31 protein-coding genes and 1 pseudogene (2 of these 32 running past the window's edge) are annotated in these 57,671 nt (G+C 47.6%); 8 read left to right on the top strand and 24 right to left on the bottom strand.

Annotation, left to right across the window (positions count from 1 at the left end):
- The 7 genes from GC097_RS27650 to GC097_RS27680 form a co-directional block, all read right to left on the bottom strand.
- Positions 1-874, bottom strand: partial view of a glycosyl hydrolase family 95 catalytic domain-containing protein gene (locus GC097_RS27650; protein ID WP_171686516.1) — the start only. The gene continues 1,355 nt to the left of window position 1, outside the view; the window shows 874 of its 2,229 coding nt (coding positions 1-874); the start codon lies at positions 872-874; its stop codon lies off the left edge, out of view.
- Between the two features lie 12 nt (positions 875-886).
- Positions 887-1,765, bottom strand: a complete 879-nt coding sequence (locus GC097_RS27655) for a carbohydrate ABC transporter permease (protein WP_171686517.1) — start codon at positions 1,763-1,765, stop codon at positions 887-889.
- Between the two features lie 16 nt (positions 1,766-1,781).
- Positions 1,782-2,735 (bottom strand): ABC transporter permease, encoded by a 954-nt coding sequence (locus GC097_RS27660; RefSeq protein ID WP_216625925.1) that lies wholly within the window; start codon positions 2,733-2,735, stop codon positions 1,782-1,784.
- A gap of 109 nt (positions 2,736-2,844) precedes the next feature.
- Complete coding sequence (locus GC097_RS27665) at positions 2,845-4,485, bottom strand: type 2 periplasmic-binding domain-containing protein (protein WP_171686519.1); 1,641 nt, start codon at positions 4,483-4,485, stop codon at positions 2,845-2,847.
- Positions 4,486-4,697: 212 nt separating this feature from the next.
- Positions 4,698-7,013, bottom strand: a complete 2,316-nt coding sequence (locus GC097_RS27670; protein ID WP_171686520.1) for a helix-turn-helix domain-containing protein — start codon at positions 7,011-7,013, stop codon at positions 4,698-4,700.
- An 86-nt stretch (positions 7,014-7,099) separates the two neighbouring features.
- Positions 7,100-8,227, bottom strand: coding sequence for an alginate lyase family protein (locus tag GC097_RS27675; protein WP_246294483.1), 1,128 nt, complete (start codon positions 8,225-8,227; stop codon positions 7,100-7,102).
- Positions 8,228-8,358: 131 nt separating this feature from the next.
- Complete coding sequence (locus GC097_RS27680) at positions 8,359-9,735, bottom strand: aminotransferase-like domain-containing protein (RefSeq protein WP_171686521.1); 1,377 nt, start codon at positions 9,733-9,735, stop codon at positions 8,359-8,361.
- Between the two features lie 133 nt (positions 9,736-9,868).
- On the opposite strand from GC097_RS27680, the gene GC097_RS27685 reads away from it, so the two are divergent.
- Together GC097_RS27685 and GC097_RS27690 are read left to right on the top strand one after the other, a co-directional pair.
- A complete protein-coding gene (locus GC097_RS27685) occupies positions 9,869-10,729 on the top strand; it encodes a DMT family transporter (protein ID WP_171686522.1) in 861 nt (286 codons plus the stop codon).
- 127 nt (positions 10,730-10,856) lie between these two features.
- Complete coding sequence (locus GC097_RS27690; protein WP_171686523.1) at positions 10,857-11,834, top strand: phosphate/phosphite/phosphonate ABC transporter substrate-binding protein; 978 nt, start codon at positions 10,857-10,859, stop codon at positions 11,832-11,834.
- A 621-nt stretch (positions 11,835-12,455) separates the two neighbouring features.
- Here the strand turns inward: GC097_RS27690 and GC097_RS27695 are convergent.
- The 3 genes and pseudogenes from GC097_RS27695 to GC097_RS27705 form a co-directional block, all read right to left on the bottom strand.
- A pseudogene (locus GC097_RS27695) lies at positions 12,456-13,661 on the bottom strand (DNA-binding protein); the annotation flags it as partial.
- Positions 13,662-13,695: 34 nt separating this feature from the next.
- Positions 13,696-18,996 (bottom strand): immunoglobulin-like domain-containing protein, encoded by a 5,301-nt coding sequence (locus GC097_RS27700; protein ID WP_171686525.1) that lies wholly within the window; start codon positions 18,994-18,996, stop codon positions 13,696-13,698.
- 325 nt (positions 18,997-19,321) lie between these two features.
- Positions 19,322-20,344, bottom strand: a complete 1,023-nt coding sequence (locus tag GC097_RS27705) for a quinone oxidoreductase family protein (protein ID WP_216625915.1) — start codon at positions 20,342-20,344, stop codon at positions 19,322-19,324.
- A gap of 118 nt (positions 20,345-20,462) precedes the next feature.
- On the opposite strand from GC097_RS27705, the gene GC097_RS27710 reads away from it, so the two are divergent.
- Complete coding sequence (locus tag GC097_RS27710) at positions 20,463-20,903, top strand: MarR family winged helix-turn-helix transcriptional regulator (protein WP_246294484.1); 441 nt, start codon at positions 20,463-20,465, stop codon at positions 20,901-20,903.
- A 324-nt stretch (positions 20,904-21,227) separates the two neighbouring features.
- Here GC097_RS27710 and GC097_RS27715 read toward each other — a convergent pair whose 3' ends face one another.
- The 11 genes from GC097_RS27715 to GC097_RS27765 all read right to left on the bottom strand — a co-directional run bounded on the left by GC097_RS27715 (position 21,228) and on the right by GC097_RS27765 (position 47,471).
- On the bottom strand, positions 21,228-23,969 hold the full coding sequence (locus GC097_RS27715; protein WP_171686526.1) for a cohesin domain-containing protein: 2,742 nt from the start codon (positions 23,967-23,969) through the stop codon (positions 21,228-21,230).
- Positions 23,970-24,010: 41 nt separating this feature from the next.
- Positions 24,011-28,108: a beta-N-acetylglucosaminidase domain-containing protein gene (locus GC097_RS27720; RefSeq protein ID WP_171686527.1), complete on the bottom strand. Its 4,098-nt coding sequence runs from the start codon at positions 28,106-28,108 to the stop codon at positions 24,011-24,013.
- 89 nt (positions 28,109-28,197) lie between these two features.
- Positions 28,198-32,295 (bottom strand): beta-N-acetylglucosaminidase domain-containing protein, encoded by a 4,098-nt coding sequence (locus GC097_RS27725; RefSeq protein ID WP_171686528.1) that lies wholly within the window; start codon positions 32,293-32,295, stop codon positions 28,198-28,200.
- 16 nt (positions 32,296-32,311) lie between these two features.
- On the bottom strand, positions 32,312-37,870 hold the full coding sequence (locus GC097_RS27730; protein WP_171686529.1) for an Ig-like domain-containing protein: 5,559 nt from the start codon (positions 37,868-37,870) through the stop codon (positions 32,312-32,314).
- Between the two features lie 172 nt (positions 37,871-38,042).
- The gene (locus tag GC097_RS27735; RefSeq protein ID WP_246294501.1) at positions 38,043-39,707 is read right to left on the bottom strand and encodes a response regulator transcription factor; all 1,665 of its coding nucleotides are present in this window, start codon (positions 39,705-39,707) and stop codon (positions 38,043-38,045) included.
- A 233-nt stretch (positions 39,708-39,940) separates the two neighbouring features.
- On the bottom strand, positions 39,941-41,338 hold the full coding sequence (locus tag GC097_RS27740) for a sulfatase family protein (RefSeq protein WP_171686531.1): 1,398 nt from the start codon (positions 41,336-41,338) through the stop codon (positions 39,941-39,943).
- A 52-nt stretch (positions 41,339-41,390) separates the two neighbouring features.
- Positions 41,391-42,215 carry a carbohydrate ABC transporter permease gene (locus GC097_RS27745; RefSeq protein WP_171686532.1) on the bottom strand — a complete coding sequence of 275 codons (825 nt, stop codon included), beginning with the start codon at positions 42,213-42,215 and terminating at the stop codon, positions 41,391-41,393.
- Positions 42,212-43,114, bottom strand: a complete 903-nt coding sequence (locus tag GC097_RS27750; protein ID WP_216625916.1) for a carbohydrate ABC transporter permease — start codon at positions 43,112-43,114, stop codon at positions 42,212-42,214. Before GC097_RS27750 ends, GC097_RS27745 begins: the two co-directional genes overlap by 4 nt.
- A gap of 17 nt (positions 43,115-43,131) precedes the next feature.
- Positions 43,132-44,646, bottom strand: coding sequence for an ABC transporter substrate-binding protein (locus GC097_RS27755; protein ID WP_171686534.1), 1,515 nt, complete (start codon positions 44,644-44,646; stop codon positions 43,132-43,134).
- A gap of 123 nt (positions 44,647-44,769) precedes the next feature.
- Positions 44,770-45,621, bottom strand: coding sequence for an AraC family transcriptional regulator (locus GC097_RS27760; RefSeq protein ID WP_171686535.1), 852 nt, complete (start codon positions 45,619-45,621; stop codon positions 44,770-44,772).
- 113 nt (positions 45,622-45,734) lie between these two features.
- A complete protein-coding gene (locus tag GC097_RS27765; protein WP_246294485.1) occupies positions 45,735-47,471 on the bottom strand; it encodes an ABC transporter ATP-binding protein in 1,737 nt (578 codons plus the stop codon).
- A 154-nt stretch (positions 47,472-47,625) separates the two neighbouring features.
- Between GC097_RS27765 and GC097_RS27770 the strand changes: the two genes are divergently transcribed.
- The 4 genes from GC097_RS27770 to GC097_RS27785 all read left to right on the top strand — a co-directional run bounded on the left by GC097_RS27770 (position 47,626) and on the right by GC097_RS27785 (position 53,114).
- Entirely contained in the window at positions 47,626-49,068 is a 1,443-nt protein-coding gene (locus tag GC097_RS27770; RefSeq protein ID WP_376768430.1) for an ABC transporter permease, read from the top strand.
- 12 nt (positions 49,069-49,080) lie between these two features.
- Complete coding sequence (locus tag GC097_RS27775; RefSeq protein ID WP_171686537.1) at positions 49,081-50,592, top strand: ABC transporter permease; 1,512 nt, start codon at positions 49,081-49,083, stop codon at positions 50,590-50,592.
- Between the two features lie 120 nt (positions 50,593-50,712).
- Positions 50,713-52,551 carry an ABC transporter substrate-binding protein gene (locus GC097_RS27780; protein ID WP_171686538.1) on the top strand — a complete coding sequence of 613 codons (1,839 nt, stop codon included), beginning with the start codon at positions 50,713-50,715 and terminating at the stop codon, positions 52,549-52,551.
- Between the two features lie 89 nt (positions 52,552-52,640).
- Positions 52,641-53,114, top strand: coding sequence for a hypothetical protein (locus tag GC097_RS27785; protein WP_216625917.1), 474 nt, complete (start codon positions 52,641-52,643; stop codon positions 53,112-53,114).
- Positions 53,115-53,312: 198 nt separating this feature from the next.
- Here the strand turns inward: GC097_RS27785 and GC097_RS27790 are convergent, their stop codons facing one another.
- Complete coding sequence (locus tag GC097_RS27790) at positions 53,313-53,486, bottom strand: hypothetical protein (RefSeq protein ID WP_171686539.1); 174 nt, start codon at positions 53,484-53,486, stop codon at positions 53,313-53,315.
- A gap of 424 nt (positions 53,487-53,910) precedes the next feature.
- On the opposite strand from GC097_RS27790, the gene GC097_RS27795 reads away from it, so the two are divergent.
- Positions 53,911-55,599 (top strand): methyl-accepting chemotaxis protein, encoded by a 1,689-nt coding sequence (locus tag GC097_RS27795; RefSeq protein WP_171686540.1) that lies wholly within the window; start codon positions 53,911-53,913, stop codon positions 55,597-55,599.
- Between the two features lie 92 nt (positions 55,600-55,691).
- Here GC097_RS27795 and GC097_RS27800 read toward each other — a convergent pair whose 3' ends face one another.
- Positions 55,692-56,669, bottom strand: a complete 978-nt coding sequence (locus GC097_RS27800) for an aldo/keto reductase (protein WP_171686541.1) — start codon at positions 56,667-56,669, stop codon at positions 55,692-55,694.
- A 29-nt stretch (positions 56,670-56,698) separates the two neighbouring features.
- On the bottom strand, positions 56,699-57,671 hold the 3' portion of the coding sequence (locus GC097_RS27805; protein WP_171686542.1) for an LLM class flavin-dependent oxidoreductase. It continues 401 nt past the right edge of the window; 973 of the gene's 1,374 nt are visible here — the last part of the coding sequence; the start codon falls outside the window, past its right edge; it ends in the stop codon at positions 56,699-56,701.

Consider the following 57,671-nt stretch of genomic DNA (forward strand, 5'->3'; position numbering starts at 1 on the left):
GACTGTCCGCTCTCGCAGCCGATGCCAATTTATACATCTGAATCCAGTAAAAGCTTTCCAAACGGCCATCCGGCAGCGAAACGAAACTTTGCCGGTAATAACGGTGCCACCATGCCCGGTGAGCTTGCACCCACTCATCGAAGTTCGCAACTGATGCTTGCGCCACCGCGTTCACGGCTTCGGCCTTTGCCGATTCGCCATGCCCCCGGGTAACGGACAGCCAGCAGATCCGGCGATTCGGCGACACTTGCACTTCCTTCCAAGCGGTTGTGCAGCCGTCTTCGCCCGAATACCGCTGCGTACAAACGCGGATGCCGTCCGCTTCTTCCGTATGTTCCACTTCTGTGACCGGAACATATTGATTCAAATTCACCCCGTCCGCATTTTTCAGCACCGGGTCGACATCCGGATAGGCGTACCACGCACATCCGGCGCCGCTTTCGCCCGCTGTTGTCTCAATCTCTACGGCTATCACCGGATAGAGACTGTGTACCAACGAGCGAAGCTTGACTTCCCCGCTCGTCGTCGTCAGCGTGGCCTGCAGTTCAGCGTTCCACAGGCTGATCCGCATATGCGTCGGATGATAGATTTTCCCTTCCAATTCCAAATCCAGCTCGCCGAGCGGAACCCGGGGCGGGAATCCGGGTTTGTCCTTCCGGGTTGCCGTCACATCGGTGCGCCCGGTAACCATGCGAAGCACATGCCGCTTACTGGCATGTTCCTCCCCGTACACCATCGTGCCAAGCAAGCCGTTGCCGAGGAAAGCCCCTTCCTCCCAGCTAACGGGCTTCACGACCCACTCCATATCGTTTGCTGCCATGTAACGTTCCCAATCAACATCGAGATGAACTGCGGAACTGCCGCTTTCATTCACGCATGTTTCCTCCTATCCTTTGATAGCTCCGATCAGAGCGCCTTTGACGAAGTATTTTTGCAAAAATGGATACACGAATAAAATCGGAACCGTAGCGACGATAATCGTCGCATACTTCAACGTGGCGGCAAGCATGGCCGCATCGCCGTCGGAAACGCCCGCATTGGCATTGGCTTCCCCTTGCAGCAATATTTCCCGCAGCACCAACTGCAGCGGATAGAGCGAACGTTCCTGCAGGAAAATCATCGCCTGGAACCAGGAATTCCAATGGCTCACGCCATAATACAGCAGCATTACGGCGATTACGGGCATGGAGAGCGGCAGCACAATCCGGAACAGGATAACGAAATCGTTGGCCCCGTCCATTTTAGCAGACTCTTCCAGCGCATCGGGAATGGCTTCGAACGCCGTCTTCATCAGAATCAGGTTAAACGTATTGATAGCCTGCGGAATAATAAGCGCCCAAAGGGAGTTAACCATTCCCACTCCTTTGACCGTCAAGTAGAGCGGAATCAGTCCTCCGCTAAAGAACATCGTAAAGATGATGAACAGCATAAGCGGCTTGCGGTACTGTAAGCTTTTCCTTGAGAGTGCGTAAGCTCCGAAGGAGGTCAGCGTAATATTCAGCGCCAAGCCGGCCAATACGACAAACAGCGTGTTCCCATAGCCTTTTAAAATCATCGGATTGCGGAATACATTCGTATAAGCATCAAGCGAGAACCCGATGGGACGCCATAAGATGCCTTTGTGCCCCATCAAGCTTCCTGCATCGCTGACTGAAGCAAACAGCACATAAATAAGCGGGTATACGGTAAGGACCATTAGCAGGACCATCAGCACCGTATTGATATAATCGAAGCATCTCTCTGAAAAACTCGCCTTGTTCAGCATGATCGCTCTCTCCCTTCTACCACAAGCTTGTATCGTTAAATTTGCGGCTCAGCCAGTTCGAAGAAATGAGCAGGACAAAATTGATGACCGAGTTGAACAAGCCCACCGCTGAACTAAAACTGTAATTGAAATCCTGCAAACCGACACGATACACATAGGAGGAAATGACGTCAGCCGTTTCATAAGTGCCCGGATTGTACAACAAAATGATTTTCTCGAACCCGACATTCATCATCCGCCCGATATCGAGGATAAGCAGAATCACGATGGTTGGCATAAGCCCCGGCAGCGTGACGTGCGTCATTTGCTTCCAGCGGCCTGCGCCGTCGATTTTGGCTGCTTCATACTGCTCTTGATCGATCCCCGTTAAGGCCGCCAGGAAAATGATCGTTCCCCAACCGATATTTTGCCAGATGCCGGAAGAAACATAGACGGTGCGGAACAAGCTGGGCTCGAGTAAAAAAGTCAAACGCTCCCCGCCGAAGAACGCGATGACATCGTTAATAACGCCTTCGCTGGATGTGAAATCTTTCAGAATTCCGCAAATAACAATCAATGAAATAAAGTGCGGCATGTAGGTCACGGTCTGCACCGTTCTTTTAAACAAAGCATGCTTCAATTCATTGAGCAAAAGCGCCAGGAGGATAGGCGCCGGAAATCCGAATAACAGCTGGTAGAAGCTGATCAGAACCGTATTCTTAATCGTTCGCCAAAAATAAGGGCCTGTAAAAAATTCACGAAAATGCTCGAACCCGACCCACTCGCTCCCCCATATTCCGAGTCTTGGGGAGAAATCCTTGAATGCAATCACAGCACCGTACATGGGCGCATAGTGAAATACGACATAATACAGCAGAACCGGCAGCAGCATGACGTAAAGCAGTTTATTTTTGCGGATATCCAGCAAAATCCCGAAATGGAATCTCCGTTTTTCTCCAAGGGCTGCAACCGGCTTTGGTTTGGCAATCATGGTGTTCATAGCATCACCCTCTCCAGCCACGGGCGGGCTCTGCGGAAGGTCGGAACGGATCGTTCACGCCAGATCGTCCACTCCCTCCGCCAGATTCGCCGTAGACTAATTATCGCTTATTGTACCGGTCTAGAGCACCCTGATAAATTTGGGTCACCTTGTCGATCCCCATGTCTTTTATCCTTTTTACATAGTCATCGAACTTATCGATCGGCTCTTTGCCCATTACGAATTTAACGAACATTTCCTCTTTATAGCTGGTAATGGCTGTATTTAGTTTAGCCAATTCTTTGCTTTCTTCGGCTGTCGGCGTTAAGAAGAGCGGCATCACATGCTTGGCGGCATCCGTTTGCTCCCAAATCTTGATGGCCTCATCCTGTTCTTTAAATGTATTGAAGCTTTTCCGGCTATCGCCGAGGAACGGACCGTTTGGCTTCGTGTATTGGGTAATCATTTGCTGCAGGTTGTATTTAGGATCTTTAGTAATTTTATCGGTAAACTTAGGCACGCCATTCTCCATGGTATAGCTTTCGCCTTCGATACCGAAGTTGAACAACAGGCTGCCTTTCTCGCTATACGCATAATCCATCCATTTGACGGCAAGCTCCGCATGCTTGGAATCCCCAGAAACGGCTTTACTTGCAACCGGATTATATTTAAAATCACGTTGTCCGATGAAAGCACGTTCCCCTTTATTCAAAGTAGGATATGGAGCGGCTACCAGCTGGAACTTCGGATTTTTCTTTTTGCCCGTATCCATCCATCTGCCCATTCCGCCGCTTAACAAGCCCACTGTCGCCCCCGAGGCATCGCTCATTAACTTCGTATCCAGCGATTTGGAGTCCGTATTAAGCGCGAAGTCCTTATCAAGCAATCCTTCGGCATACCATTTGTGCAGCAAGCTCAGCGCATCCTTGAATTGAGGGTCCGTAGGCCCGTATTTCACTTTTCCCTGATCGTCGATATAGAAGCGGTTTGCTGTTTTAAAAGCGCCAATGAACGCATCCTGGATATTCAATTCATTGCTGTACAGAGCCGTAAATGGCGCGGTTGCCCCTTTTTTCTCCTTGAAAGCATTCAGAACCGTATACCATTCATCGATCGTCGCAGGCACCTGAAGATTCAATTCATCCAACCAGTCTTTGCGAATCATCGGTCCCCGGAAAACCAGGCCGTTGTCCGGACGAATCATCGGAAAAGCGTAGTAGGTGCCATTGTCCGTTTTGATCATTTTGTCCAGCTCTTTATCCTGCTGCAGCAGTTTCTTTAAATTTGGCGCATTTTTATCGATCAATTCGTTTAGAGGCAGGATGACCTTGTCCGCGATCGCTTTCTCCGGCCCACCCGGATACGCTGCCGCTCCGCCGCCGCCCCAGTTATATTCAATGACATCCGGCAAGTTGTTCGAAGCGATCAGCAGGTTGAATTGATCTTTCGATTGACCGTCGGCCGGGTGCGTATACTTGACCTTAACCCCGGTTTCACTCTCTAAGCGCTTACCAAACGGGGAATCGGCCAAGTTGGGGACGAAAGACGCCAGGTTCGTGTCGATCTGTTCCCAGGATGTTAACGTTTCTTGCGTACTAATCGGATATTGACCTGCTGCCGCCGCCGGCGTTGCTGTCGTTTTCGCGGCTCCCGTTGCGCTTGGGCTCCCCGTAAGATCTTTGGAACAAGCGACGAACAGGCTGGAAGCTGCCAGCAAGCTTAGAGCCAGACTAACGGACTTTCTTTTGGAACGTTCACTCATGTGAGTCCCCCTCATAGGATCTAGTGCAAAATGTCTTCGTTGCAGCACTGTGGCTTTAGTATGGCGGGGAAACCGCCCTTTTGCATATCGTCAAAACTGCAAATCGCTCATTAAAATTCGTAAAAAGCAATCATCAGAATCCCAAATAGCTATGCAAAAAATGAAAAGCCGCGCAAGCAAGCTTGTACGACTTTAAGCAACCCGTAAACCATTCATTTAAGCTCTTTGTATTTCCCCGGTGTAATGCCCTCAAACTTCTTAAAAGTCCGGTTAAATGTATTGATATCCGCATATCCGACTTTGCGCGCAATCTCCATAATGGAAAGGGTTTGCTCGGTCAGCAGCTTCTTCGCCTCCTCCAAACGAGTCCGGCTTATGAAATCAAGCAGCGCGTCGCCGGTTTGTGCTTTAAATTGCTTGGATAAATAGGAAGGAGTAATCCCGAATTTCTCTCCGATCATCGAGATGTTCAGATTTTCTTCGGTATAGTTGGCTTTGACATAAGCGCTAACAAGCTCGCCAATCGGGCTATACTCCTGTTTTCGGCTGGCTTGAACGGACTGGCAGACCTGTTCGAGAATCGACAAAATTTCCCTTCTCATCTCTTTGATCGTTTCGCATCCGGATAGCCGTTCGACAGGGTTAAACTGTTCCATGAAACCATTTTTATTGGCCTGCGAGCCGATCTCATTCATGGTTTTCAACATCGTGCTCGCAAGATCGAACATGAGGCATTTGCCGAGCGGTACCGATAACACCGCATTGGTTACGTTTGTTTCAATAATTTGCTCAATGATCGAGCTCGACTTCTCATAATCGCCAATCTTAACGAAATTAATCAATTGCTGCTCTACATGCAAAGGATAATAATAATTTCCAGCCTGGCGGACAGCCTCGGAACTCGGCAATTCGTCGTAACGAATCACAGCTCCGCCCCCAACGACTAGACGATAAGCCATCGCCGAGAGAGCTTCTTGATAGGCCTCGGCAATTCCGAACAATTCGGAATGGATGCCGCTGATAGATATCGTCAACTGCACATGAAAATGATCAAACAGGAACAATTTCACCTGCTCGGCAACTCGCCGCAGCTCCTCCGGGTCCTGCCCGCATCCAAAATTGTAAATACATGCCTGCATATCGTCAATCTCCGTCGTGAAGCCCTGATGATCGCTGCCAATCACTTCTTCCACCACATTCATCATTATGAACTGCATCAATTTCACTTTCTGCGGATCCACTGTGACATCTTCCTGAAATTTGCCGAAATGATCGATATGAAACAAAAGTACGGCAAAATGAGGGGAAGCCAGCCGTATATCGTGAGCCGAGAGCGACTCGTGCACGGGAATGTCCTGCTCCAAATTCCCTTTCAGAAGCCCCTGCAGGAAATGCGAGCGGATGGCGTCCCGGTGCTGGTGCAGGCGGCGATCGACTTGTTCCTTCTCAGCGAATGTATTGTTGAGCGCCTCTTGCAAAAAGCCGTACTCATTCGTCCCCTCGGCAAACGAAATCCCTGCTTTCATCGAGAAACTCCGAATGAGCAGGTGAATCGGATTGTAATTTTTGCGAAGGAACAGGAACGTAACCACCCCGCCCAGAAGAAGGCTAAGCAAAATGCTGGCATACACCAGCCTTTTCATATATTTCATCTTGTCGTCGAAGCGCTCGGCGGGAATCATCGAGATGTATTTCCAGCCTGTTCTTGCCGAAGTGGTATACGAGACAGCGACCTGTTTGCCGGTCACTTCTCCGTAAAAAAGACCGTTTTCGCCAGAAAACTTGTCATAGGCGAGAAAATCAGGACTTTGCTCGAGCCCGCTTGCAGCGACCAGCCGGTTCTCTTTATCCAGCACTGCAACGGATGTCGCTTCGGACGGCGGAATATTGGCGAGCAGCTTGGAATCTTTCACAACAAACAGGAGCACCGCTCCCGGCTGATCCCGATTCGTCAATGTAACGGATTTGGCAAACAGAACGGCTTTATACGAATTATCATCCTCTGACACCGTAACCGGCGCATATTCCTGGATGTAGCGTTTATCCAAATACGTCTTCCATGCCTCATAGTCTTTAAGATTCCGTCCGTCCAACATCTGAAACAAATGGCGGCTGTCCGTCCGGTTGCGCGTAGATATCACGGTGTCACTATTTTTGTAATACAGATAGATTTGTTCAATGAACTCATTGGCTGTCTGGTATACCCGCAAATCATTGGATATCGTGACTAAATCGTAATAATCGTTATCCGTAAGCGGCTGCGAAGTATTGATAAAAGCGTTCACCGGTTTATTGAGGGAAATTTCCAGACTCAGCCGCTCAATGCCGCCAAGGCTGTTATCGATCGCCATTTCCATCTGCTTCAGCGCGTTATTGTTGGCACGATTCACTTCCGATTCAACCACATGCCAGGAAGCCGCATATAAAATTCCGCTAATGATGATCGGGACGAGCAGCACCGAAATATAAGAGGTGAGCCAAGTAACCATGACGCTGCGTTTGTTGAACCGGAACCGATTGAACTTCATTAGCACTAACCCCTTGTCGACATGTTGTAACTGCTTTCATTTATTATAGCGAAAAGAAAAAGAACCGTCTCGTCTATCCGTCTCCCTTAGATCCAGAGAAGCGGCTGCCGAATCGCCATATTCCGCCGGACTTCCGCCTCCTGCGGTCTATGGTCGAGCGTGCGCCACAGGGCAAGGAGCCTTTCAGAACCGTAGGCCAGTCCTGCAAGCAATAAGAACGACATTCCGACAGGCCAATGCGCATCGTATTCTACATCACGCCCATAGGGCCATGTTTGTTTATTTTCCAGGTATGGCAAAAGGAATGCGATTCCCTTCCGTACGCCTCTGCCATCCGAAAGTTCAAATTCCCACAAGTTCTCGTTCGGCGTAGAGAGGATATGCGTAAGCGTAATGAGATTGTCCAGTGTAAACAGCGAATAGGCATATGGCTTCGTACGGGACAATTCACGGGGAAAACTGCCGTCCGCTCCCATTTGTTCTTCAAGCAGCCTGCTCTTGTATTGTTCTCTGCACCAATCCAGCATGGCATGATGACCGGTCAGCCGAGCGAATGCAGCAGCCTGAACGAACCAGCAGATGCCGTGATTGTTAGGTTCGTTTCTTTCTTCCACCCCTTGCGGATGCTCGTTCATCCATTGCAAATACTCCGCGAACCATGAAGAAACCCCTTGCAGAACCTGAGTTTCCGCCGTGGATCCAGGCTCACTCTCCAGAACATGAACGGCTGCCGCCACATCGATCAGATGCAAAGTATCGATCACGCCGATCCCCCGTCCGTCGCATACTCCGGGTACCGCCTGAGCATAAAGCAGATGCGGATTCATTCGCGTGTTTTCGTTCAGGAAAAAAGCGTCCAACAGCTGAACGGCCTTTGCTTCGTACCGTTTTTCTCCCGTTATGCGATATGCGGCAGTCAAACTGGCGACCCGAGACCGCATCCGTCTAAGCAGGATTCGATGTTCATGGAAATTAGCCGGATTGCTCTCACCGTCACGTCGAACGTAGGGCAGTCCATCCGACGTATCGGGATTCGGCCACCAGTAATCTCCGTTTGAATAATAATCATGCGCGCTCCCAGGACTTTGCGGGGCTCTCGCGTCTGTGATATGTATATTCGGAGTCGTCAGAAAGGCATCCGCCTGTCGGATGATCGTATTCAGATCCACATATAATCCCCAACTCTCCCGGTTTGTTTGGCACATACTTAGCATGTTGACAAACTCCTTTCATGTGAGCGAACAATGATTTCATTATATGAAAACCCTTACAACCATGATATCGTCAAAACACAAACTCATCATCAAAATCTCAAATTTTACGGCAATAAAGAGATTTTTTCTACTCATAACCGAAAAAATGGCTTAGGGGAGCTGCTTGTATATCGGGCACGCTCCAGTTCTTCGGCAATAATGCGGATGCCCTCTTCAATTTCTTGCTCGTCGGTTCGAATGATGCTAAGGCGCAGCAAGTTAAGCTTGGGGAAAGAGGTAAGAAACTGCCTATCGGCTGCCAGTACATCAACGCCACGATTCTCCAATCGCTTGACCAAATCTTCTGATTGAATAGAGTCCGGAAGGCGTATGGAAGCGAAGAGCCCCCCGCTAGGCGGGATAGAATACAAACATTCTTTGGGCAATAATCGCTGTGAAATTTCCTTGAGATGTTTAATGCGATGATTGTACAAAGTTTTCATTTGCTTCGCATGATGAGCATACATCCCGGACTTCATGTAGATCTCAAGAACGCCTTGAGAAAGCACCGAAGTGCTCAGATCGGCCGTTTGTTTATGCCATTGAAGTACAGGAATAAACGAATCCGGCACGGCGGCCGCTGCAAGCCTTAATCCGGGCAGCATCACTTTGGAAAAACTTCTGAGATAAATGACATGACCCGCTCCATGATAAGCGTGAATCGGATCTGCTTTGCTGTTCGTTTCCAAATCGGCAAGATAATCATCCTCAACGATATAAACGTCATTCGCTTTGGCGAGTTCGGCCAGCCGCTGTTTGTCTTCCGCCGTGTAAGAAGTGCCTAACGGATTATGAAAGCGCGGGATTGTATAAAAAAACTTGATCATATTACTTTGAAAATGGCGCTCCAAAGCTGCCCAATCGATCCCGTCAGGCGTTCTTTCGATGCCGATTACGGTCTGTCTTTGCGTCTTAAGCGCCGCCAGCATTCCCCAGTAGGTGGGTTGCTCAACCAGAATGTTCGTTTTTCCGTTTGGGAAAGGCATTCCGGCTAGAAGATGAAGAGCTTGCTGAGCACCTGAAAAAATAAAAACTTGCTGGGCCGAAGGAAAAACCTGCTGCTGCTGAAAAAGCTTCACGATCTCCTGGCGAAGAGAAAGCAAACCCTGCGGATCGGGATAAGTGAATATGGACGACTCAAATAATTCCATCGCTTTGTTCAAGCATTGACGAAAATCGCTTTGCGGGATCGACGCGGGATCGGGAGCCGCTGATGCAAAATCGATCCGTTTGGTTTGCAGCAGAGGAAGGAGCGCTTCTTTCGCTACAACGTAATAACCGCTCTTCGGACGTGAATAAATGAGATATTGATTTTCGAGTTCCTGATAAACACCAATAATGGTGTTGAGACTGCAGCCGAATCTTTGGCTCTGCGCACGGATGGAGGGCAGCTTTTGACCTGGCATAATGAGACCATTCACGATGTCCGAACGGATCATTTGCTGAATGGATTCCTTTTTATTTTTCATAACTATGCCTCCAGCCTGAATAATTGAATCTATCATCTGTACCCTTACAGATGGATAAATAGTCAATATACATAGCATTTTGTAACTATTATAATGCTCATATCATACAGAAGTATACTTTGAGGTGATTTTAATGAACAAAACGACAAGCGGGTGGATCCATGGTATGCTGGGCGTGCTCATCTTTAGCGGATCGCTCCCCGCAACACGGATGGCTGTGATGGATTTTGATCCGTTATTCCTCACCGTGTGCCGTGCCACCATTGCCGGGGTGTTAGCGGGAGCGCTTCTTCTCCTTTTCCGGCAGCAGCGTCCTGTCCGGAGCGACATCGTTCCGCTATTGTTAGTCGCGCTCTGCGTGGTAGCAGGTTTCCCACTGCTAACAGCCCTGGCGCTTCAGTATGTAACATCCGCGCATGCCATTATCTACATTGGGCTTCTGCCGCTTTCGACGGCAATCTTCGGCGTATTGCGGGGCGGTGAACGCCCGCGACCTACCTTTTGGATCTTATCGGCGCTAGGTAGCTTCCTTGTAGCAGGATTCGCTCTAACACAAGGGGCCGCATCTTCACCGGTCGGCGATGCGTTCATGCTGGCTTCTATCCTCGTGTGCGGTTACGGTTATGCGGAAGGGGCACGACTCTCACGGAGACTCGGGGGCTGGCAGGTAATCTCTTGGGCGCTCGTACTGTTGCTTCCCGTTATGTTACTGCTCTCGTTGTATTACATGCCGGTTTCGTGGGCAAGTATCCATGGTGCCGCACTTTTGAGCCTTGCTTATGTCTCCCTGTTCAGCATGCTCATCGGCTTTGTGTTCTGGTATCGTGGTCTTGCTCAGGGTGGTATCGCAGCGGTTGGGCAGCTGCAACTCCTCCAGCCTTTCTTCGGCCTGCTGCTTTCGGCTCTCGTTTTGCACGAGTCTATTGGTTGGCCTGTCTTTATTGTAAACGCCGGTGTCGTACTGTGCGTGGCGATCGCACGGCGATTTGCCTGAGATTCGTTTAGTTTTCGACTCTTTACGACTGCATTTTACAAATACTTCACACCATTTCCAGATCATATATGTTACTGTTATAAAGCTAACCTAGATAAATACATTAATTAGACGGAGGGCAAAAGTCTTGAAGAAGAAACTTACTGTTATTAGTTTATCCATGGTGGTAGCTGCGAGCATGTTGGCAGGTTGCGCGAAAAAAGAAGAGACAAAACCAGCAGCATCCACTACACCAGCAGCATCAGCAGCAGCATCCGCTACACCGGCAACTACAGGTTTCGTACCAAAAGAACTTAAAGTACAATTCGTTCCATCTCAAAACGCTGAAACACTTGAAGCGAAAGCTAAACCACTTGAAAAACTTCTAGGGGACAAGCTGGGCATTCCAGTTAAAGTATCCGTTTCTACGGATTATAATGTTGTAATCGAAGCTATGGCTTCCAAGCAAGTTGACGTTGGCTTCTTGCCTCCAAGCAACTACGTTGTTGCCCATGACAATCGGAAAGCAGCTGATCTGCTTGTGCAAGCTACTCGTCTTGGTGTGAATGACGAAACAGGTCAATCAACTACTGATCTTGTAGATTTCTATAAATCAGAGATTCTCGTTAAAGCTGACTCACCGATTAAATCCGTTGCTGACCTGAAAGGCAAAAAAATCGGCTGGCAAGGCGTTACCTCAGCCGCAGGTTATGTATACCCAGGCTTCGTACTGAAAAAAGCTGGCGTTGATCCAGTGAAAGACGTAACTGGCGTTCAATTCCAAGGTCATGACAAAGCCGTTATCGCTTTGCTGAACGGCCAAGTTGACGCTGTCGGCGTATTCCAAGACATTCGCGCTAACATGACGAAAGACTATCCGGATGTGTTCAAACAAACTCGCATTCTTAGCTTCTCGGATAAAATCCCGAATGATACCATCGCTGTTCGCTCCGACATGGACCCAACATGGAAAAAGAAACTGACTGATGCTTTCATCGCGATTAGCAATGACCCTGAAGGTCAAAAAGTCATTTTTGATGTATACTCCCACAAAGGTTACGTAGCTACAGACGATTCCAAATTCGACATCGTGCGCAGCGTGAACAAAGAAATGGGCTTGAAATAAGACTCAATAGAAAACTTGTAATGAAAAAGGAGCTAAACGGCTTGTATGCGTTTAGCTTCTTTTTTTGGCATATGCTATAACTCACATGCGATAGGGATCTGCAAGGCTCTAAAGCTCAATTTGAGCTATATAGCTGCTTTTAGGTTATGGGGGCCATACAAGGGCTCAGGGGCTTCTTTGCCTACCATCGTCCAAATATCCACCCAGTGTGACAAAATAGCAAATAAGAGCCTCCAGAGACGAGGTGAAGGAATCCTACATCTCGTCACGCTTCGGACTCAGCAGCCGTTATCTTCGCGAAAAGCGTCGTGTCTCTCGCTAACGGACGCCTGAGACTTTATATGCCGATTTCGTGGCAAAATCAGCCCCAAAGTGAGCCAGTAACAGCGCTCGTGTCCGTTACATGTTCGAAGAGGTCCTTATTCATCAAATAAGGGCCTCTCTGTCCGTCAGCGAGGATAAAACCCGCGCTAACGCCCAGTACATCTGCTCGACCGGCTGAGCAAGCAGCCTACCAAAGCTTTTCATCATAAAAAAAAGAGTACTCTCTACGATTGTAGAGAATACTCACTCTTTCTGTAACCTCGAAGGTTCTCTTCTATTACTCTTCTAAAATCACTTGCCGTAAGAACCAGCAGCGAATGTAGATGGATCCCACCATTTGTAGCCTGGATCTGGTGCAGCCCATGGTTCAGCTAGAGGCTCAATCGATTGTTGAGGAATCTCGTTCTCTTTGCCCGAAGTAATCAATGGCGTTTTTTGATCCAAAACAAGCCCCTGAACTTGGGATAGGCTTGTAAAGTTTTCTTTTTTGCCTAACCATTCAATGACGTTCTGCAGTAAGATAGCATCGCTTTCTTCCTTGTATCCATCATACGTAGTTTTGGCTTTGCCGTTGTCTTCTCTCTTGTACTTAGGTGATTTATCCTCTACCGGTGAAGAATCCCCGATAAACGCTGCTTTTCCCTTACCCACTTTAGCAACAGCAACATAAGGACCTTCTTCGATCCCTCCTCCATTGTACACAGCTTTGTCTACAGGACCAGTGGACCATTTCGGAGGATTTTTAGGAACATAGACAATACCTTTAGCTTTATTAGGATCTGTGATAGCCAACGTGCTGCCCGCATGCATAGCTACTGATATAACATTCTTTGTAATTCCGAATGACTGATCCTGTGCAACAAGAATATTTGCGCTTAAATCGCCCAATGCATTGTATCTGAATTTGATTCCAAAGTTGTCTGACAACCAGTCGGAACTTACAACATCCTTCATAGCATTAGAATTTGCTTCTTCGGCGCTCATGCCTTTGGCAGGATTATCCCATGCTCCCCGACGGTATCCATTATAAACTTCAGAGCCATCCCAACGGTTCTTATTGCGGTCTGCATTATAATGATCGGCGATGAAGAAGATAGAACCGCCTTTCTGAACATATTCCAGCATAGCCGCCTGCTCAGAAACTTTGTAAGGAACATTGGATTCTGCAGTCACAAAAATATCGTAATCTTTCAGATCATCATAAGTCATAAGTTTGGTTTGACGTAATTCTTTGACGAAATATCCAGCATTCGCAATCCCATTGGCAAAGTCGGAGAACCCCCCGTCAATGACCCAGTCTGAAGCTCCTGTTGTGTTTCCGTGGGCATTATCGAAAAGAACCTTTTTACCGTTTGGCGTACCTTTTGCAGCAATCGTCGGAGCCGGGTCTTTCGGGCCCTCCGCAAAGATAGCGTAAGGAATCACTACTGCAGTTACAGTTAAAGTCAGCGCGAGTGTGACAGTAACGGTTAATTTTGAATATGGCTTAGATAGTAGTTTCATAGAATCCTCCTGTTTACCCTATTATAAAAGAAAGTCAATCCACAAAAACGAGTTCTGTGTACACATCCAAGAAACCCTTTTTGCTTACATAAGCGGTATTGAGTATAGTACCTGAAATTCTTACTTTTTTATTTGCAGCAGCCGTTTTGCTAAAAATTGCCCGATCAGCAGCTTTTAACTTAATAATCAAAGCTGTAGTATCATTAGTTTTTCCTGTTTTATCCGCCAAGAAAATACCATACCCTGCAGCACCTGTATTTCCTTCTACATCCTGAATATACCCTTCCACCGTTATTACAGTATTGTTAGCTACGACTAATGCTTGAGCAACCGTAAGTGCTGCAGGTGGTGACACAGCTGTCTTGACCGCAATAACATTGGAATCCCCTGCATAGCTGCCGCCTGTAACAACCAGTTTGAACTGATAGCTTGTGTCAGCCGTTAGATTGATGGCTTTAGCGGATACGGAAGCGGAGCTAAGGTTAAGTTCCGTCGTTGCAGGCAACCAATTGGCTCCATTGTCTTTGGAGTATACCATTTGGACAACTGTTGCTCCCGTAGGCGCCGTAAAGCTTAAGGATACAGTAGTCGCTGTATGTGCCGTTGCGCTCAGATCGGATATCGCAACTGGTGCAACAGCATCCGTTTTTACACTGACGATGTTGGATTCCCCTGCATAGCTTCCACCTGTAACAGCTATTTTAAAGCTATATGTGGTGTTTGCTGCAAGATTGATTGCTGTCGCTGTGTTGGACGCAGCATTCAGAACTGAATCCGTTGTTGCCTTATTCCAAGTTGCTCCGGAGTCTTGAGAATAAAATAGTTCGACTAAGGTTGCTCCTGTAGGTGCTGTAAAATCGAAGGAAGCCGTTGTAGCCGTATGACCTTTGCTCACTAGGTCATTAATTGGATTGCTTGGAATCGTGTTGTCAGCTACGATTGCCGAAATCGTGCTTTTCGCTGCGACACCTGTCGTTGTTCCAGCGCTAGCAATAGGCGTAACTTCAAATCTCAGTGCTTTACCTACATCCGCTTGCTGGACAACATAGGTTTTCCCTGTAGCACCGGGAATGACGGTTTCCGTCGAACCGTTTACTTGGTACCATTTGAAAACGGAAGTTCCTTCTGCATCATTATCAGCATCTGCGTAATTGTACGAGCCTGTCAACGTCTGGCCTACTTTTGCTGTACCGGTTATTTGTACATTAGAAGCAGTTGGAGCTGCGTTTGGTACGGAATCCCCGCCAACAGGTTCAATTTTTGCATAGTCACTGGAGAAACCTTTTTTGCTGGAATATGCGCTGTCTATGATTTTCCCAGTAATTCTTACTTTTTTATTAGCAGCTTTTGCCACACTGAAATCTCCGTTGCGATCACCATTTGCAAACTTAACAATCAGAGATGTACTGCTGTTTGTTCCTACCTTATCATCCAAATAGATGCCATACCCTGGGAATTGCGTGTTTGCTTCTACATTCTGGATATAACCTTCAACAATGATTGATGTTCCGGAAGCTGTAGCCATTGCCTGAGCAACCGTTAAGGCAGACGGAGCCTCAGTAACAGTCAAAACTAATTTAACTGTCGCCGTATATAATGAAGTTGAGCCCACAAAATTGTACGTTCCTGCAACGCTGGTATCTACCGTCGAAGGATTCCAAACCACATCCAACTGTGTCGTAGTACCATCGCTCATATTAGCCGTAGCTTTCGCAGGTAAGGAATATGCAGTTCCTTTGCTGATGGAGACTGCCATATCATTAAAGCTAACTACTTTCAGAGCTTCTGTTTGTGCTTTAACAACTACTGCAAAAGTTTTCACTGCTTGTGTACCGTTTTTGCTAATCGTAGCTGTTAGTGTTACATCTGCATCCGGGTCACCTAGCATAGGTCTTTTGATAGCGCCATTTGTTCCAAGCACTGCTGGCTTATCAGATCCCCATACGATTGTTGTTCCATTCAAACCGGAAGTCGGCAGATTTAGTGCTGTTTTTACATCACTTAAGCTTGTATTCAATTGTTTGATACTATTGTCCGTTAAGGCAGCGACAGCACCATTAACAGCCTCGCTATCTGTCATGGATCCTGCATTCACGACTAGCACGTAAGCAGCATCACTTGTGTAGCCTACCGATGACGCAATAACTTCTAGGACAGTTCCTTCTGGCTGATTCGTGATTGATACGCTGAAAGCACCTGTGACACTATCTGCAACAGCTGTACCAAGGACTTGTTGTCCTGTATTAACAGTTACTGTTGTCCCCGCTTTCGCAGTTCCTGTTACGACGACATGGTTAGCTTTAACCGTGTTCACTTGAGGCATTTGCTGTCCTTTGATGACATGGATCATAATCTCTTTGGTATCGCTGACAGCACCTTTAGTAATCGTAGCAATTAATGTAACATCTGTATCCGACTCCATATCAAATCGATTTACAGTACCTGTGGAGACATTTACGATCGTGGAATGAGCATTATTTTTTAATGTCCAAGTGACCGAAGTGCCATCAGTTCCAGCAACAGGCAATTTGATTGAATTGTCTAAACCCGTATAACTCAAAGTCAATTCCGCCTTGGCATTAGCCACAGCTTCTTGATTGGATACTGTTTCAGGAAGTACGGTAACAAGGAAATCTTTTGTACGGGAAACTAATCCTTTACGAATTGTCGCCGTTAAAATCGCTTGTCCATTGGCTTGTCCTTTGCTAGGACGAGTAACGGCACCAGCGTTAGTGACTACAGAAGGATTATTAGAAACCCAAGTAATCGTTGAGCCGCTTGCTCCTTCAGATGGCAAATCCAGATTACTAACAACTGCGTTGAGGTCTTCAAATACGATTCCTGCCGTATCAGCTTGTACAGCATCCTCATCAGACACTCCGCCAGATTTCGTAATATCTGCATTTGTACGAGGCAGCAGTTGCGGATTGTTCGAGAAAATGGATACAACTCCCGTTACATCTACTTTATCGCCAACTACAATACCTGAAGTCGTAACGCCAAATCTTGTTAAATATACTTCGTAGCCTGGAGTGACCGCTCCAACAAAGAATTTAGGTGAAGTGCTTATAACCGGAACGTTTTTTACAGTAACGATTTGTCCTTGTTTTGCTGCAAGATCACTTAGATTAACTATGGCAGGAGTAATAGGAGCGTTTTTATTTGTTTTTGTAAATTCTCCCTCAGTAAGCTCTGCTTCGCCGTTAAATGTTAATCTTTTACCTTTTGTGATCTCAACTTCATCACCGATAGCTACTGGCGTTTTGGTTACAGGATTGAACACCAGAATTCCACCAGTGGCATCCTGAACGTAGAAGTTGTTTGTATTCGTACCTGCTGTATAAGGGGCGGAGATAACCGTTCCTTTAATAACACCCGTTAAAGATTCGTTATCCGCTTGTGCTCTGAAACTAGCTATTGAACGAGAGTCCGGATTAACTGCAGGCTCCGCAATGAAATCTCTAGAAGTCCTAGTACTCTCTTTTTTACCGGTTGATTTTACACTAACGAATACCTGGCCTGCATCAGTCCCCAATTGTGGAATGGAAATTATCAAGCTAGTTTGTCCAGCTATCACTTGTCCGCTTCCAAGGGATGTCACTCCTTCAGAGGTACCATATACCGTTACAAAATCACCTTCAACCAATCCTTCTACAGTTACTGTATCCGCAGTCCCGGCAGGGTTGTTTACTACAGAAATTTGTGCTGCATTAGGCGCAGTAGAAATTTGCTCGCCTGGATCTCCGCCGTTACCTGGGTCTCCGCCATTGCCTGGGTCTCCGCCATTGCCCGGATTGTCGCCGCCATTGCCCGGATTGTCGCCGCCATTGCCCGGATTGTCTCCGCCATTGCCTGGGTTGTCGCCGCCATTGCCCGGATTGTCTCCGCCATTGCCCGGATTGTCTCCGCCATTGCCTGGATTGTCTCCGCCATTGCCTGGGTTGCTGCCACCGCCTGGGTTGCTGCCACCGCCGCCACTGCCACCACTGCCCGAATTGCTGCCGTTTTCTTGGCCTGAAGATTTGTCGACAACTTGATCGCCAATTGTAGCCTTAACATTGGTGCCAATTGTATATGAAGTTGGCTTTGTTCCTATCGTTACACCATTTACATTAATGGCTGCCTGTTTAATTGTCCCTTTTCCCGAAACTTGGGCAGCGCCATCCAGCGTAAGCGTATCAACATTCGTGTCAGCAGCCATCGTAATTGCTGAACCTTGACCCGATGAAGGAACATTTAAACTGTTAATAGCACCTTCAACTAATTCAACCGATGATTTGCCTTTCAGACGAATCGTGTCAAACAGACCGGCAAGCTGAACAGTACCTGAAGCATTAATGTCTACATTTTTAAAACCTTTTTCAGTTGTAGAAAGCTTGCTTTCTTCCAATCTGGCTGAAGACAACACTTCCGTTTCCTCAACAGAAGTAGCGCCTTCTGCTACGATACGAACGTTGGGTTTAACCACTTTTAACTTGTTAATTTTACTATCATTGATATGAATAGAATGCGTGCCGCCGCCTTTAACGACGGTTTGGCCTTTAACGGCCACCTTGCTTAAGGTTACATCGCCTTGGCCTACCTCTTCGGCCACTACTAGCTTGCCGTCGACAGTAACATCTTTTAAATCTGCACCTGAAGCCGTAACAATAACATTTCCTTTAAGCGACTGGCCAGCAAATGATTTGGCATTATCAACAATAGTCGTCTCGGATGAAACATTCCCTGCACGATCCAGGGACACGATTGCTTCTGCACGGCTTATTAAACCATTCGGTTTAAATAGATCTCCCGGGTAGCCATTCATATACCCTGCCTGAACGACGGATTCAATGGGAGCTTTACTCCAAGCTGCCATCTGCATGGAATCTACGAAAGCCTTTGGAGCGTTAGAAGTACTTGCAAGCGGAAGCTTCTTAATCCGGCTTACAATGACTGCAGCCTCTTGACGTGTGATCGTTTCCAGTGGTTTTATAGTTCCGTCTTCATAGCCTTCAATATAACCAGATGCCTTTGCTATGGCCACATCGGCATAGAACCAGTCTGAAGTGGATACATCTTTATATTTAATGTCAGCTTTCGCCGTAAAGTTAAAAGTTCGATTAACCAATGCCATGAATTCAGCTCTAGTAATACTGTTGTCCGGTTTAAATGTGCCGTCCGGGTAACCCTCAGCCAAATCTAACGCTGTCCATACGGCAATCTGATCCTTAGCCCAATGCTTCGATAAATCAGAGTTCGTTGCGGCGTAACTTGCCTGGGGTAAAACCATTACATTGGGAACAATAAGTGCAGTGGCAATACAAAAGTTAAGCACCTTTTGAAATTTTTTCAAGAGTCTATCCCGCCTTCTACTTTTTTTGAATTCAGACAAAATGGTATAAGAGCATCCATAGTCCTACTGCATTCGTATATTCGCAAGAGCCTCCTTATTACAGATAGCATAGGACTTTAGGTGGATGTACCCGCACACATTTTTTAAAGATACCAATGAATTATATCAAGTACGAAAAAAAATACACGTTAAGTCTTTGTAAAAATGCTGCTAAAACCATCATTAATATTGTGGATTTCGTCATTTCCTAATGCCTATGCTGCATCAAAACGGCAGCCATGGACGAATAGTAAAGTCCTTGACTGCCGTTTGTATAAAATGATATTCATCTAAACGTAGGAATGAAAACGACTCGTTGCCCGAGGTTAGAGGGGGCATTCCAGACATCCTCCACTTTGGAAAGCGGGAATGATGCTAAATTCACGGTTAGCTTGCCAGTCGCAATAGCGTCGATAAGTGCTGGGAATTCAGCTACATATCCAGCAGTCGAGACCGAGCCTTGGCCACTACCTAATAATTGGAAATTGGCGGATCGAAGTGCAACGGAAGGCACAGCAGCCGTAGGACCAGCGACGGAACCAATTTGGATCCAAGTCAAAGCTCGGCTTCGATCCGTTCTCTTTGTCAGCATGGGAAGCATCGCAAGTTCGGCCGGTTTTCCCCAGAGATAGTCGATAACGATATCTACTTCAGACGCAGCCTCTCCGAGCCGTTCAGCTGCCTCTTCAGGATCCCCGGCAAGGGAGACAACAGTGTCGGCGCCTAGCGCAGCAAGAGAATTGAGACGCTCCTGATCACGTCCGGCACCGATCACTTTACTTGCGCCAAGAAGTTTGGCAATTTGGACAGCCATCTGACCTGAATTTCCAGTAGCGCCGAGCACAAGAACTTTATGTCCCGGTTGGAAATCGATTCGGCGCTGCAGAGCTACCCAAGACGACATCGCCGGGTTCATTGCTGCAGCGATTAGAACAGGATCAACTCCCTCGGGTAAAGGCACGCTGCGACGCAGGTCAATAACTGTCTTCTCTGCAAACGTTCCAAACGAGGTGTCCGGAGCTACGAAATAAACCAATTGGCCGTCCGGCAGCCGCCCAACTCCGTCAATTCCAGGGATTAGCGGTAATTCGTCTGTACTTGTATAGTGAGAACCATTTGCCTGAGAACGCACGCGAGTGTGCAACCCCGCGGCTAGTACGTCGGCAAGTATTTCATTCTTTCCGGACGGTTGCGGATCATCAAAAACTTCATATTTGGGAGTTGTATGAAAAGAACGCACAACAGCAGCATACATAATAAGACCTCCAATCGCGACTTTGCTCACATTTTTAGTTTGTGATACAAACAATATAGTTTGTTTCGCGTATTAAGTCAATGGCTGCTGTGGTATACTAGCAAGAGAATTATCCAAACTACATGGCTTTCGTGCCAGTTGTGCGAATCCAGCTAAGTCCGGAGTGACAAATTTGAACATTGACTCATTCAACATTCACAACGATCTCTCAATTGTAGATAGCATGGTACAATTTTCGCACCTTATCCAGTCCACTCTCAGCCGAGTTGGAGCCAGCCACGAACTTTCGCTCATTCAGATTCGACTGCTTGGAATTCTACGGGATCGAGAACCAACCATGCAGCAGCTAGCTCAGTATCTCAACCTCGACAAATCCAGCATTACCGGCCTAATAGATCGCGCTGAACGTCGTGGACTCGTCGAACGTACGGTAGCTCCTAACGACCGGCGGGGATTCAACGTGAAAATCACCCCTGCCGGTATGCAGCTCGTACATGTGGTCGGTCTTGAGATAGAGCGTCAAATACACGCTGTCATCGAAGTTCTGACTGAGACTGAACGCTCACACCTCACAGCCCTTGCATCCAAAATCATAGAATCGGCTTCCGTTTGAGATCCACCTGATTAAAGGGAACTCCGATCCCTTATTTCGGCGAAAAGCGGAATATCGGGCATGCGCGGGGAACTACAGGGTCTTATTTCACCTCAATCATCTAACTTTCTGTTCAGAATGCTGAAATAGCGGCCCCTAGTTCCCTCCCTCTCGCCCAACGGGCTGTTTCCAGCCAAATAACGCCCTGTAGTTCCCCTGAGCTCAGAATGTGCTACTCTGCTTCATTTCCTTCCTTACCGGGCGAAGCGCAGCGTACCCAAAACAGACCGGAACTCCTCAGAGTCCCGGTCCTTATTCTACCTATCTAGCATCCCACTACGCATATTATTGAAGAATGGCTTTTGCTACGATTGCAAGATCTACAATGTCAACCTTGCCGTCATGGTTCACATCCGCTTTTTCGTTCCAACCCGCCTGAACTTGATCTATACCGAATGCCGCTGCGACAATCGCCAAGTCGCCTATAGTGACGCCGCCTTGTCCATTGATGTCTGCAGAAATTCGTTTGGCGTCGAACGCTTGAACGGCTGCATCCAATGCGGCCTTCGCGCTGTCAACCTGTTGCTGAAGAGCATTCCCATTGTTTGCTGTAGCACGTGCCGCATCGATTACTGACTTAAGCTTCGCTTTGGAGCCTGCTGCATAGAACCCGTCTCCGTCGCCTTCCACAGCAGCATCGTATTTTGCCTGGGCACTATCGATCGATGCATTCAGGAGCGACTTATCTACGGATACATAGCTGACTTGTACTACTTGGGAGGCTTCGCCGACCTGCAGTTCGTGCCCCTGTCCGTTGGCAATCACAACATGGTAAACTGAAATGGTCGTATTAGTTGACTGAACTACAGATTTGGCGGCAAATTTGAGTACGAGCACATCGCCTTGGGCAGGCACATTGGCACCAACGCCAGCAGCCACAATCCGGACTTGCCCCGGTGCTGTCTCCTTTTGATCGATAACTTGGAATCCGTCCTTCAGCGAAGCAACCGATTCGAACTTCAAAATCGCCGGATCATAGTGAAGCGTCGCATCTTGCGCATACACCGTTTGGTATCCGCTTTGCCAAATATTGCTCAATCCCAGCTTAACATCGAAAGTTTGGCCAGAGCTAACCTGCTTTAACCCTGTCAATGTAGACTGCGGCACGGATGACACTGCATTTACAGTAACGTTGATGTCGGTTGTCAATGCCGCGTTGTTCGGATTGGCTACGCCAGGAGGCAAGCTGACCGTTCCATTTACTGTGAACGTTTGCTCTGCCTTGATTTCAGGATTGTAGCTTGTTCCATCTACATTCCAGAGAACATTGGCATTTCCTTTTCCAATATCGGTAACGAGTTCTACGGTTTCAGGCAGCCCAAGGGCGCTAGCTGTCCTCTCCGTTCCATTCGCCACCCCGGTGACTTTAGCCGGCGCTGTGACATTTACCAGCTTAGGAGGCACATACTCAATATAATCGATATCAGGAGCATAAGCGGTGTCGTTGCTGAATTTTATCGTGTTCTCCCCGGCGTTCAGCCGCAATGTCACGGCTTTTGTTTGGCCAGTTGTCCAATTGCCTGCGGCTGCAAAATTAATTGTTTCCGCTGCCCCGCCGTTGACAGATATCTTCACTGACCGAACTTCGCCGGAGTAATATCTAATATTTACCGTATAATCGCCTGCAATAGGTGCAATCACATTATTAAATGTAAGCGTGTTTGCAGCACCATTCCCGATCCATCCTACTTTTTTGCCGCTGGAAGCGGTTGATTCGCTACTGATACGAACGGCTCCGCCCAAAGTGTTGGCAGAGGACTCCGCCTCGTACTTTGTCACGAAAATTGGCGTTGGCGGAATTGGGGTCCCCTTAACTTTCAGAAGAACAATTCCGTGCGCAGGGACATTTACCTGATAGGAATTTGCAATCGTACCTTTGTCCTGATGCGCCCACAAATCCCGAACCGTCACGTTGGTATCAAGACCAATATTGTCCCAATTTACTGACATATTCACTGCAGTATCTCCGCGGTTCAGCAAGCCGACTGCTTTTTCTCCACTGTTTGCAGAACCGAGCGACTTGACCCACACTTCCTGATCGCCATTATCGATCATGCGGGTTCCTTGAATACCAGCCGGATCCTGATTAATAGCGATGACCTCCGAATTCGTCAAAATATCCTTCGTTTGCTGTGACATCGTGCGCAAATCATTACCTGCGATAAGCGGAGAAGCCATGATCGACCACATGCTGAAATGCGTTTTATCCTCTTCATAACTCATGCCATTGCCTACTTGCAGCATATCCATATGGTTAAAATGACCAGGACCCGCGTACTGCGCCAGATCCGCATTGAGATCAACAATATCCATGATTGAACTGAATTTCGGAGCAATGTCTCCCGATACCCGCCATTGATTGCCTACATCCGTCACCCATGCACCTGGAAATTTCCAATTGCATACTTCGTACATAACCGGAATTCCCGTTGCCAAAATATGATCTCGTATTTTTGTATATTCCGTTTGAGGGTTCAGTCCCATTTTGTCTGCGCCGCACCAGTCGACTTTGATAAAATCGTATCCCCAAGTTTTGATAAACATATCAAAATCTTGTTGGCGATGATCGTAGCTTCCATCGCCTGGCTGCGATAAGTCATCGGCTTTATCCCAATAATACCCGCATGTATTTCTGCCTGCATCGGTATAAATCCCTGCTTTCAAGCCTTTCGAATGGATATAGTCCGCAATCGCTTTCATACCGTTCGGAAATCTAGAATTCGGTTGCACAAAGCCATTCGCGTCCCGGCCCCCAAAAAATCCATCGTCAATATTAATATTCGTGTAGCCTGCCGCTTTCATGCCGCTGTTGACCAGCTCATCTGTTTCCTCCTTAATGATTTGCTCATTAATTTTTACACGGAATGCATTCCAACTAGACCATGCCATCATTGGCGTGCGGCCCAAACCATTCTCGAGCGCATGAGCCGGTTGTGGCGGCACAATATTGCTCATAAACAATAAACAAGTAATCAGTAGAAAGACTGCTATCGTTTTGTGCAATTTTCCCGTTTGTAAGGCTAACATTTCTGAATCTCCCTTCTGTTACAGCTTCATACATGCCCGATTTACCCAACAATTTTGCTGGCAATGAAAACAAGGTCCTCCAAACCGATTTTGCCATCGTTCGTTACGTCGGCTTGCTTCACAAGCTCCCAATCCGGACTGCCCGAATCTTTGCCATAATTCGCCGCCACGAGGGCGAGATCGCCAATGCTCACTTTGCCGTCATGATTCACATCGCCAGGGATGCCTGGATTAATGATCGGCGTCACATTGATCTTCATCGAGGAAGCAATCGCATCGGATTCCGCTCCCTGTCCATCAGCCAGTATCGCTTTGGCTACTGAGATCGTGCCTTCCGTCGCCTGTGACACTGCTTTCGCTCGGAAAGTCAGCTCCAACAGCTGCAAATTGCCGGTAATCGCATGCGAAGCGCCTTCGCTTGCCACGAGCATGCGGATTTTGCCAAGCGTATCCTTCCCCGCACCCAAGAGGCTGATCCCTGACGGCAAGGACTTCGCAGACACGAATTCCATTACATTGGCGTCATAATCAAGCGTAATATCCTCCGCATACACAGCATGCGTAACGTTGTTCAGCCCGATTTGTACGTTGAACTCCTGGCCTCCAACGACGGAGCTTCCCGCCGTTAAAGTTGTTGCCGGGAAGAAGCCTCCCTCACGCTGAACCGGGATGATTTCATAGATTTGAGGCTTGATGTCGCCGTTCCACTGAATTCTCACTTCCAAGACATGCTCATAATTAGCCGTATTTATCGCGTTGTACGATTGAGATAGCGTAACCGCCTGATGCCAGCCGTTTCCACCCCTTACCGATACTTCGGCATTAGAAATGCTCGTTGGATTTTGCAAAATAATCACTTGGCTTACCTCGGTAAACTTGGACAACTTGTAGTTCAAATAACCAGGCTTCGCATCGCCTTTTGGCGTGTAGAACGTAGATAATTTATGATCCGTTGTGTAAAAGGCTTCTTTACCCGTTTCCCCCTGTGGGTTTACTTGAAACGCCGGAAGCTCGGTTCCGGGCTTATCCAGACCTTCATTGACGATGATTTCATTAAGCGCGAGCCAGGCATTGTAGTTCTCAGTCGATATCAATCGAATGTATCTAGCCGGTTTATTATTAACCTGCACGCGCTTAAATCGATATGGTGCCGCAAAATCAGGGAAATTCAGACTCCGATCACCCGGATTGTTGAACGAGTGAATCGTTTCCCACTTCGTCCCATCTACAGATAGCTGAAGATCGCCTTTTCGGAAATAATCGCTTTCTCCGTCATTAATCGCCACTGCCGCATTTTGAACATTGACGATACCTCCCATATCAACCTGCACGTATTTGCCGATGGCCTGCTTGCTGCCAAACCATACTTTTGCATCCAACTTGCCGTCATATATACCAGCAATCGTACCTTGATAAATACTGTCAAAGTTATGTGTGATGACTGGATCAGTGAATTTTTGAAATTTAATCGCCAATCTGGTCAAATTGAAGATGAGTTCTTTGTCTGTATGATTCATTAATCTGACATAGGCAGCGTTTGGATATGGACCACCGACCGTGACCGGCTTCCATTCAACGCCATTTTCTGAAACCTCCAGCACTGCTTCCGAATTGGTGCTTTCGAGTACAAGATCCGCTATTTGTTCTATCGCTGTTAGTTTCATTCCAACATATTGAGCGGGCTTCAGCGTGACATTGTTTACATTCGACAGCTCTGCGGACACAGCTGAAATTGTGATCGCTGTTCGCATAAGCTCAGGTACGTTTGAATAGATGCCTGCTTTGCCGTCGTTTGCATTGACCGTAAATTCTCGAATGGCCGTCCATAAATCAGGCTTGCCCCCGGGAATACCGGCATGCGTCAATCGGTATCTGACGTATCTTGCTTTCAAATCAAGCTCGCTAACCGCAATATGAAAGCCGGATCGTTCGGCTCCGATCGCCGTCCAATTTTGTCCGTCTACGGAATACTCCAAAATCCCTTTCTGGAAAATATCAAAATCAGTATCTGTTCGACCTTGTAAAATATCAATATCATGCACCGGAATCGATTTGCCGAAATCAATGCCATACCAATCGCCGTTCTTTTGTACGGTCTGAATATAGACGTTCGTGTTTTTATTTCCATCGATCATGAAATTCAGACCTGTAACTGCCCCATAAGAGCTCATAGCCAGTGGGATGACAAATTCCGGATCAATGGTTGTGTAAATCTGCGTTTCCAGCTTTTGAATCAACGAGTTGGCGAAAGGTACTAATCGCTTTGTACCTGCTTCTACCGTTACTTCTGTTGCGTTCACTTTGGGAGATTTGAATGTCTTGGATTCAGACATAGCACTCGACGATTTAGCAAGCTCTTCCCAAGCGGTTTTCAAGTCTTTATTTTGCAACGCCATAGCCGAACTTGCCGCATATTTACCGGATGCTACGACATTATACAAACAATTTAGCCATGGATTGATTTCATCCAGCATGCTGGCATTTTGACTTTTTACACGAAAATCCTTAATTGCACCCAATATCCGATCGAATTCAACGATTAATTGTTTCCCTGTTTCCGCCGCTGCTTCGCCTCTGGCATATTGGTTCAAAAACAGCTCGAGCTGTGCCTTTATGTCTTCCGATTCTTCAAAGATCACACCACGGCCGTTTGGCGACGGATCACTCAAATGGCGAGCAATGATCCCGTACTCATTAGCAGCCTCTGGCGCAACGTACTTGAATGAGTTCAACCAGCTTTGATCCGCGTTGAAGCGATTGTTGTTCCATGAATAATCGGCTACTGCGAATAGAGCCGTTTTGGATAACTCCGCCTGTTCCAACGGGTTAGAAACAAGTCCGGAAATATTATGCGTTCCAGGCGTCAATAGCTCACCTTTACCCAGCAAAAGTCTTGAACCCGCGTATCCGTTCACTGGCCAATTCAACCAGATATAAGGATCTCTACCGATCTCATTTTTCACCCATTGCATATCCGTCGTGTTAACGGAGCCAATCACATCTCTTCCTGTCCACATGATTTCAACATTCGCAGGAACATTTTTTAAGGCTTGCAGATAAGGCTTGCCGCTTTCACCCGTCCATGCCTGATTGTAGAATGGCGGACAATAGATCAATGATTTGACATCACCTTTGGCGGCCACCCATTTTGCAACATCTGTGACCAGCTTCACGTGTTTATCTTTATCCGTCAGAGATTGCGTTGTGGAAATATCATCCATGAATAAGCCAAATTGACGAACGCCTACACTGTACAGCTGATCTAGCTTAGCTAACAAAGTAGCCAGCTCAGCGTCATACGTATTCCAGTTGATCATGCTGAAGCCGGGGTGAATCGCCCAAATAAATTGCGTTTTGGATTCATGTCCGACGTCGACCAGCTCTTTGACTTTCGCCAATTCAGCTGCAGGATATAGCGTTCTCCAAGCAGTGTTATGATACGGATCGTCCTTTGGCGCGAAGATGTAGGAATTCATTTTCAATTTCCCGCCAAAACGCATTAAGCTTTTGCGATCCTCGTGCGACCATGGGATTCCGTAAAATCCTTCGATAAAGCCCCTCCATTTGGCGTCGGAATAGTCTTCGTATTTCACGGAATTCACGTCTTTCCCATGAATCTGATCGAAAACCATTTTTAATGAAGCTAATGCATAATAAGCCGAATCCGTCGAAGCTCCTAGGATAGCAATGCTCCCTTTCGCTTCAAGCTGTTTGTCAATCTCTAGCACATAAGCGTCATTCTTGGAGAAAATCGCTGGATCATACGGAATGTGAGCATTAAAGTAAGTGTCAACAATTCCATTTGAGCTTCTAGTACCTAAAATTATGTTGGTTTTATCCGATACGACTGCCGCGGATTTAGTCACTCTAAGCGATTTGGAAGCCAGAATTTGATTCAAGAAATTTTCCGTAGATTCATCCACGGTAGGTTCAATAACGACGTTCACTTCATCCGTAATTGTAAAATTCGTCCCTGCATAGGTCGCCTTTTGCGGTAATGGGTAAATCTCGTAATTGCTGCTTACCGCTGCAGCTTCAATCGCAGCACCCCTTGCCGCTGCAACAGCATTGGGTGAGCCAGAAAAGCTGCTCACTAACATCAATGCTGCTGTTAAAAGGACGATTGTCTTTTTAGGCATTTCATTATGACCTCCTACTCATTTCACCTCATGACACAATAAGCAGCGAAAGATACGCAATGTATCTCTCGCTGTATTGCCAATCCCATTTACTCAACAATTTTGCTGGCAATGAAAACAAGGTCTTCCAGACCGATTTTGCCATCGTTCGTTACGTCGGCTTGCTTCACCAGCTCCCAATCCGGGCTGCCCGAATCTTTGCCATAATTCGCCGCAACGAGGGCGAGATCGCCTATGCTCACTTTGCCGTCATGATTCACATCGCCAGGGATGCCTGGGTTAACGACCGGCGTCACGCTGATCTTCATGGAAGAAGCAGCCGCACCCAATTCCGTTCCCTGTCCATCAGCCAGTATCGCCTTGGCTACCGAGATCGTGCCTTCCGTCGCCTGTGACACTGCTTTCGCTCGGAATGTCAGCTCCAACAGCTGCAAATTGCCGGTAATCGCATGCGAAGTGCCTTGGCTGGCCACAAGCATGCGGATTTTGCCGAGCGTATCCTTCCCCGCCAACAAAAGGCTGATCCCTGACGGCAAGGACTTCGCAGACACGAATTCCATTACATTGGCGTCATAATCAAGCGTAATATCCTCCGCATACACAGCATGCGTAACGTTGTTCAGTCCGATTTGTACGTTGAACTCCTGGCCGCCAACGACGGAGCTTCCTGCCGTTAAAGTTGTTGCCGGGAAGAAGCCTCCCTCACGCTGAACCGGGATGATTTCATAGATTTGAGGCTTAACGTCGCCGTTCCACTGAATTCTCACTTCCAAGACATGCTCATAATTAGCCGTATTTATCGCGTTGTACGATTGGGATAGCGTACCCGCCTGATGCCAGCCGTTTCCATCCCTTACCGATACTTCAGCATTAGAAATACTCGTTGGATTTTGAAGAATAATCACTTGGCTTACCTCAGTAAACTTGGACAACTTGTAGTTTAAATAGCCAGGCTTCGCATCACCTTTTGGCGTGTAGAACGTAGATAATTTATGATCCGTTGTGTAAAAGGCTTCTTTCCCAGTGTCCCCCTGCGGGTTTACTTGAAACGCCGGAAGCTCGGTTCCGGGCTTATCCAGACCTTCATTGACGATGATTTCATTAAGCGCGAGCCAAGCTTCGTTATTGGCCGTTGAAATCAACCGGATATATCTGGCCGGCTTATTAGCGACTTGAACGCGCTTATATCGGTATGGAACCTCATGATCAGGGAAGTTCAGACTGCGATCTCCCGGATTATTGAAACTGTGGATCGTTTCCCACGTCGTCCCGTCTACAGATAGCTGAAGATCGCCTTTTCGGAAATAATCACCTTCACCGTCGCCAATCACCACAGCAGCATTCTGCACATTGACGACACCGCCCAGGTCAACCTGTACGAATTTACCTGTAGATTGTTTGCCGCCAAACCATACTTTTGCATCCAGATTGCCGTCATATATACCAGCAATCGTACCTTGATAAACACTCTCATAGTTATGGGTAACGACTGGAGCGCTAAATTTTTGCAGTTTAACCTGCAAATTCGTCAAATTTAATGTGAGTACTTTATCTGTTTTATTGATTAATCGGAAATATGCTGCATTCGGATATGGACCACCGACCGAGACCGGCTTCCATTCAACGCCATTTTCTGAAACCTCCAGTACCGCCTCAGCATTCGTGCTTTGCAATGCAATGTCTGCAATCTTTTCAATCGACAATAACTGAATCCCGACATACTGCGAAGGCTTCAAGCTCACATTGTTAAGATTGGAAATTTGCGCCATTACATCCGTGCTGTTTACACTCGTTTGCGCAAGCTCGCTCACATTCGAGTAGAGCTTTACTTTTCCATTTTTTGCATTGACCGTAAATTCTCGAACCGCCGTCCATAAATCAGGCTTGCCCCCGGGAATACCGGCATGCGTCAAGCGGTATCTGACGTATCTTGCTTTCAAATCAAGTTCGCTAACCGCAATATGAAAGCCGGATCGTTCGGCTCCGATCGGCGTCCAATTTTGCCCGTCTATGGAATACTCCAATATCCCTTTCTGGAAAATATCAAAATCAGTATCTGTTCGACCTTGTAAAATATCAACATCATTAACCTGGATCGGTTTCCCAAAATCAATGCCATACCAGTCGCCATTGACTTGAATCGTCTGGACGTACACATAAGTTGATTTATTGCCGTCGATCATTTGATCTAAGCCTGAGACCGCCCCGTAGGAACTCATTGCTGTAGGGATGGTAAAATCAGGATCGAGGGATGAATAGATGCGTGCATCCAGCTTTTGAAGCAATTCATTAGCAAATGGAACTAATCGCTTCGAACCTGCTTCCACCGTTACGTCCGGATAATTTAATTTCTTAATTTTGTAATTTTTGGACTCAGACATCGCATTCGCCGCTTTGGCCAACTCTTCCCACGCTAAACGCATATCGCCGCTTTGCAGCGCCATCGCTGACTTTGTTGCGGACTTAGCAGATTCCACAACACCCTTCAAGCAATTGAGCCAGGGATCAATTTCTGTCAGCATTTTTGCATTTCCGCTTTTTGCTCTGAATGAAGTGATCGCATTCAATACTCGATCGAACTCTGCAATTAATTGATTTCCGGCTTCCGTCGTTGCTTCCCCTTTGTTAAATTTACTCAAAAATAGTTCAAGCTGTGCCTTGATATTTTCGGACTCCCCTACTTGAAGCCCATGTCCGCTTGGTGACGGGTCACTCATATGATAAGCGATCGTATTGAGCTCAGCTGCAGCCTCTGGCGCAACATACTTAAATGAATCCAACCAACTCTTACTATCATTAAAGTCGTCGCTGTTCCATGTAAAATCGGCTACGGCAAACAAGGCAATTTTAGATAACTCCGCACTCCCCATGGGATTAGAAACGACACCGGAAATATTATGCGTTCCAGCCTTCAGTACTTCACCTTTGCCCAACAGAAGTCTGGCATCCTTGTAATCGTTAACCGGCCAATTTAACCATACGTACGGGTCTCTGCCTGTAGCATTTTTCGGCCACTGCATATCGGTCGTGTTTACGGTTCCGACAACGCCGCTTCCTGTCCACATGATTTCGACATTTGCCGGAACATTTTTTAAGGCTTGCAGATAAGGCTTGCCGCTTTCTCCCGTCCAGGCCTGATTGTAATATGGCGGGCAAAAAATCAATGATTTAACGTCCCCTTTAGCTGCTGCCCAGTTCGCGACATCGGTGACCAGCTTCACGTGTTTATCTTTATCCGTCAAAGATTGCGCTGTGGAGATATCATCCAGAAATAAACCGAATTGACGAACGCCTATGCTATACAGCTGATCCAACTTGGCTAACAAGGTTGCCAGCTCAGCGTCATAAGTATTCCAATTAATCATGCTAAAGCCGGGATGAATCGCCCATACGAATTGGGTTTTGGATTCTCGTCCGACATCGACGAGTTCTTTGACTTTCGCCAGTTCATCTGCCGGGTACAGCGTTCTCCAAGCCGAATTATGGTACTGGTCATTTTTAGGCGCAAAAATATAAGAATTCATTTTGAATTGCCCACCAAAACGCATTAGGCTTTTGCGGTCTTCATGCGACCAGGGGAATCCGTAAAAGCCCTCAATGAAGCCTCTCCATTTGGCATCGGAATAGTCTTCGTATTTGACTGATTTCAGATCTTTGCCCGGAATTTGATCGAAAATCAATTTCAATGTCGCAAGCCCGTAATATACCGCATCCGTATTAGCTCCCAGTATCGCGATGCTGCCTTTCGTCTCCAGTTGTTTGTCAATGTCTAACACATAGGCGTCATTTTTGGTGAAAATCGTTGCATCGTTGGGAATATGAGCACCGAAGTAGGTGTCTACATATCCGCCGGAGCTCCTTGTCCCTATGAGAACGTTGGTTTTATCGGATACGACAGCCGCAGATTTCGTCGCCTTCAAAGATTTGGAGGCTAGTACTTGATTCAAAAAATTTTGCGTGGCTGCATCCACGGTAGGTTCAATAACGACGTTGACTTCATCCGTGATTGTAAAATTCGTCCCTGCATAGGTCGCCTTCTGCGGCAATGGGTAAATCTCGTAAGTACCGCTTTCGGCAGATGCTTCCAAGACGGTTCCACTCGGAACTGCCTCGGCGCTAACCATGCCTGACACAAGACTGGATAACATAAAGATTGCTAGAAAAATGCTAATCAGCTTTCTCGACATCTCGTTATTCCTCCTGTTACTCCATAAGTTTCCTAGCTAGCCATGCAAGATCTTCGATGTCGATTACTCCGTCAGCGACAACGTCCGCTGCTTTAATCGTCTGCCAATCCGGACTGTTGGAATCTTTCCCGTAATGCGCAGCGATCATAGCGAGATCGCCGATGCTTACTTTACCGTCACCGTTGATGTCTCCCGGTACGCCAGGGACGACTCCTGTGAAACGTATGTCTAAGGATGAGGAAGCAGCTTGCGTTTCGGTTCCCTTTTCGTCTGCCAGCGTGGCATTGATGACAGCAATAGATCCTGCTGCATCTTGGATAAGCGGTTTCGCTCTAAATGTCAGCTCAGCTACTTGGGCAGTTCCTGTAACCGCATGACCGGGACCTTCGCTTGCTATAATCAGACGAATCTTGCCTACCGGCTCCTTCACGATTCGAACGATTTGCATCTGATCCACGAGCGGTCTTGCCGATACGAATTCCATGACATTCGCATCATAATTCAGCGTGATGTCCTGTGCGTACACATACTGCGTCACGCTGCTCAGCCCGAATCGAACGGCAAAATCAGTTCCTGCCGGAACGGCTGCAGCACCGGCTAATGTGGTTGACTGCTGTACCTGCTGGGCAACATTATAGGTAATCGTGTATACGAGGGTCATCTTGCCGTCCTCGGATTTCGCAATCACCTTAGCCGTGCCCGGAGCCGTAACCGCCGGTACTACTGTAACGCTCGTATTGCCTTCCCCAATGCCGGTGATTTGCGGAATGCTGGCTGCGCTAGCTACATTCACACTGTACGCATAGCTGTCCCCTGTTTGAACAAAGTCGCGAAGGATGCTTTTTCCGTCAAGCATGATGTCTTTGACCTTCGCTTCGCTGTTTGCCTTCGGCTGCTTGTCGAATATTTTCAGCTCCGTAATCGCTAAGCTCTTACCTGGCTTCGCGACCATATTCAGTCTTAACGAATTCGTCTTCACGCTGTCGAACGTATAGAAGTTGGCCTGCCTTAAAGCTGGTGCTGCCGGAACACTCTTTAAGCCTGTTACATCCACCCACGTATCGCCAGACTTATACTGGATCTTGAAGGAAGCAGGGAACGATGTGCCGCTGTCCTCAAACCAATGCACTTCCATATTGTCTACATCGTATTCCTGCGGCGCATAATCTCCGAACGTGATGGACACCCAATCGCCCTGACGCGGTGTGCTCTGCCAATTCGTCCAACGATTTTGCGGCGTTGCCTCGTAAGAAATAACATCATCATTGATCGACTCGATGAAATCATTGGAAGTCGGGCCTCTATTCGTGAACGAGGCTTCAGCCTTCGGATAATCGTAGCCGTTTTTGGATCTGCTTATATTTAGCTCGGAGCCTATTTCATCGGTTACTCGGATATGCGCTTTTGCTTTGAAGCCCGTACCAGCAATCGTACCTTCGATGTCAAATTCCCCAACACTTGCTGTACTTCCGGCTGGAATGTCCCCCCAAGCGGCAGCTTTCTGCTCCTCAGTTCCGTCACTGTAAAATACCTTCACTGTCTTCGGCAAACTGGGCATCCGGTTCTTCAATACGACCAGCGTAATATTTTCTGCTGCTAGAGCGCCTTTAACAATCACTTTCGCCATCGCTTTGAGCGTTGTTCCCTGTACAGTACCTAAGACAGTAAACTCGCCTAATTTATTGTATAGGGCAGGATCGATCGCATCCCATGTGACATTCACATCAGCTGGAATACCTTCATTAAAATTAGCTGTTACCGTTAGAGGCAGAACAGGAGCGTAGCCCTTGTCTACAACGATATTCACAGGATTTAAGCTGATCATTTGCTTCTCGGTTGACATATGAATCGTATATATCGCGTCTGCCAAGCCATTTTCCGATGTGACATAAATTTTGGCTGTGCCTGGCAATTGGTAGGCCGGCAAGATCATAACGGATGCATGGTCCACTGCCGTTGCCGTCAACTCAGGCACCTTGCTGCCATACGGCAAGCTGAGCTCATAGCTTTGTTGATCCGGGCTGAAAGTGCTCAATAATTGGCCATTCACCGCAATCCCGCTAAGTTTAGCGGTTGAACCCATGACCAGCTTATCCGCATTGACCTCGACCTCTGTCAAGGCAATAAACTTGTTCGTTTGCGATGCAATCATGTGAAATTTCAGCTTATTTGTCCTTACTGCGTCAAAGGTGATCGTGTTTTGCCCAACGACATACGGTGTCGGACTCACTTGATGGTCTACATTCACCCATGCTGAGCCGTTCCAATACTGCACCACCACGCTTTGCGGCACTACCGTATCTCTATCCGTAAACACGAACAGATTGAGATTATTAATGGCGTACGACTCGCCAAAACCTACCGTTATGGAGTCGCCATCATTACGTGGGGTGCGTGTCCAATTCGTCCATCGGTTGACAGGCGTATCGTTATAGCTTTTAATTCCGTCATTAATATGGCTTAATTTATCATCCGGATTCGTAAAAGATGCCTCCAGCAGCGGATAAGAAGAACCCGCCTGAGATCGCATAATGTTAACGGAATTGCTCTCGCCAGTGACCCTGATCGATGCTTCAGCCTGTAGATCAAGTCCAGCTATGCTGCCCTTTATGACAAAGGTTCCCTCCTTAGCGATAAGATCTGCCGGTATAGCGTTCCAGATAACCGCCTTTTCCTTCGTCGTTTCATCGCTGTAAAGTACCGTAACCTTCGATGGCAAAGCCGGACTAACGCCGACTTTGGTTGCAGTTGAATACGGCTTAACCGCTGCAGCGCCTTTCACTGTTACCTTGGCTTTTGCCTTTTCGGTTATCCCCTCTACCGTACCCTCGACATCAAATGAGCCGACTTTCGCATACAAGGCAGGATTCACTTGCGCCCAAGTCACAGGCTTCGTGGCAACGGACGAATCGCTGTACAATACATTCACAGCAGCAGGCAGTACGGGCGCCTCGTTAACCTCAACGCTTACATGGATGAGTTCGAACCCGGCCACCGTTTTCGTATCGCGGTCAGCGGCCGGTACGGTAATGACCCTAACGGAACTGCCGGTTAGTCCTGCAGCCGTTGCGTTCAGAACGATCTCGCCCGCTTGCTTATCGGACTGCAGGATCGCCAACGCTTTGCCGCTAAACGCCTTCCGTTTGTTATCCTTGTAGCGCTCAACGCTTGCCGCATTTCCGTTGTCAACACCCGCCAGGTTACCGCTGCCCGAGAGGCTGAATTGAATCAGATTGTCGGCTGTAGGCACAATTCTACCGGCGCTGTCTACGATATCAGCTGTTATAAAAGATAAATCCGTGCCATCTGCTGTAATCACCTGCTTGTCGGCGGTCAATCTGACCGCTGCAGGCTCACCTGCGGTTGTCACCTGATCTCTGCCGATAATTGTTCCACTCGCATCCTTGGCCACTGCTTCTAAGGTGCCCGCTTCATAAGGAACCGACCACTCCAGATAGGTCTTTCCAGCCGAAGTTTCCTTATATGCAGCCCCCCAAGAAGTTGTCTTGGATTCATAGCTGCGCTCGCCTAATGATCTGCCGTTTAACAGCAGTTCTACCTTCTGAGCGTTCGTATATGCCAATACCCGGACAGTATCTCCCGTTTTCCAGTTCCAATGAGGCAGCAAGTGTACCATCGGTTTATCGCTCCATTGGCTCTGATAATAATAGAAAATATCTTTCGGGAATCCGGCCGTATCGACTGCACCGAAGTAAGAACTTTTTGCCGGAAAGGAATTATAATAAGGAGTTGGCTCGCCAATATAGTCAAAACCAGTCCATATAAATTGTCCCGCGACATGTTTCAAATCACGGTCTCTCTTCCACGCATCCTCGGCCGTTCTGCCCCAGCCTACATAATCATTATCATACGAGGATTGCTGCATATCCGCATACGTCGTGCTCTGATTAGATTGATTCGGGTGCGTATACACCCCGCGCGAACGCGTTGCCGATGAGGTTTCGGCGCCATAAATGATCCAGTTTGGATTTTGCTGGTGGTAACCGGCATAATTATTTTCGGAATAGTTAAGACCTACAATATCTACGGCATCGAATATCGCTTTAATATTCGCGTTTAGAGCCGTTACATTGACCTTATCGCCTCTTGTTTTATCCTCGCCAATGGTGGTTGGCCGCGTTGTGTCGATCTCTTTCACCCATTTAACCAGATTACGGGCCGTTGTAACTCCGCTGGCACTAGTTGTATCATAAATTTCGTTGCCCAGAGACCACATGATGATGGAAGGCTCATTTTTGTGGTTATCAACCATCTCCTTCACGTCATGCTCCCCCCAAGTGGAAAAGAACCTGCCGTAATCATACGTTTTCTTCGATTGATTCCACGCGTCAAAAGCTTCCTCCACAACCAATAGACCTAAGTTGTTACAAGCTTCTATAAGCTCCGGGGAGGCTGGATTGTGCGTAACCCTTATGGCGTTTACACCCATATCCTTCATAATTTGCATCTGGCGCTCTACGGCGCGATAGTTCGTAGCTGCACCCAACGCACCCAAATCATGATGCATTGATACCCCATGCAGTTTCATATACTGCCCATTTAACGAGAAGCCGTCATTCGGATCAAATGTAAAATACCGAAGCCCGAAGCGTGTTTCATACGTATCCACGACTTGGCCGCCAACCGTTACTTCTGTAACAAGCTTATACCTGTAAGCATTATCGACACTCCACAGCTTAGGATTCATGATCTCAGTATGATCAGCAAAATTAGCAACCACGCCGGCTTGAACGGTTTGCTCCGGCGATTCGACAGACGCTACAGCTGTCCCGGCGCTGTCCACAATCGTTGATTTAACCTTTATTTGCGCTGCTGAGCTTGACTCATTTTTCACCTTTGTGCCAAGGTTGACACCGGCTTTGTTAGCTTTGTAATCGTTTTCCAAATCAGGTGTCGTTACGAAAGTGCCGTATCTCTCCACGTGGATGGGATTCGTTACAGAGAGGTATACGTTTCTGTATATCCCACTGCCCGAATACCAACGACTGCTAGGCTGAATGTTGTTCACTTTCACCACGAGCACGTTTTCCCTGCCGTCCGTATAGACCTTTCCGGTCACGTCATACGTAAAGGCATTATAGCCGTATGGATAGGTGCCCAGCAGCTGCCCGTTCAGATATGCCGTACTGTTCATGTATACACCGTCAAAGTCGACAGAAAGTCGTTTGTTTTCCATCGTGGAGGGCAATGTAAACGTTTTGCGATACCATCCAGTACCGCCATCCAAAAAGCCCCCCTCATGCGTAGCAGGAGACTGTGCATTGAAATCCAGCTCCACACTCCAGTCGTGAGGCAAGCTCAGCTGCCTCCAGGCTGAATCGTCATAGCCGGGCAGCTGCGCCCCGGTAAGGCCCCCGCTCGTTTCTCTTTGGAAACGCCAATTTTCATTGAAATTGAGTCTCCTTTCTCCGTTGTAACTAACGGCTTTGCCCGTTGCCGCAAGACTTGCATCTGAAGTTACCGCCTGCTGCGCCTGCGCCATGGGTGGGGGAAGTACATTACTGGAAAGCAAAACGCCAATCAAACAAAATGCTGCAATCATTCGCCTCTTCACTTGACATCCTCCTTCATTTTCTCCTTTTAAAAAGACTAGATGCACAATGTCATGAACCACATCATGCCTCTAGCCTTGTCGCTGCTCTCGCTTGCTTAGTTACAAAATGTATCATACCCTATACACGGAACCCTGCATTAAGAATAAACATAATGAAAGCGTTTAAGAATGATCATTTTAGAAGTAAATTGATATTATTTATACTATTTTCTCGAAATTTTCCTCTATAGGCCCTAGGACTGTATCCTGTCGCCTTCTTAAACACACGGCTGAAATGTTCAGGATTCAAATAACCAACCTGTTCGCATATCTCACTAATCTTCATGTTCATTCGCAATAAGCGCTTCGACTCCTCCATGCGATGGTTTGTTACATATTGAACGAACGTACACCCAACTTCTTTGGCGAATTGCTTGCTTAAATAGCTTTCGCTGACACCGACCATGTCACAAATGAATGACAAGTTTATGTTTTCGCGATAATGGGAATCCACCAAATGTTTTGCCTTCAAAACGGGGAGACTATTGGGCTCATCTCGCATATTGCGGCTTTCGTGAGTGGCGCTGTAGATACTGTGGCATATTTGCCTAAGCCAAATGAGCGTATCCTCCAATGTCTGAGAATTTTCGATTGCCTCAAAAGGATAGCTAGTCTTGCCATCCAATTCATCCCAACGCAGCCCTTTTTGATATAAAAACGCTCCGATTCCCCAAATGAAATCAGCCAGCACCTCTTTAGTTACAAGGGGATCCGTTCCTTTGTTTCTCACGATGGTCTTCATGATTTGTTCCAGCTTGTGTTCCCAGGCCAACTTGTCTTCCAGTGAAAAAAAGCGGATAAAGTCAACAATCATCCTCTTGATCTCTTCTTTCTTTGCCGTATGCTTGCTGCTATCCTGTTCGACATGCGCATGTTCGGGATAAAATATGCGGCCGAATCCTTCAAAATAAATCTTCGCCGCCAACTGCTTGGCTTGATCGTACAATCGGCGCCAGTCTTTCCTGCTGTTAGCCGTGTCGCTAACTCCAATGGATACTTTCATATTCATATATTGTTCAATACGGGTTTTCATGAGCTGAAAGGCGAACTGGATTTTATGGCGGCTTGCCGACCAGCTCCTTTCTTCGGGAAGCGTTAAAAACAACACGTAATTATCAGCATCCTGTCTGTCATACAGAAACGGAATCGACATGGAATGAAGGACAGTCTGAATCGTTTGGGCAACGAAACTCCCCTTCTTGGCATCGCTCATCCATGGCTCCGGTTGCCTCTTTATACACAGCACTGCGGCTACCTGATTAACTTCTCCGATACTTTCACAGATTTGGGCTGTTAGTTGATCGTACTCAAACTTCTCAACCTCAGGGTTAATAGGAATAAGCTTGCTAATGTATTGTTCTGTATTCGTCCTGCCCCATTCATTCGTTTCTACGCGACTAATCCTTTGCGTCGTTTTAAGTTGATTAAGCGTTTGGATCGCTTTCGTAACGACACGTATGAGATGCTCCTCGTCTAATTCCGTTTTCACGATATAATCGAGCGCTCCCAATAAGAAGGTATGTCTCACGATTTCATAATCGCTATATGCGCTTAAAATAATCCAGACTGGTGGCTTGCATATTTCACTGGCGTTGCATTCACGCAGGAGATCAATTCCGCTCATTTTTGGCATTTTGATGTCAGTAATCACCATATCAATGTCACCATGCCCTCGCAAAAATGAGATCGCTTCCGCCCCATCATTGGCTTCGCATACGATTTGAATATTGAAGTCATGCCAAGGAATCATTTGGTGCAAGGCAAGTCTGACCAGCGGCTCGTCATCCACAATCATCATCTTAAACACGGTATGCCGTCTCCTTTTGTCCAAGAATGCCGACCTCTTGCCTAACCGCCTCTAGCTTAAGTTACAGCTATCATGCGCATCATACACAATATCATCCATTTATCAAATCCCTCTCACTTTACATCTATAGCTCTATTTTGACATGTTAGCTTAAAATCCCAATGAAATTAGCGGATACCTTAAGTACAGTATCCGCCAGCTTCACCCGCTATTTCGTTTTTCGTTTATTTCACAGCATCCATCATGTGCTTATATTCCTTCGCGTGGTAAGGTCCGCCTTCTTTCATAACGGTCCACAATGGATCTGTGTCCTCTTTCATGGACAACATCATGTCATCGTGCCATTCATTAAGCAAATATACAGCTTTCATGTGGATATCGCTTCTTTCTTCAACGAGATTGTACTGTTCGTAAGGATCATTTTCCAAATCAAACAGCATGTCTTTGGGAAATCCATGATAACCGTCATGATAGGTTCGAATATACAGCCAATTCTCAAATCTGACGCTTCGCTGGCAGACATGTGCGCATTGGGATACAACCAAGTAAGGTCTGCCTGTATCTGTACCCTTCGTAATGCTTTCCGCATAGCTCAAACCGTCCCAAGACTCCGGCTTCGGCGCACCAAGCAAGCTTGCGAGTGTAGGGGCGAGATCCAGCTGATAATGGAGCCCCTCGTCTACACTTCCTTTAAGACCGCCAGGCCAGCGGATAATCATCGGAATTCGGCAGGTCCCCTGATCCGCTGTCCCGTGCTCGGAGTAAATACCTAATTCCCCCATATTCTCCCCATGATCCGCGCTAACAACAATCGCTGTATCCGCTAACACGCCGAGCTTGTCGAGCCTTTGAATCACTTGCCCGATATGCTCGTCCATATAACGAATGGCGCAATCGTAATTGTCGATGATCGTCCTTAAATCGTTATGCTGCTCAATCGTTTGGCTATGCCTTGGATGTCTGTAATAATGCGACTTGGCAAGCTTATTCATATCTTCAATGCTGTGCTGCCCCTTTTTGAGCTTGTGCTGCAGGAATACATCTTCCGTGATCCATGCCGGCATAGGTTCGTTAATAAATGGATTGCCTATGTGCTCCGGCGTTCTATAAGGCGTATGCGGATCCCAGAAATTAAGATGCAAGAACCAATCTTCTGATTTCGCATTATCTTCCAGCCATTTGAGTGCAACAGGCAATACTTGTTCTGCAGATTCGCCGCCCCTGCCTCCAACATTGAGAACTTCATTAAATCCCGCGTTAAAGGTCCATACGGAATGTCTTTCTGAGAAGGTGCTGATCGAAGCCGTCTTCATGCCCATTTTACGCAACACGCCGGGAAGGCTTTCCGTCGCCAGCCGGTCGCTGAAACCGCGCTCCATTCCTTCGCGCCTCATATCCGCAGCCGTTCCCCCATGTCCGACGACGCCGGTATGGATCCCGAATTTGCCCGACATTAATGCCGATCTGGAGGGCATGCATGGGGCGTCCGAGCAATAGTAGTTGGTAAACCGAATGCTCTCTTCGGCAATCTGGTCGATATTAGGCGAAGTCGCACGATGGTAACCATAGCAGCCCAAATGATCAGGACGCAAAGAATCTAAATCCAAATAAAGAATTCTCATAGGTCATGTAACCTGCCTTTGATGTATTTTGTTGTTTGTGCATCTTCTGTAGTTAGCCCTTAACGGCCCCGGCAATCCCATCTACAAAGTAGCGCTGCAGGAACAGGAAAATAACAATGATCGGAACGATAGCGATCGTGCCTCCGGCGGCAATCCCCGTCCAATCCACCACATTCTCACCCCGAAGTGCGTATAGGCCAACGGCAAGAGGCCGCAGATTGGGCGAACTGAGTGTTAAAATTAACGGAATCATAAAAGAGTTCCAAGACCAAATGAACTGCATGATCGTCACACTGCCAACGATTGGCTTCGATAACGGCAGCATAATGGTGAAAAAGGTGCGGAAAAATCCACAGCCGTCCATAATGGAGGCTTCCTCAAGCTCTTTAGGAATCTGGCCGAAGAAGGTAGCAAAGAGCAGGATAAAGATGATGTGCGCTCCTCCCGCTTCAGCAAGAATGACCCCAAGTAAATTGTTCATCAGCCCCAATTGTTTGATCAAATCATAGATCGGAATAATCGCAAATTCCATCGGGACAATCATACTGGCGACCAGAACCGCCAAAACCGGCTTCTTCCCTTTAAAAGCATATCGGCCTAGTACATATCCGCAGGTTGACGTTGCCAAAAGTACGATGAGAATGGTACTGACAGAAATAACGACACTATTCAAAAAATAGCGTTCAAAATTCGCTTCATTCCATGCTCTGACTAGATTCCCCATTTGGAAGCTGTTCGGGATCAACCGGAGGCCATTTGCGAAAAATTCGCTCTGTGTCTTGAAGGAAGCCGAGACCATCCATAGAAACGGATAAATCCAAATGAGGCAAAAGGCGGTCATGACGACGTGGAACAATGATAATCTTAGGATTTTCATGATTTTGCACGACCTTTGATTCGTTTACTCAGCACGGATTGAATCACCGCGAGAGCACTGATGGTTACGGCAAAGAAGAGACCTGCAGCCGATGCATACCCAAGTTGCGGAAGCCCCATTTCACTGGAAAAGGCATATCGGTAAATATAGGTGGACACAACGTCCGTTGCGAAGAAAGGCCCTCCATTGGTCATCGTTTTGATCAAATCGAACACTTTCAGGGAATTGACGACATTGAGCAGCAAAATGACGGCTCCTATCGGCAGAAGCAGAGGTACGGTTATATGAAAAAATAATTTACTCCCTCTTGCTCCATCCACTTCCGCAGCTTCATACAGATCCTTGGGTATCCCCTGCAGTCCGGCAAGCCAATAAATCATGTTAATCCCGAGATTTTTCCATACTGAAATGAGAATCACGGTAAACATGGACCATTTGGCATCTCCGAGCCAATTAATCGGCGTGTCGAGCCAGCCTATTTTCAATAACGCATCATTAACAGCTCCGTCGCTGCCCCATATGAAAACCATGATAATACCGACAATCGATGTGGTTGTAACAACCGGCAGAAAGATTAAGGTCCGGTAGATACCGGCCCCCTTTATTCTGGGACGATTCAGAACAACGGCAAGTATTAAAGGTATGAACAGATTAAGAGGCACGACGCCGAACATAAAGGTAAAGCTATTTTTAAAGGCATTCCAAAAGTAAGCGTCCTTCGCCACTTGAACGAAGTTATGAAGTCCGACATAGGTTGCATCGGAGGTTAGCCCCGACCAATCCAAGGTGGCATAGTACAAGCTGGCTGCTATCGGCCATCCTTGAAACAATACGAAAAGCAGTAACGTCGGAGCCAGGAATAACCAACACCACAATTCAATTTTCCATTTGGTTTTCACGATGCGTGAACTCCCCATTATTTGATCGATTTGTAATCTTGTTCTAAGTAATCTTTATCGGAGCTCCAATTGGAGAACGTGAAATCATTTTTGTCTACCTTAGCGCCTTCCGACTTCGCCTTCGCAATAGCCGTATCTAACGCTTTATTAACGAGATCGGAGTACTGCTTCAACGGAGCGGTCGGATCTTTAATCGCCCCGGCTACGACGCCTTGCAGGATATCACCAACACCAGGTTGAACATCCTTATAGTTCCCATACACACTTGTGAGCTCAGGGTTTCTAATCTGAGGATTCGGAATTAATCGGGAAGATTTCTGAACGATGTCATAGTATTGCTTAAATTGCGGAATTTCGGAGGCAGTTTCATTGACATCCTTTAAGATAGAGAAACGGTCTCCCGCTTTAACCAATACGGACTGGTACTCTTTACTGAAGTATTCCTTTAAATAAAGCGCGGCTTCTTTCGGATGCTTCGATGTCTTCGATATCCCGATCCAAGGACCTATGGTCGACTTAGGCAGAAATCCCTTTTGTCCATCGTCCGGCACTGGAGGCATCATCACACCGAAATCCAAATTAGGGTTATCCCGCTTCCACACGCCAATGGACCATTCCCCCTGCAAGATGAAACCGGCCTGACCTTCCCCAAATAGAGCGCGAGCTTCAGGTGCGGAAATGCTCATCGTCTTCGGATGGAAACTTCCGTCATCTTTCATGCCCTTGAACAAGTTCATCACATCGACAACGGCTTTGCTGTCATAATTCGCGTCATGCGTGACCAAACTGATCGGCGATTGTTGGTTTAACCCGCTGCCGCCCAGTGCGGACCAGTCCATAGCCGCCAACTTCCAGCGGCCGATTTGCTTGCCGCCCTCAATGATGCCGTACGCCTTGCCTTTGCCCGCTTCCGTAATTTTCTTTGCTGCCTCGCGGAATTCCGAATATGTTTTTGGCGGGTTGTCAGGGTTTAGTCCCGCATCTCTAAACAACTGCTTATTGTAATAGACAAGCGTACTCGGAACACTCGAAAGCGCGGGAATGGAATAAAGCTTGCCATTTAACACGGTCGAACCTTCCACGAACACACCGTCAATGAATCGGCTCTTGAAGGCATCATCGAGGTAATCGTCTAAAGGGAGATACCATTCTCCTTTAACCGCCATACTGAGCGACATATTGCCGGGAATAGGGAATAAATCCGGTGCATCTCCCGATTTAATCGCTGTTGTGATCGTATTTTGGAATTGATCAACGCTCATTAGCGTATATTCGATTTTGATATTTGGATATTTAGCCTCAAAATCTTTCATAAACTTCTCGCGATAGGGCTTCTCGCTATCTGCCCAGTCCATCACACGCAGGGTAACTTTCTCCCCCGTTGGCGCTGCTTCGGCTTTATTGCCGGAAGTTCCCGCTGCAGGAGTTCCGGTACTGGCTGTATTCGCAGGAGAGGCAGAGCAAGCGGTAATGATTTGTACAATTAGTGCAGATCCGATTAAAAACGCAGCATATTTCCGTTTTTGTACCATTGGCATTTCCCCCTTTAATATGACACCTGACACATATTCGCAGCTAACCTTATTTAGTGAGCCTTACAGCTAATTGTATGCGCTGTCAATTCCTCCTCGCCCTAATATATTTATTATGTTATCCTACAAACTGTCCTCAGACCATGTAGGCACGATTGCATTTTTTGTACTTTTGATACTTTTCCGAAAATTACTTGGGGACATGCGAAAAGCTTTCTGAAAAACGCGATTGAAATGCGACGCATCATAGAAGCCGCATTTTTGAGAAATTTGCTCAATGGTGTTTGCCGGGTCTTCCAGCATTCTTTTTGCTTGTAAAACTCTCATTTTTTGCAGCATCTGCATCGGGGTAAGATCGTATACCTTTTTAAAAGCCCGGCTAAAATAAACAGGATTCATATGGTAAATGTCCGCCAATTCCTCCCGCGTAATATTTCGCTCCAAACCCTTTTCGATATAATGAAGCGCATAATTGAACCTGTTGATTTCAAACGTATCTCTCGACGTACGCTTTTCTCCGATTTTGGAGCTTTCTACAATCTCATGAAGCAGGAAAAGAGCAAGAATACCCGCCTGCGCGGACCTATGCACATTGTTATTCTGCTGCCACATGTCTTTCAGTTCGTCGAACTTCTTTTCATACAAAGCGGTATCTCTGATCGTAATAACCTTATTCAAGGGAAACATTTGAAAAAAATCTTCTCCCTCCCTGACAGTCAATTCAATACTAAAGAGAAAGTGAACGCCTTCCATCTGCGATATCACATTAAAAGGCGTATCAGGGCGATGAATCATGACATCTCCGGTTCTGGCGATATACTCCTTACCGTCATCCGTCGTGATCACCTCTCCTTGTTTGATGTAGGACACCGTCAGATAGGGTTGGGTGAAATCAAACATGAATCGGGAGTAGTACTGTATTTTTTTCACATCAAACAACGTTATGGCAAATAGATCCTTCACTTGTGTGAACAAAACGGGTCACTCCTTGTTAAGGTTAATTCATAAACAGCTTACATCCTAAACGGAAAAAAGTACAAAAAAAATCCTCAGTTTGCAATAAACATGAGGATTTGCCTCGCATATATTTACGATTCGGCTACAGCCAGCCAGTGTCCAGGCTGCACTTCTACGAACCGTGACCGCTCCAACCCGTATGGATCTTGTACAGCCGGATCGATAGGCGGCACGAACGTCTTGCGGGACTGCACCGCCGGATCGGGTACAGGAATCGCTGCAAGCAGCGACTTCGTATAGGCATGCAGCGGGTTCGCATACAGCTCTTCGCTCTCCGCCAGCTCCACGATTCTGCCCTTGTACATAACCGCCACGCGGTCACTGATATGCTTGACCATCGATAGGTCGTGCGCGATGAATAAGTACGTCAGCCCCAGCCTTTGCTGCAGCTCTTCCAGCAGCTTGACGATCTGTGCCTGGATGGAGACATCCAGCGCCGACAGCGGCTCGTCGCAGACGATAAATTCCGGCTCGACGGCCAGTGTGCGGGCGATGCCAATCCGCTGCCGCTGACCGCCCGAGAACTCGTGCGGGTAGCGCATAGCGTGCGATGCGCTGAGACCGACCATCTCCAGCAGCTCCTCAATTTTTTTCTGCCGCTCCAACTTACCACTCGTCATCCGGTGGAGATCCAGCGCCTCGCCGATAATGTCGGCAATACGCATGCGCGGGTTCAGTGAAGCATAGGGGTCCTGGAAAATCATCTGCATGTAGCGCCGCATCGTCTTCATTTCATTCCGGGACAAACGATTGAGCGGGATGCCCTTATACAGCACCTCTCCCCCCGTCGCCTCATTAAGACGTAGAATTGTCCGGCCCGTGGTGGATTTACCGCTGCCTGATTCACCGACAACGCCAAGTGTTTCACCCGCCCGGATATCGAAGCTGATATCGTTAACCGCTTTGATGATTTGGCCTTTACCCAGATTGAAATGCTGTCTGAGCGACCTAACCTCCAGCAAGGGGCGATCTTCTGCCGAACGGCTGACCGCTGAGACAAGCTTTGGCTTTTTCTTCTCATCAAGTCGAGGCAGGGCATGTAACAGACGTACCGTATAGGGATGCTTCGGCGCAGAGAAAATTTCCTCCGTTGTACCTGTTTCAACCACCTCGCCATCCTTCATGACGACAACCCGGTCGCACATCCCGGCTACGACACCCAGGTCATGGGTAATCAGGATGATCGATGTCCCCAGCTTGCGCTGAATTTCCTTCATCTGGTGCAAAATTTGCGACTGAATCGTTACGTCGAGCGAAGTGGTCGGCTCATCGGCGATAAGCAGCGCCGGCCGGCACGCAAGCGCGATCGCGATCATCACCCGTTGGCGCATGCCCCCGGAAAATTCATGGGGATACTGCAAATAGCGGGCTTCAGGATTAGGAATCCCGACCAATTTCAGCATCTCGACCGCTTCAAGTCGAGCCTGCTCCTTTTTAAGCCGCCTGTGCTTAATCAAGCCTTCCTCAATCTGCCGACCTATGCGCATCGTCGGGTTTAAGGAAGACATCGGATCTTGGAAAATCATGCCGATATCGCGTCCGCGGATTTCCTCCATCTCTAAGTCCGACTTATCAGCTAGGTTTTGTCCCTTGAAGAGCACCTCCCCGCCTTTTACCTTCGAGGGTGGAGATGGCAACAAGCGCATAATGGTCCGGGCCGTCACACTTTTTCCGCTGCCGGATTCCCCTACGATGCCCAGCGTCTCGCCCTCGCGCACCGAAAAGCTTACATTTCGAACCGCTTCAACTTCCTTATCGCGGGAATAAAAAGAAACAGACAACTGATTTACTTCTAAGATGGATGTCATATGATCACCTTTGTGTTTTGTTTTCATCAAATCGCAACAAAGTGGAATATTATTTCGAGGATTATTGACATTCTTCGCTGCTCACTTTAAAATCTACTATATCGATCGGAATAATGCAATATATAATACGAACCGTTAAAAGGAGCACACGAACTTGACCGGGCACACTGTCGCAATGGATTCCCGTCTCGTCGACCGACTCGGGAACATCTTTTCCAAAATGCTATTGCATCCTACTTACCGCCTTTTGCTGCTGGCAGCCGGAGCGCCCCTGCATCTAGTCATCTATCTCGTCTTTCTGCGCCGCAAGAATCAAAGTGCGCTTAAATCCAGGCTTGATAAATTAGAACAGGAATGGACGGCCTCCGGCTATAGAGACAGTCTAGTGGCGGAGACGAAGGATCAACTCCAACGCAAGCACCGATTTTTTGGTCAATCCATCGCACCGGAGAAACTGAATCGCGAAGCTAACCGGATTGCCGGGGCTAAATTCAAAGAGGCGCTGCTGAGTCAACTTAAAGCTCAACAGAGTGAGGGCGGCCAGCCCCCAGTCACTTATGCGGATACGTTCACTGAGTTGATCCGGCATCCGGTGATTCTGACTGTATCCTTTGTCCCTGGTGTTCTCATGTACGCGCTTATGCTCATTTATGGCAACGCCTATCTAAAATATATAATTGAACGGCTCGTGATGACCGTCTTTGTTATTTTTGGAGTGGCCTTTCTCGTCTTTACCATTTTACATTTGTCGCCTATGAATCCTGCGGCCAACATCATTGGGGAAACAGCTACCGCCGAACAGATTGCTGCGTTCAACAAGCTTTACGGATTGGATCAGTCTTATCTGACTCAGCTCTGGCATACTTTCCACGGCATACTGACATTTGATCTGGGCAAGTCATTCGCAGGCAACGAAGACGTTACGACCTCAATCGCCGCGAAGTTCCCCGTGACGCTGACGCTTACCGTCATCTCCACGGTCGCAGCCGTATTGATCGCCCTGCCAATCGGGTTGGTATCCGCCACCCGGCCTAATTCGTTCTTTGACTATACGTTTATGCTAATCGCGCTGATCGGGTTGTCGATCCCGAACTTCTGGCAGGGGCTGATCCTTATCCTGAATTTCTCGATCAAGCTGCACTGGCTCCCTGCTACGTATAATCCGCAGAACGCTTTGACGATGATCATGCCTATTGTCGTATTAGGAACAGGGCTTACAGCAGCGGTTGCCCGGATGACGCGATCTTCTACACTGGAAGTCATTCACGAGGATTATATGACGACAGCCCGGGCGAAAGGGCTGTCCCGCAGGCAAGTGCTGTGGAAACATGCCGTTGGGAATGCCCTGATCCCGATTATTACCGTCATCGGACTTCAATTCGGAGCGATGCTCGGAGGAGCGGCTGTAACGGAGAAGGTTTTCAATATTAACGGGATTGGAAGCTATATTGTGGACAAGCAGTTCATCCCCGATATTCCTAGCATTATGGGCGGAGTTATCTATACGGCCATTACGATTTCTATCGTGAATGTCGTCATCGACATTTTGTACGCTTTTTTCGATCCAAGAATCCGTTCCAAAATGAAACAATACTAGCAGGTGGCCAACGTGACCAAACCAATTCTAACGAAACAAGACATTCATTTCAGACTACGCACTTGTACCGAATACGGGCAGGCCAGCTTTGCTGGCATCGCTTCTCTGATCTTAGCGCTAGTGCTGCTGATTAACAGCTTTCAGGGAGGGGCAGCACTAGCCGTAAAGCCAGCTATTTTCGCTGCCTTTGCTTCTTATTTGATCTTCGCCTTGCTCCAATTGGGAACCATGGCATTGATTCGCAGAGACCTGCTCCTTTACGGCGAGCTGCGCCGCACCACACGACGACTAGGCTACGTGCTGTTGATCAGCTTATTGACCGCTAATATCTTTGTCGTAACGGCGGCTTTTCAACTCATCAAAAGCAAGAAAAGCGCAGCTTACACACTCGCGGTCTACGCCCTCTTGACGACTGTATTCGTATTCGCCATTTCGGCATTGAACGTCTTCAAGCCTTATGTATCCAACTTATTCGTACCCGGGATGTCGCTCTTGTTAGTTGGGGGTGCCATTCAATTGCTTGTTTTGCTTCTCATCACCCGGTATTCAGATGACGCGCTTATGCCCAAGTGGATGTGGATAGCCGCAGTCCTGCTGCTTGCAACATCCATAACGGGCAATCTTTTCGCGCTGGCGCTCGGCATCCTGTTGATCGCCAGACTTAGAAATAGAACCGATTCGTCCGGGCCGAAACTCAGCGAGGTCATTGATCGGCTGTCCCGCAGTTCCACCTCGATGCTGGGCTTGTGGTTCATTGGCTTTCTAATCGCCATCTCCTTGTGCAGCTACTTGACGTTCGACTATGGGATGGCCATCGACAATAATTACGGGGCGATTCTGCAATCACCGAGTCTGACCTATCCGCTTGGCACAGACAACTTCGGCCGCTGCCTATTCTCCCGGATCGTATTCGGTGCCCGCATCTCGCTGTTCGTCGGTATCCTCTCAACGTTAATTCCCGTGATCATCGGGGGCTCGCTGGGAGCAATATCCGGCTACTATGGACGCGGTACAGACAATCTAATCATGCGGGCGCTCGATATTCTGTACGCGATACCCGGCATCTTGCTGGCCATTGCCATCATTGCCGCGTTTGGCGCCAGTACGGTTAATCTCATTCTCGCACTGAGCATTGGGGCCATCCCGACGTACGCTCGGACAATGCGAGCTAACGTACTGCTCGTCTCGTCGCTTGAATACGTGCAGGCGGCACGCGCTTTCGGCGCAGGAGATCTAATCATCCTGCTCAGGCATATTGTTCCGAACTCCCTAGCGCCGATGATTGTCAAATCCACTCTCACTGTCGGTGGGGCCATCATTGCGACAAGCAGTTTGAGCTTCCTGGGACTCGGCGTTGAACCGCATATCCCGGAGTGGGGCAATATTTTGAAGGTGGGGAGCTCCTACCTCGAAACAAATGCTTATACGGCAATCTATCCCGGCTTGGCTATCATCGCGCTGGTGCTGTCCTTCAACTTTCTGGGCGACGGATTGCGCGATGCGCTTGATCCCAAACTGGACTAACCGTCTTTCAATGATTTTGGAATTTTCATTCTTTCTCCAAAACCGCTTCGTTACGAAACATGCAGGATCTGGACTGAATGTGCATTCATATATTTAGCATTATAGGAGGTCACAAGTATTATGAAGACTAAAAGCAAGATCGTCATTCCCGCCGTCCTGGGCATCTCTCTGATGCTGAGCGGATGCAATTTCACTACCAAAGATCAGGCTGCAGCATCGCCGACACCGGGAGCAGCAACACCTGGGACAGCAGCCGTCAACAACACTCCCGTCGATATCGAACTGCTGGGCACGAGCGCAAACGAGACAGATCTTAACATCGTTCGCGACCAGTTGACGAAGAACGGCTTCAACGTTAAGCTGAACATCCAACCGGATTACGGCACGTTCAAAGCCCAACAGGACGCAGGTAACTTCGACGTTGCTTTGTCCAGCTGGACCACCGTTACCGGCAACCCGGACTATGCGGTACGTTCCCTTTTTAAGTCGGGTGGCGACTATAGCATCATGAAAGATCCTGATATCGACAATTTGATCGAACAAGCTTCGGCTCAGACACCGGAGCAATACACGGAGACGTATAAAAAATTCGAGCAGCAGCTCGTTTTTGACAAAGCTTATATCGCGCCGCTCTACAATTCGCTTAAAGCGCAAGCGTTTAATCAAGACATTCTGAAGAAAGAGTCTGTACGTCTTTCTAAATCACGCTCCCTCCCTTGGGAAGAGCTCGATTTCAAGGATGCTTCCAAACGCGCCAAAGATCCGATCATTTTGCAATCATCGCTTCCTTCTCTGACATCGCTTGACCCGATCAAGGGCAACGACGGCTCTATTAATATTATTAACACGAACATGTACGTTCGTTTGCTCAATCTGACGGACGACGATAAGCTGACGCCTGAGGGCTCCCTATCGTACAACTTCGCGATTGCCGAAGGAAATTCGGACTACTACTTCATTCTGCGTGACGACATCCGATTCGCACAGATCAAAGATAAGCTGGCAGTCGACTCTGGCGAACGCGTAGGGGCAGAAGATGTCATTTTCTCGCTGAATCGCGCCAAGGACAAAAATTCCGTTCCAAATCATCGCACGTTCACGCTGCATGAACATATTCAGAAGCTTGAGCTCGTGACGGACCCGGCGGCACTCGAATCCGTTAAGTTATCCGGCGGCTCCGAAACCATCAAAGCAGCTTTGGAAAAAGGACTCGACTCCAAAATCACATCATTGGTATCCGATAAGACCAAAGCCAGCAATAAGGAAGGCAAGTATCAGGTGGTCAAGCTGACGACTACACAGCCGTTCCCGCAAGTATTGAACTATCTTGCCCATCAATCGGCAGGTATCGTCTCCAAGAAGCAAGTCGATAGCATCAATACGTACGATGTAGCAAAATACGATGTAAATAAAGACATTGCATACGGAGACCAATCAACGGTTACCGAGGGAGCCAAATACAACAATTCCTTGTACACAAGCGGTCCTTATATCCTGTCTTACAAAAATGATTACGAGGCCGTCTTCAACAAAAATCCGGGATATATGAAGGGTACCAAGTACGAACCGCGAGTCGATACGATCAAAGTCCGGTTCATCAAAGACGCAGAAAGCTCCCTTTCCGCGCTCAGGAGCGGTGAGATTCACCTGCTCTACGGTGTTTCTGAGATTAAATTCGACGTCGTCAAAGCCGACAGCAAGCTTTCGCTGCAAACGGTCCCTAGCAATGCCGTATCCTATCTGCTCTTTAACACCAAGAACCGCGAAGTTGCCAAGAGTGCCGATTTGAGAAAAGCCGTGCTGTACTCCATCAATCAAGACGAATTCCTCGCTTATTACAAAAACAATAAGTTCAAGGCCGTCTCGACATTAAGCCCGCTTGTCAAAACGGGATTGGAACTCAAAGCAGACCCGGCTAAAGCGAAAGATTTCCTGAACAAGTATAAAGCTAGTAAGTAAACTGCTGTTAAAGACTGCCTCATCATCGGGAAGATGATTGGGCAGTTTCTTTCATACAACCATTTATGCACAGATAGGAGTTCTGAAAAATGCCTACATCCGAACCAACCACAGTCAAACTCTCACAATGGGATGCGCTCATCCTTGAATCTCTTAAGTCGCAAGGCTGGCCTGCAGAAGAACTGCTTCACCGTGTCCAAACTGGCAAGCTGCCCGTAGATGATAGCAAGTTCCAGTTCGACTATGCTCGTTTAACCGAGCTCTCGGCAAGTGATCCCGTTCTGTTCGAACAAGCGGTACGTCACGGCTATCAGATTAAATATAATACCCTTCGGGGCATCGCCAGCTGGATTCTCCTCGCCCTCGGACAAGAAACCGAGCTGCATCTGGAGCAAGGGAAAGAATCCGTCATTGCAAACCTTAATGCGGAGGAGTATAACCGCCTGACTGCGGTTCTTTCTTATGGGTGGGTCGTGCGTGGGGAGCCTGCCGCTTCTCCTGAAGCGAGATCGACATATGTCATTGGGACGCTGTATTCAGAGCTTCAAAATAATAGAGACTAACTTCATTTTTCCAAAAATATAATAAGAGGCTGTCTCAAAAGGTCAGGAAAAGCCTGAGGGACAGCCTTTTGGATTTTGGATGTATCATATTGCGCGAGCGGGAACTATGATCCTCTATTTTTCAAAAAAACGACCCTTCTGTAAGTTAGAGAGAACTATGATCCCCTATTTTACGCATTCTGCCAAAACGGGATGTTTTCATGGGCAATAAGACCCTGTAGTTCCGTTTGCAGCCAACAAATAGTCCATTTTGCTCAGATAGCGCCCTGTAGTTCCCACAACTTTGCCGGCCAAAGCATCTTCTCCATAAAAGCGTGATGCACCGGGGTCTCCTGCAGACGCAATAGTGGTGCTCTCCACTACCTCGCTCACCCGCCCGTCCCGAAAATGTACAATTTCAAAATTTCAAGAAAAGCACCCGTTTGCTCATAACAGCTCTTCACCTTACCACATGACAATTATGGAAGCTTGAATAACGAACTAGCTAATCGTAGCGAATTATATCAAAAAATGTCGAATATTATTCAGTTCAAAAATTTGTATGAAAAATGGAATTATATAAATAATTGAATTTTCTCTACATTTAAAAAAGGCTAATTTCACAACAAAAAACGAAATAAAACCCCATGAATACGCATATTAATTGGGTTTAAAGGTAACTCATATGTTAAGTCGATTTTAGGAAAAAGGAACTAAAATTAAAAGTTCAGAATCTTAAAACGAATTTCTTGCTAAAACATCCAGCTAATGTTAATGTCGAATTATATCGAATAAAATACAGAAAAAGAGGTGTTCTATGAAGTTGTCCATTGCCAAAAAAATAATAACTGGTTTCTTAATTATTGCACTTCTTCTTGGACTTGTCAGTTTGCTATCTCACTTTTATTTACAAAAGATAGACGATTCCTATACAGATTTGGTTGATAGGCGCGAGAAGATTTTGTCCAATTCAAAGGATATGAGAGCTTCCACACTCCAGCAAATGAGCAGCTTGCGTGACAATTTATTAACTCCAAACAGAGATGCATCTGACCGTTTCATGCTCGCAAATGCAAGTTTAACGGACCTCATAACTACCACTAGCACGATGGTAAGGCGAGATGTGGACAAAAACGACCTAAGCAAATTGAATGAGCTCAATCAACAATTTATAAAGAGTGCCGACCAAGTGAATTCCCTGTTAGTCACGAACAAGGAAGCTGCAATGAAACTAGCCTCCTCGGAAGTTATTCCGATTGGTCGCGAAATGGAAAACTTGGCGAATAAAATAGCCGATGGTCAGCAGAGATTAGTCGATGAAGTAAGCGCGAATAATACAGTAATGGTTGACTCCATTATAAGAATTGTTCTTATCATTAGTGTGATTGCCTTCATATCAGCAATACTCATAGGGGTCTTTATTTCAAGAGTAATCTCGAAACCGATCGTTCTTATTGCGAAAGCGGCAAAACAAGTAGCGGCAGGCGACTTAACGCAAGCAAAGGTGGAAGTGAAGAATCGGGACGAGGTTGGTGAATTGGCTGATTCCTTTGAGCAAATGGTCAATAACCTGCGCGGTGTCATCTATCAAGTAACGTCTGGTGCTGAACATGTAACCGCTTCTTCAGAGGAAATGACCGCCAGCGTCCAGCATAGCAATACAGCAACGGAAGTCATCGTTACTGCCATGCAGAAAGTTGCCGCCGGAGCCGATCAGCAGGTTCAAAGTGTTATGGAAAGCGTGAAAGCCGTAGATGAAATGTCAGCAGGCGCTGAGCAAATAGCGATAAACGCCCAAAGTGTCTCCTCCTCCGCTACAGAAGCTGCCGGAAAGTCCATAGAAGGAAATCAGGCCATCCAAAAGGTAGTTGCTCAAATGAATTTCATACATAAAACCATCGAGGATTTGTCGGGAATCATCAAAAGCTTGGGAGTGCGTTCTCAAGATATTGGAGAAATCGTAAGTATAATTACCGGCATCGCAAAACAAACGAATCTTCTGGCATTAAATGCATCCATTGAAGCTGCACGCGCTGGCGAACAAGGGAAAGGGTTTGCGGTAGTGGCAGGCGAAATTCGCAAGCTAGCCGAACAATCTTCCCATTCCTCTCAACAGATTACCGATTTGATATCTACCATTCAACAAGAGACATATAGCGCAACACAATCGATGGAAGTTGGAATAAAAGAGGTGAACGAAGGCATTCTTGTTGTGAATATAGCCGGCACGTCATTCGAGCATATTGAACACGCTGTCCTTAAAGTAGTCACCCAGATTGAAGATGTTGCTGCGGCTGCAGAGCAAATGTCTGCTTCTACCGTACAGGTGGGCAGTTCCATGCAGCATATTTCGAAAATAGTCGAGGAATCCGCATCGGGGATCCAACATGTGTCTGCTTCTACGGAAGAACAGTTGGCAGCCATGGAGGAAGTATTCTCCTCTGCTACCTCCTTGTCCATATTGGCGGAACAATTGCACAATCAAATGGCTAAATTTAAAGTGTAATGGTGCACGACAAAATGAAGGGGCTTGTGCACGTATATGGCCAAAAAATGGCTTATGCAACCTCCCCCCTTTATTTTGTTGACAGCTTTAACCTAAAACGTATAAGCCTCCTCGCTTCGATCCGTTGCGATCGGGGGATCAATCGACAATGCCGTGACTTCTTTACGCCATTCATTCGTGAAATTCAGATCCACCGCAGCAAGAGAGGGCTCTAACTGCTCCACGCTGCGCGCACCGATGATCGGCGCCGTGATGGCCGGGTTGCTAAGCACCCAAGCAACGGCTAATGTAGCCGGATGGATGTCTTTCTCGCGGGAATAAGCTGCGAATCTTTCTGCAATGTCGTAATAGGCCTCGTCACCATAACGCTTCGTATAGTTGCTCTGATCCACCAGCCTGCCTGTTGCGGGCTTTTTGCCTATTCCGTACTTCCCTGTCAACAGACCCCCGCCAAGCGGACTATAACTGATGACCCCGAGTTTCTCGGATTCAGCCAGCGGCAAAATCTCGACTTCCGCTTGTCGTTTGACAAGATTGTACATCGGCTGGATCAGCTCGAAGCCGGCCAGGCCTTCTTTGGCGGAAATGCCGAGCGCCTTCGCGATCTGCCAAGCAGCCCAATTGCTGACGGCGGGATACAAGATTTTCCCTTGCCGCCGCAAGTCGTCCAAGGCGCGCACGGTTTCCTCGATGGAGGTAAGCGAATCAAAACGATGAATAAAATAAAATTCAATCCTGTCTGTGCGAAGCCGTTTAAGGCTTTGTTCCACCGAGAGGAACAAGTGTCTGCGCGAGGCTCCGCGTGCATTCAGATCGGAGCCGAACGGGAAGCCGGCCTTGGACGTAAGAACCAGCTCGTCACGTCTGCCCTCCATCAGCTCTCCCAGTATTTCTTCAGCCGCTCCGCTGCTGTAAACGTCAGCGGTATCGAAGAAATTAATGCCTTTGTCCAAACAGCGATGGAACAATTGCTTGGATGTTTCCTTGTCGGCGTTGCCGCCAAAGGACATCGTTCCGAAGCAGAGTTCCGAAACTTGAATGCCCGTTTTTCCAACTGTCTTGTACTTCATATGACCTGCTTGCCCTCCTTAAGTCCCATCTAGTGTGTTCTCCTGTACTGCGCTGCGGGATGGTTGGCCGGGAGCAGGCGTTTGCCCGATCCGAACAGCTTCTCCCTCAGCGTCCCCGGCTCGTAGTCCTGTTGATATACGCCACGGCGCTGCAGCTCCGGTACGACTTGATCAACAAATTCACGCAAACTACCTGGTGTAATCAGATGCGCAAGATTAAACCCATCCAGACCGGTCTCCTCTACCTGCTCCTGCATGTAGTCGGCGATTTGATCGGGCGTTCCCACAAGCAAGTGGCCTTGCCCTTTATTCAACGTCCCGATACGTTCCATCACTTCCTTGACCGTAAGGCGGTTCGGGACATGTTTGGTAAACTGAGCCGCCCGGCTCTGACCATGATCAGTTGCCCGATATTCCAGATAAGAGTCAGGATCGAAGGCGGACAGATCATAGCCGCTAGAGCCGCCGAATTGCGCAAGTGCCGCCTCCCGGCTCCACAAGCCGGCGTATTCCCACAGCTTCGCTTCCGCCTCCTCCTGCGTTGCTCCGACGATGACGTTCAAGCCGGTAAACATTTTGATGCTCTGCGGATCCCTGCCTAATTGCTCCGCTTTGTTCCGGATGTCTTCAATGTTGGCTTTAAGCGATCCCTTCGAGTTGCCGCCTACGAAAACACATTCCGCATGCTTAGCGGCAAACGCCCTTCCTTTCTCCGAGCTCCCCGCCTGGTACAGGACAGGCGTACGCTGCAAGGAAGGCTCGCTTAGATGCGGTCCAGGAACACGGAAAAACCGGCCTTCGTGATCGATGCGGTGAACTTTCGCGGGCTCAGCGTATACGCCCCGAACGGTGTCACGCACGACGGCGTCATCCTCCCAGCTGCCTTCCCAAAGCTTATAGGCAACTTCCAAAAATTCATCCGCAACGTCGTACCGATCGTCGTGCCTGATCATTGCATCCAATCCGTGATTCAAAGCCGCATTGGGCAAATAGGAGGTGACG

The organism is Paenibacillus planticolens, from assembly GCF_013141725.1.
Taxonomy (GTDB): Bacteria; Bacillota; Bacilli; order Paenibacillales; family NBRC-103111; genus Paenibacillus_E; species Paenibacillus_E planticolens.

Excerpts from the sequence above, each read along its gene's own strand:
- GC097_RS27655 (WP_171686517.1), bottom strand. The coding sequence starts at position 1,765 with ATGCTGAACAAGGCGAGTTTTTCAGAGAGATGCTTCGATTATATCAAT.
- GC097_RS27660 (WP_216625925.1), bottom strand. The coding sequence starts at position 2,735 with ATGATTGCCAAACCAAAGCCGGTTGCAGCCCTTGGAGAAAAACGGAGA.
- GC097_RS27665 (WP_171686519.1), bottom strand. The coding sequence starts at position 4,485 with ATGAGTGAACGTTCCAAAAGAAAGTCCGTTAGTCTGGCTCTAAGCTTG.
- GC097_RS27670 (WP_171686520.1), bottom strand. The coding sequence starts at position 7,013 with ATGAAGTTCAATCGGTTCCGGTTCAACAAACGCAGCGTCATGGTTACT.
- GC097_RS27675 (WP_246294483.1), bottom strand. The coding sequence starts at position 8,227 with ATGCTAAGTATGTGCCAAACAAACCGGGAGAGTTGGGGATTATATGTG.
- GC097_RS27680 (WP_171686521.1), bottom strand. The coding sequence starts at position 9,735 with ATGAAAAATAAAAAGGAATCCATTCAGCAAATGATCCGTTCGGACATC.
- GC097_RS27685 (WP_171686522.1), top strand. The coding sequence starts at position 9,869 with ATGAACAAAACGACAAGCGGGTGGATCCATGGTATGCTGGGCGTGCTC.
- GC097_RS27715 (WP_171686526.1), bottom strand. The coding sequence starts at position 23,969 with ATGTTAGCCTTACAAACGGGAAAATTGCACAAAACGATAGCAGTCTTT.
- GC097_RS27720 (WP_171686527.1), bottom strand. The coding sequence starts at position 28,108 with ATGCCTAAAAAGACAATCGTCCTTTTAACAGCAGCATTGATGTTAGTG.
- GC097_RS27725 (WP_171686528.1), bottom strand. The coding sequence starts at position 32,295 with ATGTCGAGAAAGCTGATTAGCATTTTTCTAGCAATCTTTATGTTATCC.
- GC097_RS27735 (WP_246294501.1), bottom strand. The coding sequence starts at position 39,707 with ATGATGATTGTGGATGACGAGCCGCTGGTCAGACTTGCCTTGCACCAA.
- GC097_RS27740 (WP_171686531.1), bottom strand. The coding sequence starts at position 41,338 with ATGAGAATTCTTTATTTGGATTTAGATTCTTTGCGTCCTGATCATTTG.
- GC097_RS27745 (WP_171686532.1), bottom strand. The coding sequence starts at position 42,215 with ATGAAAATCCTAAGATTATCATTGTTCCACGTCGTCATGACCGCCTTT.
- GC097_RS27755 (WP_171686534.1), bottom strand. The coding sequence starts at position 44,646 with ATGGTACAAAAACGGAAATATGCTGCGTTTTTAATCGGATCTGCACTA.
- GC097_RS27765 (WP_246294485.1), bottom strand. The coding sequence starts at position 47,471 with ATGACATCCATCTTAGAAGTAAATCAGTTGTCTGTTTCTTTTTATTCC.
- GC097_RS27780 (WP_171686538.1), top strand. The coding sequence starts at position 50,713 with ATGAAGACTAAAAGCAAGATCGTCATTCCCGCCGTCCTGGGCATCTCT.
- GC097_RS27785 (WP_216625917.1), top strand. The coding sequence starts at position 52,641 with ATGCCTACATCCGAACCAACCACAGTCAAACTCTCACAATGGGATGCG.
- GC097_RS27795 (WP_171686540.1), top strand. The coding sequence starts at position 53,911 with ATGAAGTTGTCCATTGCCAAAAAAATAATAACTGGTTTCTTAATTATT.
- GC097_RS27800 (WP_171686541.1), bottom strand. The coding sequence starts at position 56,669 with ATGAAGTACAAGACAGTTGGAAAAACGGGCATTCAAGTTTCGGAACTC.